Here is a 57,671-nt window from a genome sequence, read left to right as displayed (position 1 = left end):
ATTAACAATATTGAATTGCTGACTGCGCAGACAAACCCGCGAACTACAATTCGAAACGGCCATAGAAGACTCACCTTAGGGTTATACCTATCCTCTTTGTTTATAATCACCTAATTGGCACCTTATTTGCTTATTTGTAACTAATCTCACTGTAATAGCAGCCTAAATTGACGTATTACCCAGCTTTTTTATTTTTCTAGGGGTGATATTGGAGAGCGCATATGCAACAAATGACGAATATTTTATTAGCAAAGCCTGGGCTAAACGGTGCTGCTTCGAGCAAGACATTAACTCAAGATGCTAATAGTGAAGACTTTTCTGCAGCATTAGCCTCCGTTAATTCGACGCCTTCCAAAGCGATGAAGCCTTCAACATCATCGGAAATCGGGGAAGCCCCCACCAAAGTGGAGACTGCAAATGATGCTGGGGCGGATGATGAAAAGGATATTAATTTAATCTTTGCCCAGATTGGCATGGCAAGTGAAATGAAAAAAGCGGCAGCTCAGGGCGAGAACTTGCCGCTTGAAGTGGCTGGCGAGCAAAATATTGACACTGAGGTTGTTGAGACTGCCTACGATGTGGCTATGATGGGGTCATCTGGGAACACCTTAGATCTATCCGCTATTCCGGCTGACACTGACTCATCTGTTGGATCTGGTATTAGTGCGACTAGTGATGATGACGGTGATAGCGATTCAGTAAAAGGTGACTCAGTAAAAGGTGACTTAGCAAAAAGTGACTCAGCAAAAGGTGACTTTTCCGCCGAATTACTGAAGTTATCTCAGGCCGCTTCTGCGACTGCCCCTGTCGATGTTTCCGATGTGAGTGATAACCCCCAGATAAATGCTGACACTACCGCGGTAGATGTCCCCGCTGTGACCATATCGACAGATGAAACCGATGCGGTAGAACAATCTGCCCTGCAGAGTAAAGTGCCTGAGTTTGGAGCATCTGTGTCAAATTTAGCAGAACAACGTCGTACTGAGGCTGTGGCGTCAAATGTCACGTTTGATATGGCCAAAGAGACGAGCGCTAGCCCGATTAGCCAAGGGAGCTCGCAAGCTCAAAAGCAGGAGAGTGTGAATGTTTTACCGACTCAAGGTGAAAATACCGCGGCCAATATAGAGCGGGGAAGCATAAGCTTAGATGCTGGCTTAGACAAAACCAGTTTAAAAAACATAGAGCTATATAGCAAAGGCCTAGACGGTAAAAAAGTGGGTAGCTTACCCGTAGAGGGTGACAAACTTGATGTGATGTCAGTTGAAACAAAACTGAATAGCTTGACCGGCAAGCAAGCTGGTGACGATCTTGCCTCACCTTCTCAATTCTCCGTGAATGCGAGTGCTGTAGCGGATAGCCGTGTAAGCAATGTCAGCCAAGACGTCGGTATAAAACCGCTGACGACAGATACAGCAACTCCGTCGCTAAATATTTTAGGTACAGAGTCTATAAATGGGGCGCAGGCCCAAGATGAGACTGTAAGTGCTGAAGTTAAGGCTGAGCTCATACTCAAAGATGCTAAGTTGGCAGTCACACTTGAGGCGCGTCAAGAGACAATATTATTCAATAGGGCTGAAGAGGATACGGCATCCATAACTGAGTTTAAGCCTACTGAGTTTAAACCTGTGTCGACGTTAACCTCAACCACAGGTCAGCCACAGATTAATCGCCAGGATCCGCAACAGGTTCAGCTTTCTTTGCGTCAGGGTGTTGAGACACAAAATCAGATGCAGGAGATGATCCAACGTTTCTCTCCCGTCATGAAACAGCAATTAGTGACTATGGTGAGTCAAGGTATTCAACATGCCGAAATTCGCCTCGATCCACCCGAGTTAGGCCATATGCTGGTGAAAATTCAAGTGCATGGTGATCAAACACAAGTTCAGTTCCATGTGACCCAGTCTCAAACCCGCGATGTGATTGAGCAGGCGATCCCACGCTTAAGGGAATTGCTACAGGAACAGGGAATGCAACTTGCCGATAGTCATGTTTCCCAAGGAGACCAAGGCCAACGCCGCGAGGGCAGTTTCGGTGAAGGGGGCGGTTCCGGGGGCACGAATGTGGATGATTTCTCGGCAGAAGAGCTAGATTTAGGGTTAAATCAAGCAACTAGTTTAAATTCTGGTATAGATTATTACGCTTAAGCAGGTAACCTATAGCGTTAGAGAAGGTTGTGGCATTTTTGCCACTCAATATCGACAATGCTTAAGCCTAACCTAAAGAGTACTGTAATGGCTAAGGAAGAATCGTTAGAACTTGAAAGCACCGACGCCCCTAAAAGTAAGAAGAAACTATTTATTTTCATTGGCGCAGGCGTGTTTGCCGTCCTGTTAATTGGCGGTGCATTATGGTTTTTTATGGACAGCAGTGGGGATGAAGCCTCAGATGCTGCGGCAGAGGGCGTGCAGGCGGAGGCTCCCGCGGTAACGGGTGAGGCTGCAATGGCATCCTATGTGCCTATGCCCCGTCCATTTTTATTCAATTTACCTGGACCGGACAGATCTCGCCTCGTTGAAATAAAAGTTCAGCTGATGGTGAGGGGATCTGATGATGTGTTGACGCAAAAACATATCCCACTAATTGAAGATGCTCTCCTGACAACTTTCAGTGGCGCCGATGTGCAAAAGTTAAGTACACAGGCGGGTAAGGATGAATTGCGTCAGTTGGCACTCCTTAGTGTTCAAAATACCCTACAATCGGTCACGGGACGTAAGGTCGTTGAAAAAGTGCTATTTACAGGTTTTGTGATGCAATAATCTTTTATCTTCAGCACCTAAAGAGGCGAAGGCAATATAGTGAGTGATTTATTAAGCCAAGACGAAATTGATGCGCTACTGCACGGGGTCGATGACGTCGATGAGGAGGATGAGCTTGATGCCGCTGGGCAGGATGCTCGCTCCTACGATTTTTCCTCCCAAGACCGTATCGTCCGTGGGCGAATGCCTACGCTGGAGATCGTGAACGAGCGCTTTGCACGCCACCTACGTATTAGCATGTTCAATATGATGCGCCGGGCGGCAGAAGTGTCGATTAATGGTGTGCAGATGCTTAAGTTTGGGGAGTATGTACATACGTTATTCGTTCCTACCAGTTTGAACATGGTGCGCTTTAGCCCCCTAAAAGGGACGGCGCTTATTACCATGGAGGCCAGACTGGTATTTATCCTCGTGGACAACTTTTTTGGTGGCGATGGTCGTTTTCATGCCAAGATTGAGGGGCGGGAATTTACGCCGACAGAAAGACGTATTGTACAGTTATTGCTCAAAATAATTTTTGAAGATTATAAAGATGCTTGGGCGCCAGTGATGGACGTAGAGTTTGATTACTTAGACTCTGAAGTTAACCCCGCGATGGCAAACATCGTCAGTCCAACCGAAGTGGTTGTTATTAACTCCTTCCATATTGAGGTGGATGGTGGGGGCGGTGATTTCCACATCACTATGCCCTATTCGATGATTGAACCCATCCGCGAGCTACTGGATGCGGGTGTGCAAAGCGATAAGCAAGATACCGATATGCGTTGGTCGCAGGCGTTGCACGATGAGATCATGGATGTGAAGGTGGGCTTCGATGCGAGTATCGTTGAGCATGAGTTGACACTGAAAGAAGTGATGAACTTTAAAGCGGGCGACATTATTCCGATTGAATTACCGGAATATATCATGATGAAAATCGAAGACTTACCTACTTATCGCTGTAAAATGGGTCGCTCACGGGATAATCTAGCACTCAAAATCTGTGAAAAGATCCCCCGTCCAGAAACGGTAAAATCCGAACTCCAGTTAGTGACGCGTAAAGGCAAAGCTAGAGATATATCAGAATTATAAGGTGAAGTGAGATGAGTACAGAAGATACGGGTGATGATTGGGCTGCCGCGATGGCTGAGCAGGCGCTAGAAGAAGCCAATGCGATTGCGCTCGATGAGCTGGTCGATGATTCTCAGCCCATTAGTAAAGCTGAGGCGGCTAAGCTAGACACTATCTTAGATATCCCTGTGACGATTTCGATGGAGGTGGGGCGTAGCTTTATCAGTATTCGTAACCTGTTACAGCTTAACCAAGGTTCTGTCGTCGAATTAGACCGAGTCGCGGGCGAGCCTCTGGATGTGATGGTCAACGGTACGCTTATCGCCCATGGTGAAGTGGTGGTGGTTAACGATAAATTTGGTATTCGTTTAACGGATGTTATCAGCCAAACTGAGCGCATTAAGAAACTTAAATAATAGACGCTAGACTAGTTGGAACGAGAGATGAGCACATCGGTAATACTGAGTTTAGTGTCAGCCACTCAGGCGGGGGTGGCCACCGTCGCCAATGAGGGGGCAGCGGCAACGACCAAAGTTTCTGAGCCGTCGCAACTCGCCTCTGCGGCCAGTATGCTCGGTGGTTTGATTCTCGTCCTGCTGCTTATCTTCGCCTTGGCCTATCTGCTAAGGCGATTTAATTTAGTCCCAACACACCATAATGTGCTTAAAACCCTTGCAGTGACCTCCCTTGGGCAAAAAGAGCGGTTGGTGCTGGTACAGGTTGGTGAGCAGCAGTATTTGTTGGGTGTCAGTGCACAACAAGTGAATTTAATTGATAAATTAGCAGAACCTATTCAAATTGAGTCGGCATCCTTTGCGGACAAGCTACGGCAGGCGAAATTAAAACAATGATGAAGTTCATCCTCAGCTTAATCGGACTTAGTACACTTTTGTTTGCCGTATCGGCGGGTGCGGCCGACGGTGTTCTGCCTGCGGTCACAGTTAAAACGACAGCGGATGGTTCGACCGAATACTCAGTGACCATGCAGATCCTGCTGCTAATGACCTCGCTGAGTTTTTTGCCAGCGATGGTCATTATGCTGACGTCCTTTACCCGCATTATCGTCGTACTGTCAATTTTGCGCCAAGCCATTGGCTTGCAACAGACGCCTTCTAATCAAGTGCTGATTGGTATGAGTCTATTTATGACTTTTTTTATCATGGCGCCCGTCTTTGATAAAATTTATGACCAAGGTGTTAAACCCTATATTGATGAACAGCTTACGTTGCAACAAGCCTTTGATAAAGGTAAGGAGCCACTGCGAGCTTTCATGCTGGGTCAAGTGCGAACAACGGATTTAAAAACCTTTATTGACATTTCGGGTTACCAGAATATTAACACCCCTGAAGAAGCGCCCATGAGTGTGTTAGTGCCCGCTTTCATTACCAGCGAGCTTAAAACGGCCTTTCAAATTGGCTTTATGCTCTTCGTGCCTTTTCTGGTACTAGATCTGGTCGTTGCCAGCATCTTGATGGCCATGGGGATGATGATGCTATCGCCTATGATAGTGTCATTGCCCTTTAAAATTATGTTGTTTGTACTCGTCGATGGTTGGGGACTCGTTATGGGAACCCTTGCTAACAGTTTTGGTTAGACGAGTGGGGAAGCCACTATGACTCCAGAAGCGCTAATTGATATCTTCCGTGAAGCCTTGGCCGTCATTGTGATGATGGTCTCTGCCATTGTTTTACCAGGATTGGGTATTGGTCTGATTGTCGCCGTGTTTCAAGCCGCGACCTCGATTAACGAACAAACCTTAAGTTTTCTTCCCCGTCTATTAGTCACCCTGCTTGGCCTGATGCTGATGGGGCATTGGCTAGTACAAACCTTGATGGACTTCTTTATTGAGATGGTTAATCGCATTCCCCAAGTGATAGGTTAAGCCGATGGAGCTGCTGCTCGATACCTTAATGCAAACCATTGCCTCTTATATGTGGCCATTATTTCGAGTGACCAGCATGTTGATGGTGATGGTGGTATTTGGGGCAACCACCACGTCGGCCCGAGTGCGTCTACTGCTTGCCATGGCAATTACCTTTGCGATAGCGCCCGTTTTACCCCCAGTTGAAAATGCGGACTTATTTTCCTTAAGTGCAGTGTTTATCACCGCGCAGCAGATCATCATTGGCGCAGCCATGGGATTTGTAACACAAATGCTGATGCAAACTTTTGTGCTAACGGGGCAAATTATTGGTATGCAAACCAGTTTAGGTTTTGCCTCTATGGTCGATCCGGGCTCTGGGCAACAGACCCCTGTGATTGGTAACTTTTTCCTATTGCTTGCCACCTTGATTTTCCTCGCCGTTGATGGTCATTTACTGATGATCCGCATGTTAGTGGCTAGTTTCGATACCTTGCCGATTTCGAACCAAGGGTTAACGCTCACTAGCTACCGAGCCTTAGCCGATTGGGGTTCCTATATGTTTGGTGCGGCATTAACTATGTCAATCTCGGCGATCATTGCTTTGCTCCTAGTTAACTTGTCTTTCGGGGTGATGACGCGGGCGGCGCCACAGTTGAATATTTTTTCTATTGGTTTTCCAATCACTATGATTGGGGGGCTATTGATCCTCTGGTTAACCCTTACACCCGTCATGGCGCATTTCGATGAGGTGTGGTTATCGGCACAGCTTTTGCTTTGTGATGTTTTGGGGCTTCAGTGTCAAGCCGACGGTTTGCATTAGCATGATGGGAGTACTCGATGGCAGAGGAAAGTAGCGGCGAACGCAGCGAGGAACCCACAGGGAGGCGCCTCGAACAGGCGCGGGAGAAGGGGCAGGTTGCTCGCTCTAAGGAGCTAGGTACTGCCACTGTGCTACTGTCGGCGGCAACGGGTTTTTATATGCTGGGTCCCGGAATCGCTATGGCACTTGCCCGCGTGTTTGAGCGGGTGTTTACCATGGATCGTGCTCAGATTTATGATACTAACCACATGTTTAATGTGTGGGGTGTCGTTGCTGGGGAAATCGCTTGGCCAATACTTAAAATCATGCTGCTGATTGTGGTGGTGGCCTTTATGGGGAATGTTGCCCTCGGCGGGATGAATTTCTCGACCCAAGCTATGATGCCCAAAGCCAGTAAAATGAGTCCTGTCGCAGGCTTTAAGCGTATGTTTGGGGTACAGGCTTTGGTTGAACTGACCAAAGGCATCGCCAAGTTTTCTGTGGTGGCACTCGCTGCCTATTTACTCTTAAGTCATTACTTTAACGACATTATGCTGCTATCCAGCGATCACTTACCCGGTAATGTGTACCATGCGCTAGATCTATTGGTGTGGATGTTTATCTTGCTCTGCTCTTCGGTGTTACTGATAGTGGTCATTGATGTTCCATTCCAAATTTGGAACCATAACAAACAGTTAAAGATGACCAAGCAGGAAGTGAAAGACGAATATAAAGACACTGAAGGTAAGCCTGAGGTTAAAGGCCGAGTGCGTCAAATGCAGCGTGAATTAGCACAGCGCCGTATGATGGCTGAGGTACCCAATGCCGATGTAATCGTCGTCAACCCTGAACATTATGCCGTGGCGGTAAAGTACGATGTGACTCGTTCCGCTGCGCCCTTCGTGATTGCAAAGGGGGTGGATGATGTGGCCTTTAAAATTCGTGAAATTGCCCGGGCACACAATATTGCTATCGTATCAGCGCCCCCGCTGGCGAGGGCCATTTACCATACCACTAAGCTAGATCAACAAATCCCCGAAGGCTTGTTTACCGCTGTGGCGCAAGTGCTAGCCTATGTTTTCCAGTTACGGCAGTATCAAAAAGGCCGGGGCCGTAAACCTATTCCCATCCCATTGAATCAGCCCATACCTGATGAGTTGAAATATTGACCTCTTAAACCTGATGTTTACTCTACTTACTTTATTGGCGTGATTTTTGCTGTTGTGCTGTTATACGTCAAAGTTTAGGTAACAGTGAATGGATGTTAAAGCGACTCTAGGTCAAGTTAAGCAGGTGAAGCTCAGCTCTTTCAAAGGCGTAGGTACACCTATGTTAGTGCTTGCAGCATTAGCTATGATTGTACTGCCTATCCCACCATTCTTACTCGACGTTTTATTTTCCTTTAACATTGCGCTCGCATTGATCGTATTGCTAGTGGCAATTTATACCGATAGACCCTTAGATTTCGCTGCTTTCCCCACCGTACTCTTAGTGGCCACCCTGTTACGTCTTGCACTTAACGTAGCTTCTACCCGTGTGGTGCTGCTCGAAGGTCATAATGGGGGAGATGCCGCGGGTAAAGTGATTGAGGCCTTCGGTTCCGTGGTGATTGGTGGTAACTATGCCGTCGGTTTAGTTGTATTTATCATTCTGATTATTATCAACTTTGCGGTGGTGACTAAGGGTGCTGGTCGTATTGCTGAAGTGAGTGCCCGCTTCACCTTAGATGCGATGCCCGGCAAGCAAATGGCCATCGATGCCGATCTCAATGCGGGGACATTAAATCAAGAACAAGCCAGATTACGTCGCGCGGAAGTCACCCGAGAAGCTGACTTTTATGGTGCGATGGACGGTGCCTCAAAATTTGTTAAGGGGGATGCGATAGCTGGGATTATGATCCTCGTGATTAACATTCTCGGAGGTTTCATCATTGGTATCGTTCAGCACGGCTTAAGCTTTTCACAGGCCATTGAAATTTATACCTTACTGACTATAGGTGATGGCCTAGTCGCACAGATCCCCGGCCTCTTACTCTCTATTGCCGCCGCCCTAATGGTGACCCGTCAAAATGAATCCGGCGATATGGGTCAAATGCTGATGAGTCAGATGTTTGACAGTCATAAGTCATTAGGTATCGCAGCGGGTGTGTTATTCGTGATGGGGATAGTGCCAGGCATGCCCCATATGGCATTTTTAAGTTTTGCAGTTATCACCGCCGGTGCGGCCTATTTTGTGTTTAAGCGCAATGAAACCAAACGCCTAAAAGCATTAGAGCAAGTTAAGTCTGGCCCAATTGAAAGACATGATAAGGAGCCAAAAGAGTTAAGCTGGGATGATGTACGCCATGTCGACACTATCGGCTTAGAGGTGGGATATCGTTTAATTCCATTAGTGGATAAAGGCCAAGGCGGTGAGTTACTCAGCCGTATCAAAGGTGTACGTAAAAAATTGTCGCAGGAGTTGGGGTTCCTCGTACCTGCGGTGCATATTCGCGATAACTTAGACTTATCACCCAATGCCTACCGTATTTCCCTGATGGGCGTGGTGGTTGGCGAGGCGGAAATTCGCCATGACTGCGAGTTAGCCATCAACCCAGGTCAGGTGTATGGCAAGCTCGATGGCATTGAAACCCGCGATCCCGCCTTTGGACTCGAAGCGGTATGGATTGCGCCAGAACTGCGTGAACATGCGCAAACCTTAGGTTACACAGTGGTGGATGCTGCCACTGTGGTTGCGACCCATATCAGTCAATTACTGACTAATAATGCGGCAAAACTGCTCGGCTACGAAGAAGTGCAACAACTGATGGATATGCTAGCCAAACACTCTCCTAAGTTGGTGGATGGCTTTATTCCCGATGTTATGCCACTGGGTAGTGTCGTAAAAGTGATGCAAAACCTATTAAATGAAGGAGTTTCAGTCAGAGACTTGCGTACCATAGTGCAAACTTTGTTAGAATACGGTACTAAGAGTAATGATACCGAGGTATTAACCGCGGCAGTTCGTATTGCATTGAAGCGCATGATAGTCCAAGAGATCTCGGGCCCTGAACTCGAAATCCCCGTCATAACTTTGGCGCCAGAGTTGGAACAGATGTTGCATCAGTCAATGCAAGCAACGGGTGGTGATGGTCCTAATATCGAACCCGGTCTTGCCGAGCGTATGCAGCAGTCATTAGCCGACGCTGCTCAAAGGCAAGAAATGGTTGGACAGCCCGCCATATTGCTAACATCTGGTATGTTACGCGCAACCTTATCGCGCTTTGTTAAACATACTATTCCTAATCTCAGAGTGATTTCTTACCAAGAAATCCCCGATGAAAAGCAAATACGCATCGTATCTGCTGTCGGCCAGTAGAGGACGCATAAGTGAAGATTAAACGATTTTTTGCCAAAGACATGCGTGCCGCACTGGCCCAAGTGAAAGAAACTCTCGGTTCAGATGCCGTGATCATGTCAAATAAAAAAGTGAATGGGGGTATCGAGATTGTCGCCGCCGTTGACTACGATGAGCCCAAGGCAAAAGCACCCGTTACCGCGCCAGCACCGACCTTTATGGATGTGAGTGACGATCTCGTCTCCCTTGGCGGAAAACAGCCCATTCGCGCTGAGACGCGTGCTAAGCCATCGGCTCCCGCAGATTCGTTGCAAGCTTTGCTTGAAAAGCAACAAAGCCGTTTGAATCAACAATTATCGCATCAGCAAGTTGATGCTGAGTTACCCGCATGGGCAAAGGGCTTACAGGCTCCAGCTGTGCCGAAAACCGAGCGGAGGGAAGCGCCTGCTGCTTTCGATAAGAAGCCACAAACGTCCCAGAAGCAGAGTGCCGATATCGAAGCTATGCGAGATGAGTTAGCCTCATTGCGTAATTTATTGACACACCAAGTGTCCTCTTTAATGACCGAGCATAAACAACGCATCGATCCCGTTGGTGCTATGCTCGAGTCTAAATTACTTGAAGCCGAATTTTCCCCTGCAGTTGCCGCAAAACTGGCGGCATTGAGCCAGCATTATACCCCCGCCGAATTAGTCAGAGCTTTGCCGCAAAGTTTAGCGAATATGTTGGATAATCAAGGTGATGATATTGTTCGTCAAGGTGGCGTGGTTGCATTGGTGGGGCCAACTGGTGTGGGTAAGACGACCTCCTTGGCAAAGTTAGCCGCGCGTTTTGCCGCTCACCACGGCCCAGAACAGGTCGCGTTAATTACGACGGATCATTATCGTATTGGTGCCTATGAGCAATTGGCGACCTATGGCAAAATAATGGGCTGTCCCGTAAAACAAGCCCATGATCTCCATGAGTTAGAGCAAATTCTTTATCAGTTCAGAAATCGCAAGCTAGTATTGATAGATACCGCAGGTATGGGACAAAGGGATATGCGGCTCTACCAGCAACTTGATAATTTAACTGCAAATAGCAGAATACCTATCCGCAGTTATCTGGTACTGTCTGCCACAGGGCAGCGGCGAGTGTTGCAAGATGCAGTTAATCATTTTAAACGTATTCCTTTATCTGGTGCGGTACTCACAAAACTTGATGAATCTGTTTCTTTAGCGGGTGCACTAAGTGTGTTGATCCAAAGTGGGTTACCATTAAGTTATGTGACTGATGGTCAACGCGTTCCTGAAGATATGAAAGTCGCGGATACCTTAATGTTGGCGCAGCAGGCGCTGGCAGCATTAGATAGTACAGAACAACAATCATTACAAGACACAGCGTGGTCAGATAATATGGCCTGTGCATTTGAGTAGAGTTATGACCCTGGATCAAGCAAGTGGTTTACGTATGATGAATCAACCCTATAACGAAAAAGTGAAAGTAATTGCGGTCACAGGCGGTAAAGGTGGCGTGGGTAAAACCAGTGTCTCTATTAATACCGCTGTGGCATTGGCCGAGAAGGGCAAGCGAGTCTTAGTGCTCGATGCTGACCTTGGCTTAGCTAATGTCGACGTCATGTTGGGGATCCGTGCCGAGCGTAACCTCTCCCATGTTTTATCGGGTGATGCGGAGCTTGACGATATTATAGTCCGTGGCCCTAAGGGCATAGGTATCGTTCCAGCCACCTCGGGTACCCAAGGAATGGTCGAGCTCAGCCCCGCTCAACATGCTGGACTCATTCGCGCTTTCAGTGAGATGCGTACTCAGTTTGATATTCTTGTGGTGGATACCGCCGCAGGGATTTCAGATATGGTGCTCAGTTTTTCCCGCGCCTCGCAGGACGTTTTGGTCGTGGTGTGTGATGAGCCAACTTCAATAACCGACGCCTATGCGTTGATCAAAATCCTCAGCCGTGAACACGGCGTTTTCCGCTTTAAAATTGTTGCAAACATGGTGCGTAGTTTACGCGAAGGTATGGAATTATTTGCTAAACTCAGTAAAGTGACCGACAGATTTTTAGATGTCGCACTCGAGCTTGTTGCGACAATACCATTTGATGAAAATCTGCGTAAATCAGTACGTAAGCAAAAGTTAGTGGTAGAGGCTTATCCTAAGTCTCCGGCATCAATAGCGTACCAAGGGTTGGCAAATAAAATCATGAGCTGGCCTGTTCCGCAGCAACCTGGTGGGCATTTGGAGTTTTTCGTTGAACGTTTAGTACAACGACCAGATTTTCAAGAGGAAAAAACGAGTGAATAAAGCCGCAGCGTATACTTGTTTAGACAATAAATCATCTATCGTTGAACAGTATGCTCCGTTGGTTAAAAGAATTGCACATCACTTGCTCGCCAGATTACCAGCCTCTGTACAGCTTGATGACCTGCTGCAAGCAGGGATGATGGGATTACTCGAAGCATCATCCAAGTTTGATGGTGGTAAAGGTGCAAAATTTGAAACCTTCGCCGGTATACGGATCCGCGGTGCCATGCTGGACGAAATCCGCCGTGGCGATTGGGTTCCTCGTTCCGTTCACCGTAACAACCGGAGGGTCGCTCAAGCTATTGATGAGTTAGAGCAAGTTTTGGGGCGTGATGCACGTGACACAGAAATTGCAGAAAAACTTGATATGACGCTCGATGAGTACCATCATATCCTTAATGATGTTTCTGTCGGAAAAATCATAGGGATAGAAGACTTAGGCGTATCGCAGGATATACTTACCCCAAGCGATAGGTCTGACGATGGTACGTTTGAGGCATTAGCCGAGACCCAATTTCATTCTGCGCTAGTTGAGGCAATAAAATTGTTGCCAGAAAGAGATGCGTTAGTGTTATCGCTGTACTACGATGAAGCATTGAATTTAAAAGAGATTGGCGCCATTCTTGAGGTAAGCGAATCGCGGGTTAGCCAGATATTAAGTCAGGCAATGCTGCGACTCAAAGGCAAGCTCAAGCACTGGACATAAGTATAATTATTAATCGAGCACAGAATGTCAGCTCACCGGAGGAAACCTTGGACAAGAATATGAAGATTCTCATTGTTGACGACTTTTCAACAATGAGACGTATCATCAAGAACTTGTTGCGAGACTTGGGGTTTAATAACACCCAAGAAGCAGACGACGGCTCAACCGCCCTGCCAATGTTGCAAAAGGGGGATTTTGATTTCGTTGTTACAGATTGGAATATGCCCGGCATGCAGGGAATTGACCTGTTGAAGGCTATTCGCGCAGACGATTCGCTAAAGCATTTACCGGTATTAATGGTCACGGCTGAAGCAAAACGTGAACAAATTATTGCTGCCGCACAAGCGGGAGTGAATGGCTATGTGGTTAAACCTTTTACCGCGGCTACATTGAAAGAGAAGTTAGATAAAATATTCGAACGACTCGCTTGAGCAAGGATGAGCTATGAAGTCATATACATCAGGGCTCATCACGCTCGAGCAAGCTCGGCATTTAGTTGAATTATTAAGTGCGGGTGAGCAATCTCAGGCAGATGATTTATTTCGGGAACTCGCAGCTCCGCTACAGAGAGAACTCTTTGATGAAGTCGGTAAATTAACCCGACAACTTCACAGTGCGTTGATGGACTTCCAAGTCGATAATCGATTAGTGGAACTAGCCAATACTGCAATACCGGATGCCAAACAACGATTAAGTTACGTCATTGATATGACGGAGCAAGCGGCAAATAAAACCATGGATGCGGTCGAAGAATGCTTGCCATTGGCCAATGCATTAACCGCTAATATTGAAAGGGTTATGCCATCTTGGGAAAGATTGATGCGCCGAGATATCGCATTAGCGGATTTTAAAGTGCTTTGCCATGATGTGCAGCATTTGATGTCGCGTAGTGAGCAGGACTCGAATCGGTTACGTGAGTTACTTAATCAAATACTGATGGCGCAGGATTTTCAGGATCTCACGGGGCAAATGATCCGCCGCGTGATCGATCTAGTGATGGAAGTTGAAAGTAATCTGGTGTCTATGCTGACGGTATTTGGTGAGCAGCCGGTAATTGAGAGTCAGATTACTCAGAAAAATAATATTGAAGCAGAAGGCCCGATAATGAATGCCGAACTTCGTCAAGATGTGGTAACGGGTCAAGACGAAGTTGACGATCTTCTTTCGAGTCTGGGTTTCTAACTGGGAGTCAATTTGATGGCCTTTGATGTAGATGAAGAGATACTCCAGGACTTTTTAATCGAAGCAGGCGAGATTTTAGAACTGCTACAGGAGCAACTTGTTGCTCTTGAAAATAATCCTGATGATACTGACTTGCTGAATGCCATTTTCAGGGGATTTCATACCGTTAAAGGCGGCGCAGGCTTTCTCAGTTTGACCCCTATGGTCGATGTTTGTCATGAAGCAGAGAACACTTTTGACCTGTTACGTACAGGGAAAAGGAGTGTCAATGCCGAGCTGATGGATATTATTTTGCAGGCAGTTGATGCCATCAATACCATGTTTGCGCAAACCCAGCAGGGCGAGCAGCAAGATCCTGCCGACCCTGACTTATTAGCGAAACTAAAAATGCTCAGCTCAGGGGCGCCACTGCCTTCTGAATTAGGTCAAGTAGCTGCGGAGTCGGCACCTGAACCCGTCGTTGAAGCAGAAGCTGTTATCGTTGCAGAAGAAATGCCCGTTGAAGTGACAAATAATGGCGATTCGAGCATCGATGAAATTGACGAAGCGGAATTTGAGGCGCTACTCGATGTCTTACATGGCACAGGTAAAGGCCCTGCTTCGGCGAGTGTCGCTGTTGACACCTCAAAAGCTAAATCAGCAACACCCGTTAGTTCGTCTCCCGCCAGTGATGACATTACCGACGATGAATTTGAAGCGCTATTAGATGAATTACATGGCTCTGGCAAATTCAAAGTGGAAGTCGAAGCGCCCGCCAAACCTAAAGCCGCCACAGTTACGCCAACGTCTCCAGTGGATGCGGATGAAATCACCGATGATGAGTTTGAGCGTTTACTCGATGAGTTGCATGGTAAAGGCGGTGCGCCGGCTAAAGTCGCCGTAAAAGCTGAAACTAGCTCAGTGACGCCAACGGCTCCCGCACCTGCTCCTAAGGCCGCGCCTACGCCCATTGCGGTGGTGAAACCGAAGGCCGAAGTTGTTGTTGCTGAAAAGGCCCCAGCTAAAGCGGCAGCTTCTGCCAACGTGCCCCAAGGGGAAACAACGGTACGGGTTGATACTGCAAGACTCGATCAAATCATGAATATGGTGGGCGAGTTAGTATTGGTGCGTAATCGGTTGGTGAGTTTAGGCGTGAGTCGTGATGACGAGGAAATGTCTAAAGCATTAGCTAACTTAGATTTAGTTACCGCAGATTTGCAAGGTGCGGTGATGAAGACTCGGATGCAACCGATCAAGAAAGTCTTTGGACGTTTCCCGCGGGTTGTTCGGGACCTAGCACGCACACTCAATAAAGAAATTGATTTAGTCATGATCGGTGAAGAAACCGATCTAGATAAAAACTTGGTAGAAGCGCTCGCGGATCCTTTGGTCCACTTAGTGCGTAACTCTGTCGATCATGGTATTGAAATGCCCAATGATCGTGAGGCCAATGGCAAACCAAGAACTGGCACTATTACTTTATCCGCCAGTCAAGAAGGCGACCATATACTGCTGAAAATCGAAGACGATGGTGCAGGTATGGATCCCGAAAAGCTCAAGCAAATAGCCATTAAGCGTGGGGTTCTCGACGAAGATGCCGCTTCGCGGATGACGGATAGCGAAGCTTATAATCTGATTTTTGCTCCCGGCTTTTCTACTAAGGTTGAGATCTCGGATATTTCAGGCCGCGGCGTGGGGATGGATGTGGTTAAAACCCGCATTACCCAACTCAATGGTACAGTGCATATCGACTCGATGAAGGGCAAGGGTACCATACTCGAAATTAAGGTTCCCTTAACGCTGGCGATTATGCCGACCTTGATGGTCGATGTAGCTAAACAAGTGTTTGCTTTGCCACTCTCGAGCGTGAATGAAATTTTCCACCTCGATCTCACTAAAACCAATATAGTCGATGGCCAGCTTACCGTCATAGTACGTAATAAAGCCGTGCCATTATTCTATTTAGAACATTGGTTGCATCGTAATAAAACCACGTTCAAACATGGCGATAAGAAGCATGGTCATGTGGTTATTGTGCAGCTAGGCATGATGCAGATTGGCTTTGTGGTTGATGCTTTAATTGGCCAAGAAGAGGTCGTGATTAAGCCGCTCGGCGCTATGTTACATGGCACGCCTGGTATGGCTGGTGCGACAATTACCTCCGATGGTGGTATCGCACTGATTTTAGATGTACCAGGGCTATTAAAGCACTATGCAAAAAATAAAAGTTAGTTTCCAAGCTAAGGAATGGAATGGCCATTAAAGTATTAGTCGTTGATGACTCAAGTTTTTTCAGACGACGTGTTAGTGAAATAGTCAATCAAGATCCTGAACTGGAAGTTATCGCAACGGCCTCAAATGGGGCCGAAGCGGTGAAGTTGGCTGCTGAACTTAATCCCCAAGTTATTACCATGGATATCGAAATGCCGGTGATGGACGGAATTACCGCCGTCCGTGAAATTATGGCAAAGTGTCCCGCTCCCATTTTAATGTTTTCGTCATTAACCCATGACGGCGCCAAAGCGACTTTAGATGCGCTTGATGCGGGAGCATTAGATTTTTTACCTAAGCGCTTCGAAGATATTGCGACTAATAAAGACGATGCCATTCTTTTACTTCAGCAAAGGGTTAAAGCCCTTGGCCGGAGACGAATATTCCGTCCTATAGCGCGTCCGGCGATTTCCACTCCAGCCCCACGCCCGAGTGCTAGTGCAGGGCTTGGTTCGTCAACCTTGGCACATACTCAGGCCACATCAGCGTCGGTGCGAACGACATCTTCGATCCGTGCCAGTGGTAAACAATATAGGTTATTGTTGATTGGGACATCGACTGGTGGACCTGTGGCGTTGCAAAAAATTCTGACCCAGTTTCCGGCGAACTACCCACATCCGATCTTGCTTATCCAGCATATGCCAGCAGCATTTACGCCAGCATTTGCCAATCGATTAAATGGCTTGTGTAAAATCGAAGTCAAAGAAGCTGTTAATGGTGATGTATTGCGTCCCGGTTGTGCATATCTTGCACCTGGTGGAATGCAGATGATGGTAGAACGCACCGGTTCGAGTGGGCGGATAAAGGTACTCGCAGGCAGTGCTGATATGAATTACAAACCCTGCGTCGATATCACTTTTGCATCAGCTTCAAAGGCTTATGGTGGTGATGTCCTTGCCGTTGTGTTAACGGGTATGGGAGCCGATGGCAGGGAAGGTGCGCGTATGCTTAAATCTGCGGGGGCGACTATTTGGGCACAGGATGAAGCAAGTTGCGTGGTTTATGGCATGCCGCAGGCGGTTGCCAGTGCGGGGATTGCGACCCAATCTATCGCGTTAGACAATATGGCTGAATCCATTTTAAAAGAGTCTGCGCGTGACTAAGGTAACGGTTCCCGTGAGCACCAATATTGTGCTCATTATGGTGCTAATGGGGATTGCGATTGTTTGTCTAGGGGCATTGAGCCTCGATTATCACCGAAAAATCAGTTTGCTACGTGATGATATCAAACGATTAGAGTCGACTCAGGTGTTGCTCATGGTGCCTGATGAACAGGCCGAAGCGATTGCAACTTGGCTTGCTTCCCATCCGGATCAAACAAAAGCCATGTTAAAGCTGGCTTCACCCGGGGAACAAAAAGCGGTCACCTTAGGTCCCAAGACGTTAAAAATGCCAGAGAACAGTATTCCTCCGTTATTGGATAAATCGCCAACAATGGATGAGTTGTCGGAGCAAAAACAAATCCAGACACCGCTTATGCCCGAGCAACCTAATACGATTAACGGTTCTGGTGCCGTACCTGTCATTATTTCGGAGAATGCGGATGGTGTAAAAATCATCAGCTTGCCTGATGGCGGTATAAGAGTGACAACGCGGGAAGGCGACTAACCAACTAGCCAATCCCATGCTGGCAGCGTCAATGGTGATGATGTCAATGGTGAATAACTCGGAATAACTAAGGGCTCACTTCTTGAAAGTATGGACGATAGCGAATCAAAAAGGCGGAGTGGGTAAAACCACTTCGGTAGCTAGCTTAGCGGGAGCTCTCACTAAGCGAGGTAAGCGTGTATTGATGATTGACACCGATCCCCATGCATCGCTTGGTTATTACTTAGGTATTGATTCTGAAGAAGTTCCTGGTTCACTATTCGATGTTTTTCTTGCCCATCGCCATTTAACGAAAGAACTTGTTCTATCCCATGTTGTTCCTACCTTAGTCGATGGGCTAGATCTTCTGCCAGCGACTATGGCATTAGCGACCTTAGACCGTGCCCTAGGACATCAAGAAGGGATGGGATTGGTGCTCCGTAATCTGCTTGCTCTGGTCGCCGACGAATACGATGTGGCGATCGTGGATTGCCCGCCCGTTTTAGGGGTGTTGATGGTTAATGCTTTGGCGGCGAGTCAGCATATTGTCATTCCCGTCCAAACGGAGTTTTTAGCCATTAAAGGATTAGAACGAATGGTTAAAACCATGGAGATTATGGGGCGCTCCAAAAAAACGAGGTATAGCTATACTGTTGTGCCAACCATGTATGACAAACGAACTAAAGCGTCCCCCGCGGCGTTGCAAGTGCTCAGTGAACAATATGGTGACAGTCTTTGGCGGGATGTGATCCCTGTCGATACTAAGTTTAGAGATGCCAGTTTGGCGCATTTACCCGCTTCGCATTATGCAAGTGGCAGCCGTGGCGTAAAAGCCTACGAAAGATTGTTAGATTTTTTATTAGTTGGGGAGTTTGGCCATGTCAAAATCGGTTGATGAGACTGTTTTTGATTTTTTTGAATTATTGCTACATGAAGATGATGGCTCTCCTGCTATTGTTTCCCCTGCAGAGAAACCTCACTCACTTGCAAGCATTAAAGAAAATGAGGCTGAATTACTCGATGCGGCCATTTTAGCTGAACATAACCGCAGTAAGCCTCAGCCGAGCGTGGCTGTTGCCGCCGAGGTGCAGGTTGCTAAGAGCAAAGAGCATCACTTTAGCATGCCCTTAAGTGAGCCATCGCCCCAGGTAAATAAAGAAGCGCTAGAGAAATTACTTGCACCGGTATTTAAGAGCCCCACCCTGGGTGCCTCCACAGTGGTTGAAGTGTCAGAAGTTGCTAAGCCGGAGGTGAGTTCTGATCATTTATCGGAAGATGCCGCTCCATTGGTATCGGCACCGACGACTGCTCAACATCAACCACCCATTGCAGATACGATATCGGCTCCAGAAACTCAAGCTGGTATCGCAGCGCCCAGTATTACAAAAGATTTACAGGAAGTCCTCGATGATGAGTTTCAAGTACTATTCTTTAAAGTGGCGGGCCTCACCTTAGCCGTGCCTCTGGTGAGTCTGGGGGGGATAGTGAAAGTGGAGCGGATCAATCATATTATTGGCCGTCCATCATGGTTTTTAGGAGTACAAACCCACAGGGAAGAGCAGTTAAATATTGTCGATACCTGCGCGTGGGTTATGCCTGAAAAATACACGGATACACTGGTGCAATCGGTAAATTATCAATATCTTGTATTATTAGAGGGCAGTAACTGGGGATTAACTTGTGAGTCCTTGGTCAATGCTGTAAAAATTAATAAATCGCAAGTAAACTGGCGCAGCAAAGCGGGTAAACGACCTTGGTTAGCTGGTGTTGTGAAAGAACAAATGTGTGGCATTTTGCACGTACAAGCCTTAGTTGAAATGCTTGATGCGGGTTTAGGCTGTCAGGACTCAATTGGTTGAGGTAAACATGAAAGATACAAGAAATGTCGCAGCCGTAGCTGCAAGTAAAGATGATGCGGTATTACAATGGGTTACCTTTAAGCTAGACAATGAAACCTACGGTATAAATGTGATGCAAGTGCAGGAAGTCTTGCGTTATACCGAAATCGCTCCTGTCCCTGGGGCTCCGCATTATGTTTTGGGTATCATTAACTTACGCGGTAACGTCGTGACAGTTATCGACACTCGTTCCCGTTTTGGACTGCAATCGGCCGAGGTCGATGATTCAACCCGTATCGTGATTATTGAAGCGGAAAAGCAAGTCATCGGCATTTTAGTTGATAGTGTTGCTGAAGTCGTTTACTTACGCCGCTCTGAAATTGATAACGCACCAAATGTCGGCACTGAAGAGAGTGCTAAATTTATTCAAGGTGTGAGTAACCGAGATAATGAGCTGCTGATCTTAGTTGACCTCGATAAGTTATTGTCCGATGAAGAATGGGCAGAGTTAACACAGCTATAAGGTGTCTGTTGACCGAGTGTCACACTGCCAATACCGATGTTTTCAGTATTTGCGGTGTATCTATGGGAAAGTGGGGTTCTTTTTGCATTCTACCTATGCTGCTTGGGAACCACTTTTCCATGATGGATCTTGACAATCATAGAGATGCATAAGGATTTTTGATGGGCGATGAATTTATAATCGCAGCGTTAGTCTATGTTATTGCGTGCTTAGGATTAGTTCTCTATTTGCAGAAACAATTGAGTAAATTACGCAGTAAAGCCGAGGCGTTAACCGTCTTAGTTAAAGAAGGGGACCGCCAGCGTGAATCTTTTAAACGGGAATTACAGGAATTACGCAGCGGTACCATAGGCGTTGGCCGACGTGTGATTGAAATTGAGAAGCGGCTACAGCAACAGTCTGAGCGGATTGAGGAATCATCGCAGCAGGACCCACAGGCAAAACTCTATACTCGTGCAATGAAAATGGTGGCACTGGGGGCGGGTGTCGATGAATTGATTAAAGAGTGTGAGTTACCTAAGGCGGAAGCTGAATTATTGATCCGCTTGCACCGTAAATAGTCATTCTAAGACGGCCTTCGGCCTCTAGAAAGCAGCAAAAAGCGCTGCACTAGGACACCACTTCGTGACTCTAGGACGCTCACAAGCTTGCTCTAGGATCTAGCCCCTAGAAGCGCAGCGTCCTAGCAGGGCGGAGCCCGCTCTGCATATTCTCTAAGCTTTCTCTACAATTTTTTGATGCATATTATTCCATTGCTCAGGAAATTTACCGTCAAGCATATAGACGAAGGCGATGAGTTCTGCGATAAGCAAATACAGTTCTTTTGGGATCTCTTCGCCCAGTTCTAATAAGCTCAGAAACTGGCTCAGATGGGGATCTTGGTGAATATAGACTCCAGATGCCTGGGCAAGAGCGATAATTTCTTCGGCGATAAGCCCCTCACCTGTGGCAACAATTTTAGGCGCGTTTTTGCCATCATAACTTAAGGCTACAGCCTGCCGAGTTTTATTGTCTTCATTCATATCAGAATATCCAGATTGTTATTGCAAGTATTGTCATGATGCTTCCCACTATGCCTTTGTTTTAACAAGAAAGTGGTCACCTGGAAGTAAGGTCGCTGGCACTTGGGCTATTTGAGTCGAGAGTTCTCCTGGCGTAAATCCAATTTGTGATAACTTTTGTCCTAAGGGCATTAGAAAATTATCAACCTTGTTTAATAGCTGTTGATTATTCCCTTTAAATTGAATATCTAACGTCTGTTGGTGACAGCGAGCTGAGATAAGTAACGGCCCCTGTGCCAGATTAAACTTTAGCTGTAAATGCCAGCCTTTCTGTTTTTGTTGTTTATCGTTATCCGCATCTTGCTCGAATTTTCCTTCGAGTTGCTCGTGTCGCTGATTTATTCCATAGGGCAGTGCAAAATACCACACGATATTACCGTTATTTTCACTGCTCGCTTGTTGGTATAGGTGCAAACTAGAGGCGAGTTGCCCCATGGTTTCGAGACCGCCAGCCTTGCTGAGTTGGTTAAGTAGCTGGGTCGAAAAGCCTGTTTTAGCTTGCAGTAGTTCAAGGTAATTAGCCAGTTTTTGGCTGACAACATTATTTGTACTATTTGCCCTAACACCAAGTAGCAGTTGAAATAAGGAGGTAATCGCACTCGCATTCACAAAAAGTGCAGCTTGATTTATTTGTGGTGTCGCAAGATTGAGCGTAGCGAGCCCGAGAATATCGGCCTTAAGCGCCTCGGGAACGCTTAATTGACTCAAAGGCTGTGGGCTTAATTGCGGTAAACGTTTGAGCAGCTCCGCCGCTAAATTGAGATGGTTGCGTAGAGTGAGCTGATCAAGGGGCAAGGCCCCCGCTTTATTAAAGGCCTTTTGTAGTACTTCATTGACAGATATCCCCGCCTCATTCGCCTTATTCCCCTTTTGCTCGGTCACTTGTCCCTCTAAAGCCGTTAAGGGTTGCAGAGGAGATTGCTGTGCCGCTGTGTCATTCGACTTGGAAGTAAGGCCATTTGCCATTGGTGGGACTAAAGGTTGAACTGGTGCCGAATTGGCTGAATTGGCTGAATTGGCTGAATTGGCTGAATTAGGTACAGATGTTTGAGCGACGGGTTGAAGCAGCGTTTTATCGGCAGAGCGGTTTCCTATCTCTTGATGGGGAGTGCTTTGAAATAACCCCTCCTGGAGTGATGCCGCAGTAGCCGCACTCTGTGCCGAGTTAGGCGCCACATTCTTGGATAAAACAGTATTAGTTGCAAGAGGAGGGGGTGAAACGGCATCCGCTAGAGTCGCGACTTTTCCATCGACACCGAGGGTTGTTAGCTTGAGTTCTGTGCCTGCTGGTAAATGACTCTGTGGTGATTTAGTCAGACTCGCTTGCCCAGCATCTATATTTGTTTGTCCTAGATCTAGGCTGCCTTTGGTTGTGCTTGTGGCTGATGTCGAGTCTGGTGCGGGTCCTAATACACTTGTCGATATTGGCTGTATCATCGAAGCGCCAGAAGGTAAGACTCCTGAGGCTGTCGTTTTAGGTATTACTCCGGTTGTTGAAGTCACTTCTGCTTGAGGAACAAGACTTTCCAGTTTCCGTAGGAAAGTAGCAATGATCTGGGCTGGCTCAGTTTTAGCGATGATAACATTGGCTGCTTGTTTATCAATTATGGGAACTTGAGTTTCATTTATTGGATCGCCAATTAGAATATCGAGTTTGCTCAGTATTGGGGTCAGTACTAAAATGGGCCGCCCCTGGGATAGGGATATTTTCGCTTGATATTCCCCCGCGCTAAGTTGAGTCTTCGGATCCTGTTGGATGACTGTCCCATTTGCAAATTGAAATTCTTTATTGATAACAATGGCATTAGGAAGTGGATAGCCCTGAGCCCGCCCCGCAAGCGCATACAGTTGTTCTAAGGTTATACCATTTTGCTGTGCTAACTGTGTTATCGCTTCGGGTAGCTTTAATGTCAGTGGTGTGCCTAGGGCGAGCAGTTGAGCCGTTTGATTAGCGCGTATTGTTGCTGCTTGGGTAGTGGCAGTCGCCGCTTGAGCGACTAAAAAATGGCTCGCGGTGATCAAAGCTTGTCTTTGCTGTGTATTTACAAGCTTTAAATTATATTCTGTACCGTTTAGAATAATACTGTCGCCATCTGCCGAAACAAGTACTTCAGCAGGAATGGGACGTGAGGATACATTAGAGGCATCTGCTGGTGACGCCGAAGTGGCCCGCGGTGCATTGACAGTATTGATGAGTGGAATTGACTCCATGTAAAGACCTTTACTAGTTTATCCTGTGGCATATTATTTTGAAAAATTAACAATTGACCAAAATATTTTGCCAAGTATGCTTATGCGTTTTGTGAAAACGATGGCAATTTTTCTGTCATGCTAGAGTATGCCACTAAGTGAATGATCTCTATATCGTCACTTACCCATAGCCACTTTAGCGAAAACTCGATATCGAAGCAGTACATTTATTAAGAGAGCAATATGAAGTTGAGATGGATAGGGGGATTTTTAGGATTAATACTATTGCCCAATGTTTATGGGGCAGAAGTTTCTGCACCCGATACGACCACAGAGAACCCCTCGACTGTAAAAATTACCTATGATGACCCACAGGATCCCTTTGAGGGCTTTAACCGCGTAATGTGGGACTTCAACTATTTGTATTTAGATAGATATATTTACCGTCCCATTGCACATGGTTACAACGACTATATCCCCATGCCAGCCAAGACAGGGGTAAATAACTTTGTTCAAAACCTAGAAGAACCCAGCAGCTTAGTCAACAATGCCTTGCAAGGTAAGTGGAGCTGGGCCGCCAATGCGGGAGGCCGTTTTACGATCAATACCACGGTTGGGCTTTTAGGGATTATCGATGTGGCAGATATGATGGGGCTGCCACGCAAGCAGGACGATTTTAACGAAGTGTTAGGCTACTATGGCGTACCTAATGGTCCATATTTTATGGCGCCTTTTGCGGGGCCCTACGTCGTGCGAGAACTCGCGTCAGATTGGGTGGATGGTCTATACTTTCCATTATCAGAGCTAACAATGTGGCAGGCCGTCGTAAAATGGGGGCTAAAAAGTCTTCATGCTAGAGCAACCGCGATTGATCAGGAAAGGCTTGTCGATAATGCACTCGATCCCTATACCTTTGTGAAAGATGCGTACTTACAGCATATGGACTATAAAGTCTATGATGGTGATGTTCCACAAAAACAAGATGATGATGAGTTGCTCGATCAATACATGCAGGAACTTGAGTAAACCTATGCGCTGTACTTGGCTGCCAGCATTTGTAACAGCCAAGATCTTGCCGTATTGAATGATTCTTCCGATGTCATGATTGAGTTATTGCTGCCGCAATGAATTTTATTCGGGAATCTTTATGGCGTTAAATGGTGTTTCAATTCTGTGGGTTGAAGATGATCCTGTCTTTCGGCAAATTGTCGCCACGTTTCTCAGTGGCCGAGGTGCCGAAGTTGTACAAGCCTCTGATGGTGAGCAGGGGCTGAGTATTTTTAAACAGCAACGTTTCGATATCGTCTTAGCTGATCTAAGTATGCCTAAACTGGGCGGGCTCGATATGCTTAAGGAAATGGTTAAGCTCGAACCCTTAGTCCCTTCCATTGTGATATCGGGTAATAATGTTATGGCGGATGTCGTTGAGGCATTACGCATTGGTGCATGTGATTACTTGGTTAAGCCTGTTCCCGATTTATTTATTATTGAGCAATCCATTCGACAAGGGTTACAACGTACCCACAATGATGACCCCATGTTGGTGGATTTCGATGCGTTATCCCACCAAGAGCTCAACGATAACTTGGCACTATTAGAACAAAGTGTTGAAGCCGCGAAACAAGTTCAGCAACAACTGTTTCCCGCATCCAATATCAGCTATCCAGCGGCCAAGGTGGATTACAGTCTATTCAAGAATAGCGATATTAGTAGCTATTTTATTGACTCAACCATGGTGGGCAGTGAACACTTGATCATGTATATGGCGCATCTTTACCCTGAGGATAATCGAGCCGCCTTTGCTTGCGTATTATTAAGAAGTTTTGTTAATCAAAAGCTTAAAAACTATCGTAGTGGCCAGAGTAAAACGATTATTGAGCCATTTAATATGCTGAGTTATCTCAATGAGCGGCTGGTTAAGTCAGGACTCGATATTACAGTCGATATTATCTATGTCTCCATCGAATTAACTAAGTATCGTGCCGCCATTGCCCAGGCAGGTAAGGGGCTGAGATGCTATTTACGTAATAATGAAGGACTAAGCCCCTTAGCCCTTTCGGATAGCTTACAGCTGGGGATGCTAGATTGGGGTAAACCCAGTATTCAATTCCGCACTATCTTGCCACAAGAACAACTCTGTATTGCCACCAGTGACGCGCAACATAAACAGTACCTGCTGGAGAATAAATTTAAAGGTTTGGTTTATGATCCGACGATACCCGCTGGCGGATTTATGCAGTTAAGCTTATAGGAAGCTAAAGCTAGGACGCCAAAGCTAGGCTGCTATAACGCTGCAAAAAGCACCGCGGCTAGAATCTAGGGTGTTGCTTCGCAATTTCTAGGACAGGACGCTTCGCTGCTAGAATGCCACTTCATGGGGCCGTTCCTCTGTCATTCCCGCGCACGACTGCATGGTCAATGTTGTTCCATACAAATATGACATTTCTACCCTCCATGGTGGTCAGATACAGAAGATTGCACTCTTTAATCAGAAAAAATGCAGGAGCCGTTATCGACACGGGAATCCAATTTCCTTCGTCATTCCCGCGCACGCGGGAATCCATACTAAGGTCTTTTGATGGTTTAAAGTGTGGTGACTTAAAAGCCAAGAGCTGGATCCCCGCGTTCGCGAGGATGACGGCGTAAGAGCAGAATACTCTGCTTTTTCCGTAAGCGTAGTGTTCTGTAATCCGTACACCGTGAGCGCAGCGTTCCGTTATCCGTAAACGAAATGTTCTGTCATCTATGGAGCAGCAGTGCTTTCGCGAGGATGATGGGGTAATAATCGCGAAGAGCGGAGCACTAGGACAAAACAAAAAAACGCTGCATTTCGGCAGCGTTTTTTGTTTTATCGCAATCTAAGATTATTAGCACTGTAGAATCTGGGCGCCATTACGTGGCTCTAGACTCTAGCAGCGAAGCACTCTAGCTTCTACGAACGCTGCTTTACAGCTACAGAACGTCACTTCGTGACTCACGGTTTACGGAACGGGCTTCGCCCTTACCGTCAGTGAGCTTGCGAACGTTCCGTAATCCGTCGACCGTAAGCGCAGCGTTCCGTCAACTGTGGACGAAGTGTTCTGTATGCGCTCTGCTTTTCTTATCTCTTAATCGCTTCGTGTTCGCCAGTGATGGCAATTTCATCTTCTAACGCTTCAGCTTCAGAGTGATGCTTAGTCTCTGCGCCGTGCATCCAATCAACCAACTTATCCGCCATAAAGTACAGAATGACGCCAGACAGTGCCGCAGTAATCGCAATACCAGAGAAAATCGCCATCGCATTAGCCAGCTGTTCCTCAACTTCACCGCCATGGCCGATAAATGAACCGACAACGCCACCGATCTTGTTAGCAGCGGCAACGAATAGGAACCAAGCCCCCATCATTAACGATGCAATACGTAGCGGTGCGAGTTTGGTCACCATAGATAGGCCGATAGGTGATAAACACAGCTCGCCCATAGTATGGAAGAAATAAGCGCCGACTAGCCACCACATGCTTGATTTAGCAGATGCATCGCCGCCCATTTCGACAACGGCGCCAATCATAAATAAGAAACCAACAGCCAGTAGCACTAAACCCAAGGCAAACTTAACAGGAGAGTTAGGTTCATTCTTACCTAAACGAACCCAAATAGAAGCGACAACAGGGGCGAAAATTACGATAAACATCGCGTTTAAAGACTGGAACCAAGTTGTAGGCACTTCCCAGTCACCGATCATTCGATCGGTAAAATTGTTAGTGAATAGGTTCATCAGGCCGCCAGCTTGTTCAAAGCCTGCCCAGAAAATGATAGTGAACAAACCCATCACCATAATGACCTTGATACGGTCGCGCTCCACTTTTGTCAGAGGTTCTTTACGAACTTCACCTTTTTCTGCCGCTTTTTCGCGCTCAAGTCTTGCTGCTGGAACTCGGCCAATATCGCCAAGTAATTTCTGGGCAAACACAAGTTGGATAATGAGTGACAGGATCATACCAATACCAGCACAGATAAAGCCGGCCTGGAAATTACCATCATAGGCAGCAATCACTGAACCGACGATAATGCCAGAAAGGAAAGCCCCAACGTTGATACCCATATAGAAAATGGTGAATGCACCGTCACGGCGATGATCGCCTTCTTCGTAAAGATCGCCAACCATGGTGGAAATATTCGGCTTAAACAAGCCGTTACCAAGGATTAATGTGCCTAAGCCAACATAAAATACCTCAGTGGACATGCCAGCAACCCAAGCATGGGGTGTACCTAAAATAAATTGTCCCGCGGCCATCAAAGTACCGCCAATCATAATGGCACGGCGTTGACCCAAAAAGGTATCTGCCAACCATCCACCTAAGAGCGGCGTTAGGTATACAAGACCAGTAAAAGTACCATACAAAGAAATCGCATCGGCTTGAGACCATCCAAGACCATGACCGCCTTCGCTTTGTACTTTATCGACTAAATACAACACCAAAATGGCGCGCATCGCATAATAACTAAAACGTTCCCATAGCTCTGTTGTAAATAGCAGGAACAATCCTTTGGGATGCCCAAGCATTGTCCCTTGTGGTTTTGCTACGCTCATGAAGTTTCCACCTTAAGCTTGTGATTGCCTGTGGGCCCCTGAAACAGGATGATGTCGCCACAGAAAAATGGTTGTTGCTTATCCCATAATCCCCTTGAGTAACATTTTATCTAATACAAAAAATCAGAATAAAATTGTTGAATTACTGCAGGTTACGTATGAGTTATTGTTACGTTCTTATAATAAAAGTAATATTTTAGGCGTTAAATTAAATGTTTTCGCTAAAATCCCACCTTATATACCCCTTAAAAGCAACTAAAGTCAATTTTGGCTTGCCAACTGGTGACATTATCAGCAATTAGCCGCTAACACTGATTAGTGCTGATTTTGCTAATATATCTGACATCTGCTCGCATACCGTTCAGCAAAGCCGAGGAAGTAAAAAACTACTTCCATCGGTATTAGCAACTTTGCTATGATTGCGACCCGTGAATGGACATCACCTAACATAGGGTAGTGAGAGCAGTTAATGAAGGCATGGTACCTTTTGTATTGTAAACCTCGTAGTGAAGCGAGGGCACAACAGAACTTAGCACTTCAAAATTTAGAGACCTATTTGCCCATGGTCTCTGAAGAGAAATCTCAACGTGGTCAGAAACGGATCTGTCGCGTACCGCTATTCCCAAATTATTTATTCATCAATTTTGACCCAAGCCAGACAAGCGTCAAGCAGGTCCATTCTACTCGTGGTGTGAATCGTATCGTCAATTGTCGGGAAAAAATGACGCCCATTGATGACCGCATCATTCACGCCATTCGCATGAAAGAGTTAACGCCTTCCCAAACCGTTTTAGTCGATGCACCAGAACTAAAAACGGGGGAGAAAATTCGCTTTAAAGATGGCCCATTTGTTGATTTAGAAGGTATTTTTCAAGAAAAATGTCCAAATAAACGCTGCCATGTTTTATTTAATATCATGGGGCAGGTAAATACCTTAACTGTTCCAGAGCAATCGGTTGAACGAATTTAAGTTTGTGCTGAAGCTCAAACGCTTTAGTAAGAATTCTGCTTAGTAGCTTGTGAGACATTGGCTATAGCGGTGTAAAGTGTGTTTGTTTTTTGTAAATTAACTTTTAAGGTAAATCGTTATATTTCACTGTGTTAGCGAGTTAATTTTTTTGAAAGCTTTTTTATTTCTCTTATTCGATGGGAATTTGAGCTACATGACTTGCGTTAGCGCATAAATCAGTCAACCGAGGTAAGCCGTTTACAGTAGAATTCCGCAAATTGATTTTTGCGGCTAAAATTTTTTGTACAACTAAAGTTTTACTGTGGTTAAGCCACCAAGGATTTAAGATAGGTTGCTAACATCAACCAATATTGTACTGATGTTGATACAGCCATTTAAGTCTAAATGGTCACTTAAAGCGATAAAAGCCGAAGGTGCGTGATATGTGATATGGTCTGTCTGAACCACAGACTAACCACTGCAAGTGAATTTAGAAACACAATATAGATACACAATATAAATAGAATACTAGGCCCCTTAAAAATTAAGGTGCCAGATTTTAAATTGTAGTATCACACTAAAAAATATGAATTTTCGCACTGCGAAGGGCAATTTAGAGGCCGCAATCTATGGGCGGTAGCGTGCCTGAAAGGCATCGAATGAATAGTTTCATTCGTTAAGCGAACGCCGAAGGCCTCTGGCCGCCACGCGGATCGGTAGCGTGCCTGAAAGGCATCGAATGAATAGTTTCATTCGTTAAGCGAACGCCGAAGGCCTCTGGCCGCCACGCGGATCGGTAGCGTGTCTGAAAGCAAAGACGGATGTGCTTCGTAACTTCTCGGCACGCCGCTTTTCTCCTTGCGATCCTAAGTTCCTTCGTCATTCCCGCGGACAACTGCATGGTCAATGTTGTTCCATACAAAATATGACATTTCCACCCTCCATGGTGATCAGATGCAGGAGGTAGAACTCTTTAATTAGAAAGAGTGCAGGAGCCGTTATCGACGCGGAAATCCATACTAAGGTATTTTAATGGTTTAAAGCCTAGTGACTTAAAGCCCAAGAGCTGGATCCCCGTGTGCGCGAGGATGACGGCATAGAGAGTTGGGTGCTTAGCATTTCCGTAAGCACAGCGTTCTGTGAGTGAGCCTGCGAATGTTCCGTATGTTATAACTAAGTGTCAGTCAGCGTAGCGTTCCGTCAACTGTGAACGAAGTGTTCTGCTTTTTACTGTTTTTACATTTTCAATCCAATCGGAGATATCTGGTGTTACAACAAGTCAAAAAATACATCAAAGCGGTTCCAAGGGCCGCAATATTAGTTGGCCTCGGCGCCACGATATTGATGGGCGCGCAGGCGCAAGCCGTTACGCCCTCTCCGCAGATGATCGAGCAATTTAAGCAGTTGCCTAAGGCTGAGCAACAGCGGTTAGCAAGGCAATATGGGATTGACCCTAGCATTATTTCGGGTAGCCAAGCTCAACCACAGGTTGTTAATCCACAGGTAGTTACATCCCGTGACGTGACGCCGATAACCACGACGGCAGAACAGAAAGAAAAAGTTGATCTTGATTTCTCCGTCGATTCATCAAGCTTAAAATTACGCCGCTTTGGCTACGAAATGTTTGCTGGTGAGCCGAGCACCTTTGCCCCCGTATCAGATGTCCCCGTGCCTGGAGAATATTTGGTTGGCCCAGGTGATAACATCAAGGTTCAGCTCTACGGTAAAGAAAACAAAGAATACGATTTAGTGATCAATCGTGAAGGTGTGATCCAATTCCCTGAGTTAGGCCCGATTCCAGTGATGGGGCTGAGCTTCTCAGAACTCAGAGATACACTTTCACAACGCATCCAACAACAGATGATAGGTATTGAGTCCAATATCACCATGGGTGAATTGCGTTCAATTCGAATTTTTGTTGCTGGTGATGCCTATAAACCCGGCTCTTATACTGTTTCTAGCCTATCGACCATCACCCAAGCCCTATTTGTTGCTGGCGGAGTCAATGAAATTGGCTCACTGCGGAATGTACAGTTAAAACGAAACGGTAAGTTAGTCGGTACACTCGATCTCTATGATTTATTGTTAAAAGGCGATGCATCGGGTGATTTGCGTCTACATTCTGGCGACGTCGTCTTTATCCCTTCGATAGGTGGTTTAGTCAGCGTATCGGGTGAGGTCAGACGCCCTGCTATCTACGAATTGAAGAAAAATGAGACCATGGCGGATGTGATTGCCATGGCAGCAGGATTAAATCCAGGTGCTTACCCCAAAAGCAGTTCAGTCGAGCGTTACAATAGCAAGTCACTCAAAACTATCGTGAATGTTGACCTCACCACTGAACAGGGCAAAATGACGCCCGCTAAGGCTGGTGATATTATCCGCGTTAAAAGCGCATCAGAGCAGTATGAAAGTGCCGTTACCGTTGTCGGCGCCGTTGTTCGCCCTGGCAAATACCAATGGGTTGGGGGCCAAAAGATCAGCGATATTTTGCCTTCATTATGGGGGGATTTAGCGATATCCGCCGATTTGGACTACGGTCTGTTGGTGCGAGAAGTTAACCAATACGGCGATATTGAAGTTTATCAATTTGCACCAGGTAAGGCGATTGGCACTAAGGATAGCAAGCAAGACTTAACCTTAAATCCGCGTGACAAAATTATCATTTTTAACTTTTCAGATAATGAGCAAAACCGTTACGAATTAAATAAATTAGTGAAGCAGCGAGTTGCTAAAGTCACTTCGCTCAATAGTGATAGCCTATCGGGTTCCGACTTATTCAACACTGGTTTTGCTCAGCTTGAAGATGTTAAACTCAGCAAACGTGGTCAAATTGCAGGCGTTGTTGTTAATGATGCACCGAGGAATGAGCAGGTAACCGTAGTTAAAGGTGTTGTCAGCAAAATGTTGGCAAATCTCTTTGAAGATAACGAGTTACTTAAATTAAGCGACCAGATGCGTCGCCAAGAGTTGCTCTATCCTGTGATGGTCAAACTCAATAACCAAGGTCGTGCAGGTAAAGGCACTCAAATTGTCGCCATCGATGGCCAAGTTAAGTTACCCGGAGCTTATCCCTTATCTGTCGGCGCGAGAGTATCCGATTTAATTACCGCCGCGGGTGGTTTAAAGGAAGGCGCTTATACCGTTAGGGCCGAATTAACCTCGACAATGACGGATAATGAGGGCTCAAAGGTCGATCATCGTAACCTCGATCTGGAGTTAGCACTACAAGGGGATGAAGCGGCAAATGCGCGTTTAGTGGGTAGAGACATACTCACAGTGATGACAACGCCGGATTGGCAAGAGAGTAAAGTAGTTGAAATCCGTGGTGAAGTGAAATTCCCCGGTCGTTATAGCATTCGTCGAGGCGAAACCCTAAGCGATTTAATAGCCCGTGTTGGCGGCTTTACTGATTATGCCTATCTGCCCTCTGCGGTATTCGTGCGTGAGTCTGTACGTCAGCAGGAACAGATTGAAATTAAAAAGCTTGCCGATCAACTGCGCCGTGATATTGCCACCCGTGGTGTATCAAAAGATGGCGCCGTGGTGAATTACTCCGATGCTCAGTTAATGTTGGCCGATCTGGAAAATATCAAAGCTGTTGGACGTTTAGTGGTCGATTTGCCCGCAATTTCACTGGGCATTAAGCAGGCCGATCTACAACTAGAAGATGCCGATATTTTATATGTACCTTCCACTAAGCAAACTATAGCGGTAATGGGGGAAGTGCAACATCCGGCTACGCACAGATATAAAGAAGGGCTAACGATTGACCAGTATCTGGCAATGTCTGGCGGCTCAAGAAAACGCGCCGATGAAGATCGTACTTATATCATCCAAGCCAATGGTGCAGTGTCAATGCCAAGCCGTTCTAACTGGTTTAGCAGTGGTGAACAACTGCAACCAGGTGATACAGTCATTGTTCCGTTAGATACCGAGTACAAAGACAACCTAACCCTTTGGACACAAGTCACCGGCATTATCTACAACACCGCAGTCGCAATCTCTGCCATCGCAGGGCTATAGAACGAATAATCTAGGACGGCCTTTGGCCTCTAGAGCGTTGCTTCGCAACTGCTAGGACGCAGCAAAAAGCGCTGCTCTAGGACGCCACTACGTGGCTCTAGGATTTAGGCACTAGGCACTAGGCCCTAGAAGTGTAGCGTCCTAGCTTCTGCTTTTAAGGAGTTCCTATGCGATTCGAACAACTGGATGTTTGGAAACGCGCTTGTCGCCTTTCATGTGATGTTTATAAGGAACTTAAAAATTGCCGAGATTATGGGCTCAGAGATCAAATGACCAGAGCGGCAGTTTCTATTCCCTCAAACATTGCAGAGGGTGAGGAGCGTGAGTCGAATGCAGAGTCCGCAAGATTTCTTTATTTTGCAAAAGGCTCATCTGGGGAGCTGATAACTCAGATATATATTGCGATAGAAATTGGCGTGATAGACAAGCAAATCGGAATGACTCTTATCAAAGAGGCAAAAGAAATTTCAGCAATGCTTGCTTCTTTGATAATAATACGAAAAGGCTGTGTCCGAGAAGAGTCCACAGATTATAAAAGTACTTAGAAACTAGGACGCTTCGCTCTAGGCGCTAGCCCCTAGAAGCGCAGCGCTCTGCTTTTCCTAACGCCTAGCCCCTTCTTTAACTATCTTTAAGCTTTCCTAGGGCCTAGCACCTAGGGCCTAGAACCTGAAGAACCAATGAACACACAAATTACTCAAAATCCAAACACATACCAATCCGACGCAAGGTTTCCTCAAGTGCAAGAAGACGAAATCGATCTTCGCGAGCTTTTTTCCGTCATCTGGCAAGGCAAATGGTTGATTTTGGCAATCACTGCCATATTTGCAATTGGTGCAGTCATATTTGCGATAAAACAGCCAAATATCTATAAATCCGAAGCCCTACTAGCCCCTGCTGCTGAAGAACAAGGCGGTGGCTTAAGTGCATTGGCCTCTCAGTTTGGAGGCTTAGCCAGCTTTGCAGGAGTAAATTTGCGCGGCAAAAGCGCTGGTACGGATAAAACACTGCTTGCCATTGAGGTGTTAAAATCACGCCAATTTACCAGTGATTTTATTCAAAAACATAATATTCTCGCTGATTTAATGGCCGCTAAAAAATGGGATAGAGATGCCGATAAATTGATCTATGATCCTAAACTATATAATGATCAAACTAATTCTTGGGTACGTGAAGTTAAAGCGCCATTAAAGAGCGAGCCATCAATGCAGGAAGCCTATAAAGTTTTTAGCAAAATTATTGCTGTAAACTCGGCCAAAGACACTGGAATGGTAACACTATCTGTAGAACATCTATCTCCGACTACTGCAGAGCAATGGGTTACTTGGTTAATTGAAGATATTAATAAAGTGATGAAAGAGCGTGACGTAGCTGAAGCCAATCGCAGCAGCGAATTTTTAAATAAGCAAATTGCCTTAACCAATGTCGCCGATATTAAAGCGATTCTTTATAAGTTAGTGGAAGAACAAGCTAAAACCATTATGTTTGCCGAAGTACGCGATGAATATGTGTTTAAGACTATCGACCCCGCCTTAGCGCCCGAAGAAAAGGCTAAACCTAAACGTGCACTAATATGCGTACTAGGCACTATGCTCGGCGGCATGCTGGGGGGAATGTTAGTGCTAGTAAGGCATTTTTTCAGAAAAGAAGAAAATCTAGAACCTAGATTCTAGGGCCTAGAACCTTTCTGTTATCCGTCATCCTCGCCCTTTAGCAGTCATTCTCGCGAACGCGGGGATCCAGCATTAATAAGACAATAACGCAGGAGCAGTTATCGATGCGGGGATCTTGCTTTAAGAGTTTGCTTCTGGGAGAGGTACCTATTGGGACCAGTTTGAAGAAAAACAGTAAAATCTAGGTTTTACAAAGGATGGCGAAATACAGCTGTCTCAAAATGGATGAAAAGCGTCTCAGCTTGGTTTGGAAGGTTGAGATGAAAATATGCAAATTATCCTTATTTTTCCCTCTAAGTTAACGCATTTTGCGTGGTTAGATTAATCGATTTGGTAGTAAATATGAAAATTCTAGTCACAGGCGGCGCCGGCTTTATAGGCTCAGCAGTCGTTCGTCATATTATCAGCAACACTCAAGATAGCGTAATTAACGTTGATGAATTGACTTATGCGGGCAACTTAGAATCATTGATTTCGATTAGCAATAACTCTCGTTATACCTTCGAACAAGTAGATATTTGTGATCGAGTAGAGCTTGGTAGGGTATTTGTACAGCATCAACCTGATGCAGTAATGCATCTTGCTGCAGAGTCACATGTTGACCGTTCAATTACTGGTCCTTCTGATTTTATTCAGACCAATATTGTTGGTACTTACACGCTACTCGAAGCCGCCCGCCATTATTGGATGCAACTCAATGCTGAGCGTAAAGCTGCATTTCGCTTTCACCATATTTCAACCGATGAAGTCTATGGTGATTTGCCATACCAAGATGAGCAAGAAAGCCAAGTTGTAAATCAAGAATTACCACTGTGTACAGAAACGACCTCCTACGCACCTCGCAGCCCATATTCTGCATCCAAAGCATCGAGTGACCACTTAGTTCGTGCTTGGCTTCGCACTTATGGCTTTCCGATGATTATCACTAAATGATCAAATAACAACGGGCCTTTTTCACTTCCCTGAAAAGCTTATCCCGCTAGTAATATACTTAATGCACTCGATGGGAAGGCACTACTTATTTACGGTAGAGGTGATCAAATCTGCGATTGGTTATATATCGAAGACCATGCTTACATGCTACACAAAGTACTTAACTAGGGCAAATTGGTGAAATTTATAATATTGGCGGCCATAATGAAAACAAAATATTGAGGTAGTGAAAACTATCAGGTCAATTTTGGATGAACTAGTTCTGATATACGAACGAGGATATTCACTCAACACTCAATATTCATCATTAAAGTAGCCGACCGTCCAGGCCACGAGCACCGCTACGCCAGCAAGATGAGTACTGAGCTTAATTAGCGAAACCTTTGAGAGTGGTATTCGCAAAACTGTGCAGTGGTATCTGGATAACCAGACTTGGGTTACGAATGTGCAAAGCGGTGACTATCTGCGACGTTGAGTAAAAGAGTGGTTATTGTTTAATAACTTTTATGCTTTAGCTAATAACTATTCAATGGAAAAATATTACAGTACAAAATAACATAGATGAAACAATAAAATTAAATAAAAAATCTAGTATTGGTAAGTGATTGCAACGAAGTTATTGATTTTAAATGGTTTGTTTGTTTGTTTGTTTGTTTGTTTTAGTGATTGTAAGTGCGGAATTTGTAAATAAATCAATTGGTTCAGTGTTATGATTTTTCAAGGTGATTTATTTGTTAAAGTAATGAAATCATTTCATGAGAAACTTTTTGTACTCTAATGGTATTTTTAACTGGCTTTTTGGAGTCACTATTTCAGGTTAGTATGACCATGTCATTGGCAAAAAAATTTTCTAATAACATTGGTGGGCTAAATTAATATAAATTGAAGATAAGCTATTATAAAAAATTAATTTTAAAATTTAAATAGAATCGAAAAAACAATATCATCTCATGATGAGCACGATTACTACCGTGACGTGATTAGAAAAGACTTTAATTACATAATGACAGGTTATAAAATATATCTTTTAACGTGACGATGAAGTAATACTCTGTCAGTAAGTTGGGTTCCAATTTATCTTGGCTTGTCACTGGTTGTTATTTGGATCAGGATATGAGTTCTAATTGCAATAATGTTGGTGAAGTTGATATTTACTGATATCATTTTTAGAATCATCTGTTTTTGATTGATAATTATAAGCTGTATTTCAATCGAGAGATAATATATTGAAAAGCAATGTTTTTAAAAATACTCTTTGGATGCTTCTTGAAAAAAGCAGTCGTCTAGTTATTGGTGTGTTAATAAGTAGTTTAATGGCAAGAAATTTGGGACCAGAGGGATTTGGTCAACTAAATTTTTACATTTCATTGTTATCTATTGCTTCTGTGCTCAGTTCGCTTGGGCTTAATCGCATTATTGTGCGAGAGGTTGCGAACCACATAGGTGATAAATTTTTTGGTCAGAACACAGTTGTTACTGCTTTATATTTAAGACTTTTTGTATCTTTAACTCTTTGGATAACGGCGATCGCCGTGAGCTCATTAATTTGGTCTGAGGAATTACTTTTTATAGCAGTCGTTTTCGCATCATTGTTTTTTATCTCTTTTGATGTCTTTGATTTTTATGCGCAAGGGATTTCTGATTTTAAACGTATCAGTCTCTGTCGGTTAGCTACTTTTTTTATTGTTTCATTGTTGAAAGTTGGCGTCATCATGCTAGGTGGTGGGGTTGAAGCTTTCATTTGGCTAGTAATGATTGAGTATTTACTAGTAGCTTTGTTTTTTTATCTATTTTTTATCCGCAGGCATAAATTAAAATTGGCACCAAAGCAGATAAATGTTCAACGAGGTCTAGACCTAGTCAAAGAGTCTTGGCCTGAAATAATAGCGGGATTTGGTGCAATACTGTTTATGCGTCTCGATCAGATTTTCTTACAATGGCTTGCTGGTGATGCAAGTGTCGGGATTTATTCAGCTGCGACTAGAATTACAGAGGCTTGGTATTTTTTACCATCAGTTATTATTGCAACAACATTCCCTAAATTAGTTTCATTACGCAGTTCATCTTACGAAAATTATTTCGAAGGTATTAAAATGTTAATGTCTTTTTTAGTAACGCTATCTTTTGTTGTGGCCATTTTTTTCAGCCTAACAGCAGATTGGATCGTTTCTTTACTATTTGGCCCTACTTATGCTGAAAGTGCGAATGTTATTGTGCTACACACTTGGGGTGGTATTTTCTTGTGTATGGGGCTCACATCTGGTTCTTGGCTAGTTGCAGAAAAAAAATTAAAACTAAATTTGCAACGTAATTTATTTGGTTTGGCAGTTAGTGCAATAACAAATTGGACATTAATACCCATCTACGGAGTTACAGGATCTGCTATTGCAACCGTGGCTGGATTAAGTGCAGCTTTCTACTTTTATGATTTTCTGCATCCTCAACTTAGACCCATGTTCTGGCTTAAGAGCGGGGCTTTTATACCAACACATCTTTATCATTTTGTCCGTGAACGGAAATAATTATCTCATGAAGCTCAAATCATTCTATCAACAAGTACGCAACTCATTTATTGGTCACAGTAAAGAATTAGAGAGACCAATAGTAATCCAGTTTCCAGTTAATGACATTTGTAATTCTCGTTGCCAGATGTGCCGAATTTGGGAAAATAAAAAAGTAATGATATTTCGGTAGATGATCTACGTAAGGGGTTGAGTAGCGAATTATTTCGCAGTGTAGAAGGAATAGGTTTTAATGGTGGTGAGCCGACTCTGCGTGATGATTTGATCGAGCTGGTAGAAGTGGCTCTTAATCAACTACCTAATCTTAAACAGATATCGTTGATCACTAATGCTTATAAATATATGCAAGTGATTGAGCAAATAGAAAAAATAGGTAAGCTTGTCAAAGCTAGAGGTAAGTATTTTGATGTAATGGTTTCATTAGATGGATTTGAAGAAGTCCATGATCGAGTCCGTGGTCGCACTGGTAACTTTGAGAATGCTAAAAAAGTTTTGGCATTTCTCAGCGACTTTGATCAAGTGGATAACGTCAGAATTGGTTGTACCGTCATTCGTGAGAATGTATTCCATCTAGCCGATCTTTTTGAGTTTTGTGTTAGTAGAGGCTTATATATCAAGTATCGTCAAGGGGTACCGCATCAGCGCCTCTATACGGAAAATTTACTCGATCCCTATGCACTGACTTTTGAAGAGAAATACGAGTTTGTCGAATTTCTTGAGGGTCTAATTAAGTATTACGAACCGAGCCCATTACAACGATTCTTTTATCGTTCTTTAATTGATCAAATTTTGCATGATAAACCGAGAGCGGCTGGTTGTGACTGGCAGCATCGTGGTGCAACCATTACTGCGAAAGGTGAACTTGCATATTGTGCCGTCAAGAGTAAAGCCCTTATGAACAATATTGCAGATGGTGATCCTTTAAAGGCTTATTTTGACAATAAACCACATTTGGAAGAAATCATTGCCAATGAATGCGCCAATTGTCACCACGATTACGTTGGCCTTCCCAGCCCTGCGGTTTATCGCCAAATGGTGTTATCACGTATTGAGGAACGTGTCGGACTAAAAAAAAGATTGCGCCAAATGCCTGGATTTACAGTACTCAACCGTTTACGTCAACGCCGTGGATACAGCAAACAGCTTCAGTATTATCGCACACAAAGTGATTTGCCGCTGGCATCCGTTGCAGTCAAGCAGGTACTTATTTGTGGCTGGTATGGAACCGAAACCCTCGGTGACAAAGGGATTATCGGTGGGGTGATGCATGTTCTAAGACGTCAACTCGGTGAAGATACGCGCTTTGTCGTGGTTGCCCTCTTTCCCTATATCAGTGAAATGACTCGCCGCCAGATGCCGGAATTTCGAAACACCCGGATTGTGGCTCCTGAAGAGGGGATTGGTCTTGCTCGCAACATGGACTATGTGGTGTTTGGTGGCGGTCCTCTGATGGCAATTGATTCACTGGCGCCAATGCAAGCTATCTTTGAGCGTGCTAAGCAGGGTCAAGCCCGTACTGTCGTAGCCGGTTGTGGTGTCGGGCCATTGGGTGATGTCTGGCATAATGAGAGCATTGCAAGCATCTTGCGCTTGGCAGATATCAGAGTTTATCGGGATGCCCGTTCACGTGACTATGCGCAACAGATTGGTGTAGACGTGGCGCAAGATCCGGTGACAGAAGATCCGGCCTTTACCTGGTTGGCCAGCATCGCTGGGCAATTGCCAAGCAAGACGCTAGATCCCGAACGCCAGATCCTGTTGCTTGGGCTGCGTGATTTCCCTTATCAGGAGTACGCGCGTCATATCCCGCTTGCCCATGCGTTGGCCATTCGCGACAACTATGAAAAGGTGGTCGTGGAGGCGTTGAGTCTGCTGGCGGCCAAACGACCAAATCTGTTGATCCGGCCACTGCCTATGTGTACCAACCACTTCGGGTCAGATGACCGCTGGTTCTATCGTCGCTTGTTCCGCCAGCAACCTAAGCTTGAAGCTGTGCTGGATTATTCATTGCTGGGGCCGGAAATGGCACCATTGCCCTATTGTGAGGCGTTCGTGGCAGCTGATGCTCTGCTGGCCATGCGCTTCCACTCGCTAGTATTTGGCTTAGGGCTGGGTGTGAACTCGGTGGGAATGGACTACACCCTAGGTAAGGGCAAGGTCCGCTCGCTGGCAGAGCGCTTTGGTGCGCCCCTGCTGGGCATGACAGATCTCAAGGTTGAGGAATTACTTACTGCGCTAGAAAGAGCACTGGATGCACCTCCAGCCATGCCCATTTCCATGGAACAGCTCAGTTTCGTCCCAGCGTTGTTGGCGAAACTGCAGGAGGTCAAGGCATGAGGATCCTCCACATTTGCTATAGCGATCTGGATGGTGGTGCCGCACGCGCCGCCTTTCGTTTGCATCAGGCGCAGCGTAGCTTGGGTCTCGATAGCCACATGCTGGTGATAAATAAATGCTCGGATGATCCCTTCGTGCACACTGTCTCCGGTATGCGGCGGTTGCTTATCAAACTGTCCGCAGCATTAAGTCGTTATATTGTACGTTTGCAAAAAAGTCCGAACTGGGTACATCACTCACTTAACCTTTTACCGTCCGGTCTGCTGCGAGACGTTGATAAGCTGGCTCCTGATGTGGTCAATCTTCATTGGTTGGGTGGGGAGATGCTGTCGGTGGGGGAAATCGGTCGTATTAGCCAACCGGTGGTCTGGACGCTGCACGATATGTGGGCCTTTAGTGGGGCTGAGCATTACGACGATGATAAACCATCGCAACGTTATAAAATGGGGTATAGCCGCGATAGTCGCAATGAGCTACATAGCGGACTGGACCTCGATCGCTGGACCTTTATGCGCAAGCAAAAGGCTTGGGCTGGCAAGTCATTTCAGATAGTAACGCCCAGCCATTGGCTAGCCGACTGTGTCCGGCAAAGCACTCTGTTTGCTGGCTTGCCAGTGACGGTTACCAGCAACTGTATCGATCACAATGTGTACCGCCCACTGCCCAGAGAGTTGGCCCGTGAAGCACTGGGATTGCCGCAAGACAAGCAGTTGTTGCTGTTTGGCGCCATGTCAAGTACTTCGGACCCACGCAAAGGTTACCATCTGCTGATCCCTGCGCTGCAGCAGTTGCAAACAGAGGGGAAGGCCGATCAGATAGAACTGGTGGTATTTGGTGCCAGCCACGGCGATGCTGAACAAGTGACGGGGATCAAGACCCATTACATGGGGCGACTATATGACGATATCAGCCTCTGTTTGCTTTATAACTCGGCAGACCTCTTTGTTGCACCCTCATTGCAAGATAATCTGCCTAATACTCTAGTTGAATCATTGGCCTGTGGTACGCCTTGTGTTGCGTTTAATATTGGGGGCATGAATGATCTAATTAATAATGATGAAGTTGGATACTTAATCGAAAAAGTAGATCCTATCGAATTGTCTAATAAAATTTCTTTGAAAGAAAATACTAGAGCTTTCGATAAATTTACTATTGCTAATGCAAGTAGACAAATCAGGATGAATTCGATTATTGCTAAAGAATATTTGAGAACATATCGCCATGTTGCAAAAACCTAAAATTTCTATAATCACAATTTCTTTCAATGCATATTCTGAAGGTTTAGAAAATACAATAAAAAGTGTTATTGCACAGAAAAACACACATGTTGAGTATCTCGTTATTGATGGTGGTTCAACAGATTTATCACATGATCTTTATAAGCAATATCGGCATCATTTTGATTATTTTATATCAGAAAAAGATGCAGGAATCAGTGATGCCTTTAATAAAGGGGTGAAAGCTGCTAGTGGGGATTATATTTGGTTTATAAATGCTGGTGATTATTTGAATGGGGATGCAATAAATCAAGTTTTAGAATTTATAAAAACTAATAAAGAATCGATAATTTATGGTGATATGTTCTGGCTTGAACAGGGGCGTGAGACATTACTAATTCCCGCTTCTAATTACGAACGAAAAATTAAATATGTTATGCCATTTCTTCATCCTTCAACCATTGTAAGCAAAAAAATATTTTTTGATGTAGGTTATTTTGATCTAAATCTCAAAAGAGCGATGGATTATGACTTGTTACTTAGGAGCTATTTAGCATCACACAAAGCAAGGAAGATTGATTATCCTTTGGCTTATATGGTTGCGGGTGGCGTACATGATAGTGATTATCTCAAAACACTTAAGGAGGTTAGATGTGTTTCAGTAAAAAATGGTGGTAACTATTTAATGGCGTATCTGGCACTTGTATATACTTATCTAAATAAAAAATCTAGGCTATTTTGCTTTATAAAAGAAAAAGTAAAAGTGGTTTTATAATGTCAAATAAATTTTATCTGTATAGTTCCTCTGAAATTTACTCTGGTGCTGAAAAAATGTTGCTTATTTTAGCTAAGGCTCTTTACACCTTATCTAAAGATAATCGAGTCTATTTAACTTGTGCCTCAGAAGATTTCGTCTTAAATAAAAATGATTTTAGTCTTGAAGTAAGAAAAACAAAATGTTTAAAAAAAATATCTTCAAATCCGCTAAATTCAGTTATTTATTTCATTGCTGGATTTAGATGTTTTTTTAAACGTGGCTTGATAAAAAATGATGCGATTTTTATATTTAATGATATAGAGTCACTTGTTAATAATTGGCCTGTTGCGTTATTAAATAGATCATTTTTTTATCTTCATGATAGTCATAAAATTCAAAATGTCAAAGCAAGAATTATTTGTTGGATAATCTCGCTGTTAGTCGATAAAATCCTAGTGATAACTAAATCCAGGGTTGATATATTAAAGAGTATAGGTGTTAAAAATACAATTTATTTTCCTAATTGTACAATCTACCAGCCGGTTGAAGTTAAAAAGAATATACAACTGAATGAAGTACACTGCCTTTGTGTCGCTCAAATTACTAGATGGAAAAGAATTGATAAAGTTATTGAGTTATTTAAAATCCTAGCAGACCTGAATGCTGATAAAAAATGGTTTCTTCATATATGTGGTAGGCCAGATAAAAATGATCCAGATGCTTTGATGTTGGAATCTGAGATAATTCAACAGAGTCATATTGATCCGCGAATAACATATCATGGATACAAGCCTGATCTCAGGCCGTTGTGGCAGCAAAGTCAGTTTTTAATCTCAATGTCTGAAAATGAGCCATTCGGGTTAGCATTGGTTGAGGCATTGTACTATGGTTGTTATATTATTTCAGCACAGGGTGAAGGTCCAATGGAAATAATTGATAGCGGTGAAGCCGGTGTTGTCATAGATTCTAATATGAACATCCGTCAATGGTCAGAAACTAATATAGATATTTTATTGGAAACTATTTCATCCAATCTTAAATATTCAGATTTTAAACGGTTTTCCTTCGATAATTTTTGTGAAAATCTCAATAAAATTATAGTTGATAAAAAATGATTCATCTCAACTGGTATTTGACCTCCGTTATTTTTGCAGTAGCCAGCTCATTTAATTTCTTTTATTTCCCTGAAATTCAATTTTTGATTGTTTTGTTTTTTTACTTGTTATAAAAAAGAAGTGGCATTTTTCAATTATTTTGGTTTTGGTTATGTGTACTAATACTTATGCGATACCAGACGCACTGTATAGAATTACACCTGAAATTTATCCGAGTGTTTACACAAAAAATATAATTGCATCTATTAAAGTGATAGATTTATTATCTATCCTATTATTACTTATTTCTCCATTTTATTTGCGTAATCTTTTGCATTTAAAAGGCATTTTGATTCTGTATTTTGTTTTTTTCTGGGGTTGTTTTCTACAGTTATATCTGTTTTTTATGGTGAGGTAAATTGGAATTATTTTCTTTTTTATATAAGATCATTTATCTTTGCTATTGGTTTTTTTGTTTGGTGGTAAGTTTTGATAAGAGCAGAATCATTAATTTAATCTACTTTTCAATGTTTTGTTGGATTGTAAAAATGGTTGCAATGATTTTATTTCCATCGGAGCATGTTATACAAAGAGAAATATTCGGATTTCAATGGAAAATTTTCTTTGCTGGCGATGAATACTTATTTTTTGGTGTTATGACAGCTTGTATTCTTACTTTAGTTAGTTCTCGCAGTGATATAGATAAAAAAAAGGAACGTCACAAGTTATTTATTTGTTGTAGTATTGCTCTTTTATTGGCTCTTATTTCACAAAGGAAGGGGGCAATTCCTTATTTTTTCTTCGTCGGTTTGGTAATGTATTCTTATAACACAAAATATATTTTCTATAGAGTTTTAGTTAATGCGGCTTTACTTTTAAATGTGTTTTTGTTTTTCTTTTTTCTTTTTTGTTTATCCTCTACTGCCAAATGTATATCAGATTATTTTTTCGGAATATTATACTTTATATGTCTCTGCAATGGATAGTTTAAATTATTTATTCGAATTTAACACGTATGGTTCGATATTTGGGCTTGGGTCTATGGGGTTGTATAGGATAATATCTTTGCCTGATTATGCTGATCACATATTCTCTTTTGGCTCTGAGGTGGGTAATATCAATAGATATGCTATATGGAACGTTCCATTTGGTAGGTTGATAATAAATGTAGGTATTTTTGGTTTTTTATTAGTGTCTATTTTTTTGATATCTAAAATTACTGTGAGAACTTCAAAATTTTATTTGTTGCTCTTCCTTGTTCCATACTTCGGTTTGTACGGCGTGTCACCGGTTAGCGCAATTTATGTTGGATTCGTGCTCGCCGTTTTATACAAAACTATGGACATGAAAAAAGTTATTATAGCTAAAACATGAAAGTGAGGGTGTGAGTGATTATATTTGATCCGATAATTTACAATCTCCAATCAGGTGGTGGAATTAGTGTTTATTTCAATAACATTATTTTGAGAATGGTAGATTCTGGAAAACAATTTATTGTATTGGATTTGGGTTCTATAAATAAAATAAATAGATACAGAGACTGCTCTTTTTTATATGAATCTGGTGTCTTTCATTCTAGTTATTATAGATTGCCACCGAATGATAAATCTAACATTAAGATTGTTACAACAGTTCATGACTTCACTTATGAAAAATTTGTCAAAGGCCCTGCTAAGTGGGTGCATTCATGGCAAAAAAATAGAGCAATTCGCAACAGCGATTTAGTGATCTGTGTATCGCACAATACGGCAAAAGATTTACAGCAATATTGCCCGGTTGACCCGAAAAAAATTCGAGTCATTCATAACGGTGTTTCGGAGAGTTATTATCCACTCGATGGAGTATCAAGTGAACAAAGCCAAGATGTAGTGTTTGTTGGTGCACGCAGTGGTTACAAGAACTTTAAGTTAGCGGTTGAATCGGTTGCCACTGTGCCAAATTTACAACTGAAAATCGTGGGTGGTGGCAAACTTAATGAAAATGAAGTAAAGCACCTTGATGTACATTTGCCTAACCGTTATCGGTGGCTTGGCCGTTTAAGTGACGAAGAGCTGAATCAAACTTATAACCAAGCCTATGCGTTGCTGTATCCCTCAAGCTATGAAGGATTTGGTATTCCGGTTATTGAGGCTATGCGCGCTGGTTGCCCGGTTATTGCGGTGAATGTTTCATCCATTCCCGAAGTGGCTAGTGATGCCGCAATTTTGGTGGATAAAGCAACGGTTGCCGCATTCAGTAAAGCTTTGATAAAATTACCAACAATGCGAAAGCAATTAATTACTGCCGGTTTTGATCAAGCAGCCAAGTTTTCTTGGGATCGCTGTTTTGATGAAACGTTGGCGGTTTACAACGAATTGCTTACTAAATAATTAGTGATATAGAAAATCAATTTTTAACACAGGAAATAAAATGAGCAATAAAGTCGCACTCATCACAGGCATCACTGGCCAAGACGGTTCTTATTTAGCAGAATTGTTATTAGAAAAGGGATATGAAGTTCACGGTATTAAACGCCGTGCTTCATCGTTTAATACGGAGCGTGTCGATCATATTTATCAAGATAGACATGCATCTAACCCTAATTTTTTCCTGCACTATGGTGACTTAACGGATACCTCTAATTTGGTACGATTAGTACAAGAGATTCAACCAGATGAAATATACAATTTAGGTGCCCAGTCTCACGTTGCGGTATCATTTGAATCACCTGAATACACTGCTGATGTCGATGCGATGGGGACGTTACGGTTACTTGAAGCAATCCGTATCTGTGGGCTCGAGAAGAAGACCCGTTTTTATCAGGCATCAACTTCTGAGTTATATGGCCTTGTGCAAGAGATTCCGCAGCGCGAAACGACTCCGTTTTATCCGCGCTCTCCCTATGCCGTAGCCAAAATGTATGCTTATTGGATCGTGGTGAATTACCGTGAATCCTACGGTATATATGCATGTAATGGCATTTTGTTTAACCATGAGTCACCACGTCGTGGAGAAACGTTTGTTACCCGTAAGATTACTCGCGCTATTGCCAATATTTCCCAAGGGTTAGAGAAATGTTTATACCTAGGAAACATGGACGCACTTCGTGACTGGGGCCATGCTAAAGACTATGTGCGTATGCAATGGATGATGTTGCAGCAAGACGTAGCAGAAGATTTTGTGATTGCTACTGGTAAGCAAATTTCGGTACGTGAATTTGTACGTATGTCAGCGGCAGAGCTGGGTATTACCCTTGGATTTAGTGGTGAAGGGGTGAATGAAATTGCCACTGTTATTGCAATTGAAGGCGATAATGCCCCTGCGCTTAAGGTGGGTGATGTGATTGTTAAGGTTGACCCTCGTTACTTCCGCCCGGCAGAAGTTGAAACTTTATTAGGAGATCCGTCAAAAGCGAAAGCTAAGCTTGGCTGGGTGCCAGAAATTACGGTTGAAGAAATGTGTGCCGAGATGGTGCAAAACGATCTGGATAAAGCAAAGCAACATGCCATCCTTAAACATCATGGTTACGATATTAGCGTATCAGTTGAGTAACCTCGCTTAATTGTGCTTCGGCTGAGAGTACACTCTCAGCTTTTTTATTTTTATTGTTTGATGGGTTTTTTACATGAAAAACATATTTGTTGCTGGTCATCGAGGTATGGTGGGGTCTGCTATTGTACGTCAACTACAAAGGAATTGTGATGTTAACGTTGTGACCCGTACGCGTGATGAGCTTGACCTGCTTGATCAAACCGCGGTGCGGTATTTTTTGCAACTGAAAAAATTGACCAAGTTTATCTTGCAGCAGCAAAAGTGGGCGGCATTATTGCCAATAATACTTACCCTGCTGAATTTATCTATGAGAACCTGACTATTCAAAATAACATTATCCATAGTGCGCATCTTGCAGGCGTGCAGGATTTATTGTTTTTAGGTTCATCATGTATTTATCCAAAGCTTGCCAACCAGCCAATGACAGAGAGCGCATTGTTAACTGGTACCTTGGAGCCCACGAACGAGCCCTATGCCATTGCCAAAATCGCTGGTATTAAAATGTGCGAGTCTTACAATCGCCAATATGGCCGCAATTACCGCTCAGTGATGCCAACCAACTTGTATGGTGAGAACGATAATTTTCATCCTGAAAACTCCCATGTTATTCCTGCGCTACTGCGCCGCTTTCATGAAGCAAAACTTAACGGCGAGCCTCAGGTGATGGCGTGGGGATCAGGTACGCCGATGCGGGAATTTTTACACGTTGATGATATGGCTGCAGCCTCAATTTATGTGATGAACTTAGACCAAGCGACTTACTCTGCGAATACTGCACCCATGTTAAGCCACATTAATGTTGGAACCGGTGTTGATTGTACAATTCGTGAGTTGGTTGAGACGGTGGCTAAGGTGGTTGGCTTTAAAGGTGAAATTGTATTCGATGCCTCTAAACCCGATGGGGCGCCACGTAAATTGATGGATGTATCACGCTTAAGATCTTTAGGTTGGCAGGCTTCGGTAGCCTTAGAGCAGGGATTACTGGCTACTTACCAATGGTTCTTGGCCAACCAAGATAATTTTAGGAAGTAGACGCTCATGTTTTTGGACCAAACGACCTTCTCGACGGTTATCAAAAGTACCCCACTTGTTTCTATTGATTTGGTGGTAACTAATTCGGTTGGCCAAGTGTTACTGGGCAAGCGTTTAAATCGACCCGCTAAAGACTATTGGTTTGTTCCTGGTGGGCGCATATTAAAAAATGAAGTGCTGGCAGATGCCTTTAAGCGTTTAACGCGTGATGAACTTGGACAAGAATTTACTATTGAGCAAGCCAGTTTACTCGGTCCATTTGACCACTTTTATGCTGATAATGTCTTTAGTGATAGTGCATTCAGTGGCAATGTTTCCACGACTGATAATACAACCCATTATGTAGCAATTGCGTATTATTTAAAGCTTGATAATCAGTTAGATAATTTACCCCTGGCCATTCAGCATGGCGGTTATAAATGGGTTGATGTTCCAAGTTTACTGTCTGACGATAGAGTACACATTCATACTAAGTGGTACTTTGATAATGCTTTTACCGATTTAATTAAGGATTGATGATGATTTTACCTGTAATTATGGCCGGAGGCTCCGGTACCCGTTTATGGCCTCTATCTCGTGGCAATTTTCCTAAGCAGTTTTTATCGCTTTCTGGCAAAGCTACTATGCTGCAAAACACTATTAGTCGGTTGGCTGGTATCGACCATGCGCCAGCGATGTTGATTTGCAATGAAGAACATCGTTTTATTGCCGCAGAACAGGTAAGGCAGTTAGGTGTCAAGCATAGCGGTATTTTTTTAGAGCCAGTTGGTCGTAATACTGCACCGGCTATAGCTTTAGCGGCCTTTAAAGCGGTTGAGTTAGGTCAAGATCCTTTACTGTTGGTGTTAGCTGCTGATCATGTAATTGATGATGTTGATGCATTTCAACATTCAGTAAGTATGGCAACAGAATTAGCACTAGCTGGCAAGTTAGTGACCTTCGGGATTGTAGGCAACAAGCCAGAAACGGGTTACGGTTATATTAAACGTGGTGATACTTATCAAGAAGGTTTTGTAGTTGACTGTTTTGTGGAAAAGCCAGATTTAACTACAGCTGAGGCGTATATTAAAAGCGGGGATTATTACTGGAATAGTGGCATGTTTTTATTTAAAGCTAGTCGTTATCTCTCTGAATTGAAAGCCTATCGCCCTGATATTTATTCAGCCTGCGAGCTTGCTATACAAGTTCAAAATAATGACAGCGATTTTATTCGAATTGATAAAGCCGCGTTTGAAGCCTGTCCAGACGATTCTATTGATTATGCCGTAATGGAGCATACAAAAGATGCTGTGGTAGTGCCAATGGATGCCGGTTGGAGTGATGTTGGCGGTTTTGCAGCTTTATGGGAAGTCTCTGCCAAAGATGCTGATGGCAACGTGTTTAATGGCGATGTTAAATCTGTTGATACCAAAAACACTTTAGTTTTTGGTGGTAATAAGCTGGTCACAACAGTCGGTGTTGAGGACTTAGTGATTGTTAATACTAAGGATGCGGTGTTGGTTGCTCATAAAGATCAATCACAGCATGTGAAAGCGATAGTGGGTCAGCTGAAATCTGAGCAGCGCTCAGAAGTGACTTTCCATCGTGAAGTATATCGTCCCTGGGGTAAGTATGACTCGATCGATAATGGAGATCGTTTTCAGGTTAAGCGGATTACTGTAAAACCGGGCGCTAAGTTATCGGTACAAATGCACCATCATCGTGCAGAGCATTGGATTGTAGTTTCAGGCACGGCGAAAGTGACGAACGGTGAGAAGGATATTCTGTTAACAGAAAATCAATCTACCTATATACCTGTAGGTGTCATTCATGCGCTAGAAAATCCTGGCAAAGTGGACTTAGAACTGATTGAAGTTCAATCCGGTTCGTACCTTGGTGAAGACGATATCGTTCGTTTTGAAGATAGATACGGACGAGTAGAAGGGAAGTAGTTTATGCCGAGTCTCAGCTCAGTTTTATCGGAAAGTGGTATTGCCTTTGGCACCAGTGGTGCTAGAGGTTTAGTTACGGACTTTACCGATCAAGTATGTGGCGCCTTTGCCCAAGGTTTCGCCAATGTGATGCAACGCTCTTTCAGCTTTAAGCGGATTGCCATAGGCATTGATAACAGACCCAGCAGTCCACAAATGGCGGCGGCTTGCGCTGGTGTCTTAGAGTCAATGGGTTATTTTGTTGATTATTATGGTGTATTGCCCACACCGGCATTGGCTTATCAGGCTATGCAGGAAAATGTACCTGCGATAATGGTTACTGGCAGCCACATTCCATTTGACCGCAATGGATTAAAATTTTATCGACCTGATGGTGAAATCACTAAAGATGATGAACAAGCGATCATTACGGTTTCTGAAGAGCAAATAAGCTTTATAGCTGAACTGCCTGCCACAAGTTCTGTTGCATCTGACAACTATATTAATCGTTATCTTGATATTTTTCCCCAGCAGATGCTGGCAGGCAAACGCATTGGTATTTATGAGCATTCAAGTGCAGGAAGAGACCTTTATCATAGAGTTTTTAAGGCGCTGGGAGCTGAGGTTACCTCGTTAGATCGCACAAATACTTTTGTGCCGATCGATACTGAAGCTGTTACAGATGCAGATAAACAAAAGGGTTTGGATTGGTCAAAGCGATATAGCTTCGATGCTATCTTTTCTACCGATGGAGATGGCGACCGTCCACTTATCGCTGACGAAAATGGTCAATGGTTACGAGGTGATATTGTTGGTTTACTTTGTGCGAAAGCTTTAGGTATTCAAAGTCTTGCTGTACCAGTGAGTTGTAATACTGCCATAGAAAAGGCTGAAATATTTTCTTCAGTTGTGCGGACTAAAATTGGTTCTCCTTACGTTATTGCTGCTTTTGCTAACCTGAATGGTTTTGTGGCTGGCTTTGAGGCCAACGGCGGTTTCTTACTTGGTTCAGATATAACTGTTGCTGGAAAGATGCTAAAAGCTTTACCCACTCGCGATGCTTTATTACCTGGTTTGGCATTACTCGCCTTAGCTGGTGAGCAGCCACTGTCTAATCTAACAGTAACTCTGCCACAACGTTATACGGCCAGTGATCGTTTACAGCAGGTGCCGGCTCAGTGGAGTAAAGACTTTATTGCAACAGCCGTGTTGTCACCAGAAGAGTTGCTTACAAAGCTTGACCTGGAGATTCGTCAAATTCAACGTATCGATCAAACAGATGGCTTAAGAATGCAGTTTGTTGATGGCGATATTGTGCATTTGCGTCCTTCAGGTAATGCGCCGGAGTTACGTTGTTATGCTGAGTCTGCCAAACAAGCCGAAGCACAGCAGTTGGTACAGGTTATTCTTAGCGCGGTGAAAGGATTATTGAACTGAGATGAAAGTTTCTATCATTACCGTATGTTATAACAGCGCAGCGACTATCCGTGATACTATCGAATCCGTTTTTTTGCAGGATTATCCTAACATTGAATACATAATAGTAGATGGTGCTTCTAAAGATAATACCCTCAACATCGTCAATGAGTATCAAGATCGTCTTGCCACTGTGATAAGTGAGCCAGATAAAGGTCTTTATGATGCAATGAATAAAGGTATTGAATTGGCTACTGGGGATGTTGTTGGCATCCTTAATTCTGATGATTTTTTTACTTCTGAGTCTAGTGTTTCTACATTAATGGCCGGTTTTAATCGCGGTGATATTGAAGCTGTATATTCAGATTTGGTTTATGTGCAAGCAGGGAATACCGATAAGGTAACTAGGCTTTATAGCTCGAAAGTGTTTAAGAAATCATTGATAAAGTTTGGAATTATGTTGCCTCATCCAACTTTTTACGCGAAAAAGGATGTATATAAAAAATGTGGGCTTTATAAATTAGATTATCGGGTTGCAGCTGATTTCGAATTTATTGCTCGATGTATTGTTAATAATGTAGTTATTAATCGAGTTTCGGCTATCACGGTCAAAATGAGAGAAGGCGGAATTAGTTCTAGTGGGTTAATGTGGCGTATTCATCAAAACATGGAAGTTGTTAGGGCTTGTAAAGAAAATGGTATTAAAACTAATTTAGCACTAGTAGCATTAAAGTTACCTTATAAGTTGTTTACTTTATTAACCCGTAAACTTGTTAAGGTTTGATGCATGAAAGTTTTAGTAACAGGTGTTACGGGGTTTATAGGTCGTGAAGTTATTCGCCATCAAGGAAACTTTCGATGTGTTACTAGATGTAGTGATAAATTGAATGTAGATGATGTATTTTTAGTAAATAAAATTGATGCCAATACTAATTGGGCGGATGCTTTTGATGACGTTGAAACGGTTATACATATAGCAGGGTTGGCACACAATAAACAAACCCCACAATCAGATTATCAATCAGTTAATACTCTTGGAACATTACATTTAGCTAGAGAAGCTGTTAATGCTGGAGTTAAACGGTTTGTTTTTGTGAGTTCTATTGGCGTTAATGGCACATTCACTAGTGACAAACCGTTCACATTTAACGAGTCAGAGCGTCCTCACAATTATTACGCACGGTCAAAATATAGCGCTGAGGTTGGTTTAAAAAAACTTGCTGTTGAAACTGGTCTTGAAGTTGTTATTGTCCGTCCTACTTTGGTTTATGGCCCCAATGCCCCAGGTAATTTTGGTTTATTGACCAAGCTTGTAAAAAAACTCCCTGTGTTACCCTTTGGGCTTGCCAACAATAAGCGTGATTTTATTGCGGTGCAAAATCTCGCAGATCTTCTTATCACTTGTGCAACTCACCCTAATGCCGCTGGTCATACATTTTTAGCATCAGATATGGAAACGGTGTCTATAAAACAGTTTACAAACGCCATAGCTGACGGGTTAGATAAGAAGACGTTTCAATTGCCAATACCAGTTAGTTTGATGAGATTAGTGGGTAAGTTAACGGGGAAGTCTGCCATGATTGAGCAGTTATATGGTAGTTTACAAGTTGACTCTTCCAATATAAAGGAAGTGTTGGATTGGACTCCGCCATTAACTATGAAGCAAGCTATGGCTACACTACGTGATTCAGGTAAATAAAACTTATGATTCGTTTAATTGATTTTCTCGCAGCATTTTTTGGTTTGTTATTTCTATGGCCAATATTATTAATCGTCACCATCATTGGTCTGTTTGACACTGGCTCACCGATTTTTATCCAAACTCGCGTTGGTAAACATAAAAAACCATTTAAACTGGTTAAGTTTCGTACTATGAGTAAGGATACTGCATCGGTTGCAAGTCATCTTACCAGTAATACAGCCATTACTAGGTTTGGTGGTTTTTTGCGCAAGACTAAAATTGATGAGTTGCCGCAGTTAATTAATGTGCTAAAAGGTGAGATGAGTTTAGTGGGACCACGCCCTAATTTGTTTAACCAAGAAGACTTGATTGCCGAGCGTGATGCGTTAGGTATTTACAATGTTTTGCCTGGGGTGACTGGTTTAGCGCAGGTGCAAAATATTGATATGTCTACGCCTAAGTTACTAGCCCAGACCGACAAGCAAATGATCGATACCTTAACCTTAAGCCGTTATTTTAAATACATCCTTATGACAGCTACAGGAAGTGGTAGTGGTGATGCTGCTAAACCAAATTAGTTACTTCATGTTTGTATTTAGCTGTAACTCATGATCTCATGTATACTCATCTCCGCTAAGGATTTAGAGCCTTTAAATTGATTTATATAGTTAGTATCTAATTTCATGTATTTTTTAAAAAAACTGGAGCAAAAGATGGAGTTTTTGCAATATCTATTCTCGTTAAAGCGGTCGCAAAAGCGTTTAGTCAGTGTTGCGATAGACTCAGTGTTTTTGTTATTTGCCTTCTGGTTTGCCCTATTGGTGCGTCTCGATTCGGTTGAGGTATTGCTTAAAGCCCAATACTGGGGGCTAATTGCTTTAACCATTCCTATCAGTATTGCCGCCTTTATTAGGCTTGGCTTGTATCGGGCTGTACTGCGTTATATTGGTTCGCAAGCTTTTACCGCAATAGTTGCTGGGGTTCTGGTGTCTACTATTGCATTGGTTTTGCTTGCCTACTACGGTGAGGTTGGTCTGCCTCGCACTGTACCTTTTATTTATGCTGCTTTTGCTTTGGTTTTTGTTGGGGGGGCTAGATCGCTTATGCGTTCGCTGGTGGGGGCTGGAATGAATCGCCGTGGTGAACCTGTGGTGATTTATGGTGCTGGTGTCAGTGGTCGCCAAACTGCAATCGCCCTTGCACAAAGCCATGAATATCATCCTATTGCCTTTGTTGATGATGATGAAACTTTGCAAGGTACGGTAATTCAAGGTCTGCATGTACATGCGCCGCAAGAGCTACGTAAGTTAATCAAGCAAGAAGCGACTACCCGTGTATTGCTTGCAATGCCGAGTGCTTCGCGTTCACGTAGGCAAGAGATTATCAATCAGCTTGAACCACTTACGGTAAAAGTGATGACCTTACCCGCTATGGCAGACCTTGTTAGCGGGGATAAATTATTTAGTGATGTAAAAGAAGTTGAAATCGAAGATTTACTGGGCCGTGATTCTGTTGCACCAAGACAAAATCTATTGACCGCTAATATCAAAAATAAAGTGGTGATGGTGACAGGAGCAGGGGGCTCTATTGGCTCTGAATTATGCCGGCAGATTTTAAAGCAGTCGCCTAAAAAGCTAGTGCTATTTGAGCTATCGGAATTTGCTTTGTATTCCATTGAGCGTGAGCTTTCTGCTACTGCCCATGATTTGGGGATTGATGTGAGAATCTTGCCTATTATGGGTTCAGTACAGCGAGAAAATCGTGTCCAAGCAGTAATGCAAGCCTTTAATGTACAAACTGTTTATCACGCCGCCGCCTACAAACATGTGCCTTTAGTGGAGCATAATGTGGTGGAAGGTGTCCGCAATAACGTGTTTGGTACCTTGTATACCGCTAGAGCGGCAATCGCTGCAAAAGTTGAAACCTTTGTTTTGGTTTCTACCGATAAAGCTGTGCGCCCCACTAATATTATGGGTACCAGTAAACGTATGGCCGAACTGGCATTGCAGGCGCTATCGAAAGAGTCGCACCAAACGCGTTTTTGTATGGTGCGTTTTGGTAATGTGCTTGGCTCTTCAGGCTCAGTTGTGCCTTTGTTCCGTAAACAGATTGCCAATGGTGGCCCTGTTACTGTAACGCACCCTGAAATCACCCGCTTTTTTATGACCATTCCCGAAGCATCCCAGCTGGTTATTCAAGCTGGGGCAATGGGCAAAGGTGGCGATGTGTTTGTGCTTGATATGGGTAAGTCTGTCAAGATTGTTGATCTAGCAACTAAAATGATCCGCCTCAGTGGTTTTGAGGTTAAAGATGAAGATCATCCCAATGGTGATATTGCAATTGAGTTTAGCGGCCTGCGCCCTGGTGAAAAACTCTACGAGGAGCTGCTTATTGGTGATGATGTAACAGGGACAGATCATGAGCGTATTATGACGGCTAATGAGACATTTCTACCTTGGGCCCAATTAGAGCAAATCCTTAATCGTTTAGATAAAGCTTGCCATGAATTTAACCATGAGGCGATTCGCGAGATTTTGCTCTCGGCTCCGACGGGATTCGCACCAACAGATGGTATTTGTGATCTAGTGTGGCAGCAAAAGAAATCGTCTAAACCTATTGATATTAAAGCTAAAGTGGTAACTTTGGTTTCTTAGTTTTGGTCATGTTTAAAAAGCCAAATCAGGTTTGATTTGGCTTTTTTCGTTTCTAACTGTTTTTAAGGATGCTGTATGTCTAGGAAGTATTTTGGTACCGATGGTGTGCGTGGCAAGGTCGGTGAGTTTCTAATTACCCCCGATTTTGCGATGAAGTTAGGTTGAGCGGCTGGCACTGTGCTGGCGTCAACGGGCACTAAAGAAGTGCTGATTGGTAAAGATACTCGTATTAGTGGCTATATGCTTGAGTCGGCAATGGAGGCGAGATTTTCGGGCGGCAGGCGTGAATGTGGCTTTGATTGGCCCTATGCCGACACCTGCGGTGGCGTATTTGGCGTCGACGTTTCGCGCCGATGCTGGAGTGGTGATCAGTGCCTCCCACAATCCTTATTACGATAATGGCATTAAGTTCTTTTCTAATTTCGGTACTAAGTTAAATGATGCGCAGGAACTGGAAATCGAAGCCTTGTTAGAAAAGGCGCTGAACCAGAATGCGATGCAGTGTGTTGCCTCGGAAAAGCTGGGTAAAGTGCGCCGTATTGATGATGCCGCAGGCCGTTATATTGAGTTCTGCAAAGGAACGTTCCCGAATCATTTAAGTTTGACTGGGTTAAAGATTGTCGTCGATAGCGCCCATGGCGCCGCCTACCATATCGCGCCGAATGTATACCGTGAGTTAGGGGCTGAGGTGATCAGCATTAATGACAAGCCTAATGGGGTGAATATTAATGATCACTGTGGGGCTACGCATTTAGATAGTTTGCAAACTGCGGTTATGGTACATGAAGCTGATTTAGGGATTGCGCTTGATGGTGATGCTGACCGTGTCATGTTTGTCGATCATAATGGCCATGTGGTTGATGGTGATGAGATTTTATTTATCCTAGCGCAAGCTGCGTTCCAAAAAGGTGAAATGGTTGGCGGTGTGGTTGGTACTTTAATGTCGAACCTAGGTTTAGAGCTGGCGCTTAAACAAATGGGCATTCCCTTTGTGCTTGCAAAGGTTGGCGATCGTTATGTGGTTGAGCAGCTTAAAGAAACGGGTTGGCAACTGGGCGGTGAAGGTTCTGGACATATTTTAAGTTTAAAGCACGCTTCAACGGGTGATGGTATTGTGGCATCCCTGCAGGTACTTAAAGCCATTTTAGAGTCAGGCAAGCGTTTGGCTGATATAAAAGCGGGTATGACCAAGTTGCCGCAGGTACTTATTAATGTGCGTTTATCATCTGGCAGTGCCGACAGCATTTTGGCTTTAGACAGTGTTAAGCAGGCAGTGGTAAAAGCGGAAGGGATATTAGGTGACCAAGGGCGCGTACTGTTGCGTAAGTCCGGCACTGAGCCTTTAATCCGAGTGATGGTGGAGTCAACGGATAATCTGATGACCCAGACTCAAGCCGAATTTATCGCAGATGCGGTAAGAGCGGCGTAAAGCGGGCGCTTCGCTGACGGCCTTCGGCCGCAAGCTCGCTCTAGAACGCCACTACGTGGCTCTAGGCTAGCAGCTAACTCTATTTCTACGGACGCCGCTTTGCGGCTACGGAGCGTCACCGCGTGACTCACGGATAACGGAACGGGCTGCTCCCTGACGGTGAGTGAGCTTGCGAGCGTTCCGTAATCCGTTCACCGTCAGCGCAGCGTTGCGTCATTCCCGTCCCTTTCTGTCATTCCCGCAAACGCGGGAATCCACACTAACGTCTTTTGGTAGTTTAAAGAATAGTGACTTAGAGCCAAGGGCTGGATCCCCGCATCGATAACTGCTCCTGCACTCTTTCTAATTAAAGAGTTCTACCTCCTGCATCTGACCACCATGGATGTCATATTTTGTATGGAACAAAATTGACCATGCAGTCGTTCGCGAGGATGACGGCGTAAGAGCGAGGATGACGGCATACTCCTTCGTCATTCCCGCGGACGCGGGAATCCATA

General features: G+C 44.0%; 47 protein-coding genes and 3 pseudogenes (1 of these 50 running past the window's edge). 47 read left to right on the top strand and 3 right to left on the bottom strand.

Annotated features, from left to right (window positions below; translation table 11 throughout):
• The 23 genes from fliJ to SOHN41_RS12910 all read left to right on the top strand — a co-directional run.
• Positions 1-5: the 3' end of a flagellar export protein FliJ gene (fliJ, locus tag SOHN41_RS13020; RefSeq protein WP_007649701.1), read on the top strand. 445 nt of this gene lie to the left of the window's left edge; the window shows 5 of its 450 coding nt (coding positions 446-450); its start codon lies beyond the left edge, outside the window; its stop codon occupies positions 3-5.
• A gap of 216 nt (positions 6-221) precedes the next feature.
• On the top strand, positions 222-2,144 hold the full coding sequence (locus SOHN41_RS13015) for a flagellar hook-length control protein FliK (protein WP_007649700.1): 1,923 nt from the start codon (positions 222-224) through the stop codon (positions 2,142-2,144).
• An 87-nt stretch (positions 2,145-2,231) separates the two neighbouring features.
• Positions 2,232-2,756: a flagellar basal body-associated protein FliL gene (gene fliL, locus SOHN41_RS13010; RefSeq protein WP_007649698.1), complete on the top strand. Its 525-nt coding sequence runs from the start codon at positions 2,232-2,234 to the stop codon at positions 2,754-2,756.
• Between the two features lie 39 nt (positions 2,757-2,795).
• On the top strand, positions 2,796-3,827 hold the full coding sequence (gene fliM, locus SOHN41_RS13005; RefSeq protein ID WP_007649684.1) for a flagellar motor switch protein FliM: 1,032 nt from the start codon (positions 2,796-2,798) through the stop codon (positions 3,825-3,827).
• 11 nt (positions 3,828-3,838) lie between these two features.
• On the top strand, positions 3,839-4,222 hold the full coding sequence (fliN, locus tag SOHN41_RS13000; RefSeq protein ID WP_007649682.1) for a flagellar motor switch protein FliN: 384 nt from the start codon (positions 3,839-3,841) through the stop codon (positions 4,220-4,222).
• A 27-nt stretch (positions 4,223-4,249) separates the two neighbouring features.
• On the top strand, positions 4,250-4,657 hold the full coding sequence (fliO, locus tag SOHN41_RS12995; protein WP_007649680.1) for a flagellar biosynthetic protein FliO: 408 nt from the start codon (positions 4,250-4,252) through the stop codon (positions 4,655-4,657).
• Complete coding sequence (fliP, locus tag SOHN41_RS12990) at positions 4,654-5,400, top strand: flagellar type III secretion system pore protein FliP (protein ID WP_037459097.1); 747 nt, start codon at positions 4,654-4,656, stop codon at positions 5,398-5,400. The genes fliO and fliP overlap by 4 nt, the downstream gene beginning before the upstream one ends.
• Before the next feature lie 18 nt (positions 5,401-5,418).
• A complete protein-coding gene (gene fliQ, locus SOHN41_RS12985; protein WP_007649678.1) occupies positions 5,419-5,688 on the top strand; it encodes a flagellar biosynthesis protein FliQ in 270 nt (89 codons plus the stop codon).
• Positions 5,689-5,692: 4 nt separating this feature from the next.
• Positions 5,693-6,490: a flagellar biosynthetic protein FliR gene (fliR, locus tag SOHN41_RS12980; protein ID WP_007649677.1), complete on the top strand. Its 798-nt coding sequence runs from the start codon at positions 5,693-5,695 to the stop codon at positions 6,488-6,490.
• Between the two features lie 17 nt (positions 6,491-6,507).
• Positions 6,508-7,638, top strand: coding sequence for a flagellar biosynthesis protein FlhB (gene flhB / locus SOHN41_RS12975; protein WP_007649676.1), 1,131 nt, complete (start codon positions 6,508-6,510; stop codon positions 7,636-7,638).
• Between the two features lie 88 nt (positions 7,639-7,726).
• Positions 7,727-9,826, top strand: coding sequence for a flagellar biosynthesis protein FlhA (gene flhA, locus SOHN41_RS12970; RefSeq protein WP_007649674.1), 2,100 nt, complete (start codon positions 7,727-7,729; stop codon positions 9,824-9,826).
• Positions 9,827-9,837: 11 nt separating this feature from the next.
• Complete coding sequence (gene flhF, locus SOHN41_RS12965; RefSeq protein WP_007649673.1) at positions 9,838-11,220, top strand: flagellar biosynthesis protein FlhF; 1,383 nt, start codon at positions 9,838-9,840, stop codon at positions 11,218-11,220.
• Between the two features lie 4 nt (positions 11,221-11,224).
• Positions 11,225-12,106: a MinD/ParA family protein gene (locus tag SOHN41_RS12960; protein ID WP_007649671.1), complete on the top strand. Its 882-nt coding sequence runs from the start codon at positions 11,225-11,227 to the stop codon at positions 12,104-12,106.
• Positions 12,099-12,812, top strand: coding sequence for an RNA polymerase sigma factor FliA (locus SOHN41_RS12955; RefSeq protein WP_007649669.1), 714 nt, complete (start codon positions 12,099-12,101; stop codon positions 12,810-12,812). The genes SOHN41_RS12960 and SOHN41_RS12955 overlap by 8 nt, the downstream gene beginning before the upstream one ends.
• A 47-nt stretch (positions 12,813-12,859) precedes the next feature.
• Positions 12,860-13,243, top strand: coding sequence for a chemotaxis response regulator CheY (gene cheY, locus SOHN41_RS12950; RefSeq protein WP_007649667.1), 384 nt, complete (start codon positions 12,860-12,862; stop codon positions 13,241-13,243).
• A gap of 13 nt (positions 13,244-13,256) precedes the next feature.
• The gene (locus SOHN41_RS12945; RefSeq protein ID WP_007649657.1) at positions 13,257-13,994 is read left to right on the top strand and encodes a protein phosphatase CheZ; all 738 of its coding nucleotides are present in this window, start codon (positions 13,257-13,259) and stop codon (positions 13,992-13,994) included.
• A gap of 15 nt (positions 13,995-14,009) precedes the next feature.
• A complete protein-coding gene (locus SOHN41_RS12940) occupies positions 14,010-16,205 on the top strand; it encodes a chemotaxis protein CheA (RefSeq protein ID WP_007649656.1) in 2,196 nt (731 codons plus the stop codon).
• A gap of 20 nt (positions 16,206-16,225) precedes the next feature.
• Complete coding sequence (locus SOHN41_RS12935) at positions 16,226-17,347, top strand: protein-glutamate methylesterase/protein-glutamine glutaminase (protein ID WP_007649652.1); 1,122 nt, start codon at positions 16,226-16,228, stop codon at positions 17,345-17,347.
• 13 nt (positions 17,348-17,360) lie between these two features.
• A complete protein-coding gene (locus tag SOHN41_RS12930) occupies positions 17,361-17,852 on the top strand; it encodes a hypothetical protein (protein WP_007649650.1) in 492 nt (163 codons plus the stop codon).
• Positions 17,853-17,934: 82 nt separating this feature from the next.
• Entirely contained in the window at positions 17,935-18,726 is a 792-nt protein-coding gene (locus tag SOHN41_RS12925; protein ID WP_007649648.1) for a ParA family protein, read from the top strand.
• Positions 18,710-19,690, top strand: a complete 981-nt coding sequence (locus tag SOHN41_RS12920) for a chemotaxis protein CheW (protein ID WP_007649646.1) — start codon at positions 18,710-18,712, stop codon at positions 19,688-19,690. Before SOHN41_RS12925 ends, SOHN41_RS12920 begins: the two co-directional genes overlap by 17 nt.
• A gap of 7 nt (positions 19,691-19,697) precedes the next feature.
• Positions 19,698-20,192, top strand: coding sequence for a chemotaxis protein CheW (locus SOHN41_RS12915; RefSeq protein ID WP_007649644.1), 495 nt, complete (start codon positions 19,698-19,700; stop codon positions 20,190-20,192).
• 161 nt (positions 20,193-20,353) lie between these two features.
• Positions 20,354-20,752 carry a DUF2802 domain-containing protein gene (locus SOHN41_RS12910; protein WP_007649643.1) on the top strand — a complete coding sequence of 133 codons (399 nt, stop codon included), beginning with the start codon at positions 20,354-20,356 and terminating at the stop codon, positions 20,750-20,752.
• A 153-nt stretch (positions 20,753-20,905) separates the two neighbouring features.
• Here SOHN41_RS12910 and SOHN41_RS12905 read toward each other — a convergent pair whose 3' ends face one another.
• Positions 20,906-21,214, bottom strand: a complete 309-nt coding sequence (locus SOHN41_RS12905; protein WP_007649642.1) for an EscU/YscU/HrcU family type III secretion system export apparatus switch protein — start codon at positions 21,212-21,214, stop codon at positions 20,906-20,908.
• Between the two features lie 48 nt (positions 21,215-21,262).
• Positions 21,263-23,464 carry a hypothetical protein gene (locus tag SOHN41_RS12900; RefSeq protein ID WP_007649641.1) on the bottom strand — a complete coding sequence of 734 codons (2,202 nt, stop codon included), beginning with the start codon at positions 23,462-23,464 and terminating at the stop codon, positions 21,263-21,265.
• Between the two features lie 222 nt (positions 23,465-23,686).
• Between SOHN41_RS12900 and SOHN41_RS12895 the strand changes: the two genes are divergently transcribed.
• A complete protein-coding gene (locus tag SOHN41_RS12895) occupies positions 23,687-24,469 on the top strand; it encodes a VacJ family lipoprotein (protein WP_037459093.1) in 783 nt (260 codons plus the stop codon).
• Positions 24,470-24,590: 121 nt separating this feature from the next.
• Complete coding sequence (locus SOHN41_RS12890; protein ID WP_007649637.1) at positions 24,591-25,694, top strand: response regulator; 1,104 nt, start codon at positions 24,591-24,593, stop codon at positions 25,692-25,694.
• Between the two features lie 849 nt (positions 25,695-26,543).
• Here the strand turns inward: SOHN41_RS12890 and SOHN41_RS12880 are convergent.
• Complete coding sequence (locus SOHN41_RS12880; RefSeq protein WP_007649636.1) at positions 26,544-28,013, bottom strand: peptide MFS transporter; 1,470 nt, start codon at positions 28,011-28,013, stop codon at positions 26,544-26,546.
• A gap of 469 nt (positions 28,014-28,482) precedes the next feature.
• On the opposite strand from SOHN41_RS12880, the gene rfaH reads away from it, so the two are divergent.
• From rfaH to glmM, 22 genes and pseudogenes are all read left to right on the top strand, one after another.
• Entirely contained in the window at positions 28,483-28,983 is a 501-nt protein-coding gene (rfaH, locus tag SOHN41_RS12870) for a transcription/translation regulatory transformer protein RfaH (RefSeq protein WP_037459087.1), read from the top strand.
• 1,245 nt (positions 28,984-30,228) lie between these two features.
• Entirely contained in the window at positions 30,229-32,988 is a 2,760-nt protein-coding gene (locus tag SOHN41_RS12865) for an SLBB domain-containing protein (protein WP_007649621.1), read from the top strand.
• Between the two features lie 167 nt (positions 32,989-33,155).
• The gene (locus tag SOHN41_RS12860; RefSeq protein WP_037459085.1) at positions 33,156-33,533 is read left to right on the top strand and encodes a four helix bundle protein; all 378 of its coding nucleotides are present in this window, start codon (positions 33,156-33,158) and stop codon (positions 33,531-33,533) included.
• A gap of 135 nt (positions 33,534-33,668) precedes the next feature.
• Complete coding sequence (locus tag SOHN41_RS12855) at positions 33,669-34,661, top strand: Wzz/FepE/Etk N-terminal domain-containing protein (protein WP_037459083.1); 993 nt, start codon at positions 33,669-33,671, stop codon at positions 34,659-34,661.
• A gap of 342 nt (positions 34,662-35,003) precedes the next feature.
• A pseudogene (locus SOHN41_RS12850) lies at positions 35,004-35,762 on the top strand (GDP-mannose 4,6-dehydratase).
• 1,058 nt (positions 35,763-36,820) lie between these two features.
• Positions 36,821-38,116, top strand: coding sequence for a flippase (locus SOHN41_RS12845; protein ID WP_007649615.1), 1,296 nt, complete (start codon positions 36,821-36,823; stop codon positions 38,114-38,116).
• 189 nt (positions 38,117-38,305) lie between these two features.
• Positions 38,306-40,453, top strand: a complete 2,148-nt coding sequence (locus SOHN41_RS12840; RefSeq protein WP_007649612.1) for a polysaccharide pyruvyl transferase family protein — start codon at positions 38,306-38,308, stop codon at positions 40,451-40,453.
• Positions 40,450-41,691: a glycosyltransferase gene (locus SOHN41_RS12835; protein WP_007649610.1), complete on the top strand. Its 1,242-nt coding sequence runs from the start codon at positions 40,450-40,452 to the stop codon at positions 41,689-41,691. Before SOHN41_RS12840 ends, SOHN41_RS12835 begins: the two co-directional genes overlap by 4 nt.
• A complete protein-coding gene (locus SOHN41_RS19635; protein ID WP_007649608.1) occupies positions 41,675-42,445 on the top strand; it encodes a glycosyltransferase family 2 protein in 771 nt (256 codons plus the stop codon). Before SOHN41_RS12835 ends, SOHN41_RS19635 begins: the two co-directional genes overlap by 17 nt.
• Positions 42,445-43,542 (top strand): glycosyltransferase family 4 protein, encoded by a 1,098-nt coding sequence (locus tag SOHN41_RS12825; protein WP_007649607.1) that lies wholly within the window; start codon positions 42,445-42,447, stop codon positions 43,540-43,542. Before SOHN41_RS19635 ends, SOHN41_RS12825 begins: the two co-directional genes overlap by 1 nt.
• A 527-nt stretch (positions 43,543-44,069) precedes the next feature.
• Positions 44,070-44,507 carry a hypothetical protein gene (locus SOHN41_RS12820; RefSeq protein WP_037459079.1) on the top strand — a complete coding sequence of 146 codons (438 nt, stop codon included), beginning with the start codon at positions 44,070-44,072 and terminating at the stop codon, positions 44,505-44,507.
• A gap of 402 nt (positions 44,508-44,909) precedes the next feature.
• Positions 44,910-45,890, top strand: coding sequence for a glycosyltransferase family 4 protein (locus tag SOHN41_RS12810; RefSeq protein ID WP_037459075.1), 981 nt, complete (start codon positions 44,910-44,912; stop codon positions 45,888-45,890).
• 40 nt (positions 45,891-45,930) lie between these two features.
• Positions 45,931-47,052, top strand: a complete 1,122-nt coding sequence (gene gmd, locus SOHN41_RS12805) for a GDP-mannose 4,6-dehydratase (protein ID WP_007649603.1) — start codon at positions 45,931-45,933, stop codon at positions 47,050-47,052.
• A gap of 73 nt (positions 47,053-47,125) precedes the next feature.
• Positions 47,126-48,084, top strand: a pseudogene (gene fcl / locus SOHN41_RS12800) (GDP-L-fucose synthase).
• 6 nt (positions 48,085-48,090) lie between these two features.
• A complete protein-coding gene (locus tag SOHN41_RS12795; RefSeq protein ID WP_007649599.1) occupies positions 48,091-48,600 on the top strand; it encodes a GDP-mannose mannosyl hydrolase in 510 nt (169 codons plus the stop codon).
• A 2-nt stretch (positions 48,601-48,602) separates the two neighbouring features.
• Positions 48,603-50,015: a mannose-1-phosphate guanylyltransferase/mannose-6-phosphate isomerase gene (locus SOHN41_RS12790; RefSeq protein WP_007649598.1), complete on the top strand. Its 1,413-nt coding sequence runs from the start codon at positions 48,603-48,605 to the stop codon at positions 50,013-50,015.
• Positions 50,016-50,018: 3 nt separating this feature from the next.
• Positions 50,019-51,431, top strand: a complete 1,413-nt coding sequence (locus SOHN41_RS12785; RefSeq protein WP_007649597.1) for a phosphomannomutase — start codon at positions 50,019-50,021, stop codon at positions 51,429-51,431.
• A 1-nt stretch (position 51,432) separates the two neighbouring features.
• Positions 51,433-52,194, top strand: coding sequence for a glycosyltransferase family 2 protein (locus tag SOHN41_RS12780; protein WP_007649594.1), 762 nt, complete (start codon positions 51,433-51,435; stop codon positions 52,192-52,194).
• Between the two features lie 3 nt (positions 52,195-52,197).
• Entirely contained in the window at positions 52,198-53,109 is a 912-nt protein-coding gene (locus SOHN41_RS12775) for an NAD-dependent epimerase/dehydratase family protein (protein WP_007649592.1), read from the top strand.
• A 5-nt stretch (positions 53,110-53,114) separates the two neighbouring features.
• Positions 53,115-53,669 (top strand): sugar transferase, encoded by a 555-nt coding sequence (locus SOHN41_RS12770; RefSeq protein WP_007649588.1) that lies wholly within the window; start codon positions 53,115-53,117, stop codon positions 53,667-53,669.
• Positions 53,670-53,804: 135 nt separating this feature from the next.
• The gene (locus SOHN41_RS12765) at positions 53,805-55,745 is read left to right on the top strand and encodes a polysaccharide biosynthesis protein (protein ID WP_007649583.1); all 1,941 of its coding nucleotides are present in this window, start codon (positions 53,805-53,807) and stop codon (positions 55,743-55,745) included.
• Positions 55,746-55,820: 75 nt separating this feature from the next.
• A pseudogene (gene glmM / locus SOHN41_RS12760) lies at positions 55,821-57,174 on the top strand (phosphoglucosamine mutase).
• The last annotated feature ends 497 nt before the right edge of the window (positions 57,175-57,671 follow it).

The organism is Shewanella sp. HN-41, assembly GCF_000217915.1.
In the GTDB taxonomy this organism is placed as follows: domain Bacteria; phylum Pseudomonadota; class Gammaproteobacteria; order Enterobacterales; family Shewanellaceae; genus Shewanella.
The sequence above is the reverse complement of the archived record's forward strand: the minus strand, read 5'-3'. Positions and strand labels throughout refer to the sequence as shown.

What these genes read in the sequence shown, in the direction of transcription:
- SOHN41_RS13015 (WP_007649700.1), top strand. Translation starts at nt 222, where the DNA reads ATGCAACAAATGACGAATATTTTATTAGCAAAGCCTGGGCTAAACGGT.
- fliL (WP_007649698.1), top strand. Translation starts at nt 2,232, where the DNA reads ATGGCTAAGGAAGAATCGTTAGAACTTGAAAGCACCGACGCCCCTAAA.
- fliN (WP_007649682.1), top strand. Translation starts at nt 3,839, where the DNA reads ATGAGTACAGAAGATACGGGTGATGATTGGGCTGCCGCGATGGCTGAG.
- fliO (WP_007649680.1), top strand. Translation starts at nt 4,250, where the DNA reads ATGAGCACATCGGTAATACTGAGTTTAGTGTCAGCCACTCAGGCGGGG.
- fliP (WP_037459097.1), top strand. Translation starts at nt 4,654, where the DNA reads ATGATGAAGTTCATCCTCAGCTTAATCGGACTTAGTACACTTTTGTTT.
- fliQ (WP_007649678.1), top strand. Translation starts at nt 5,419, where the DNA reads ATGACTCCAGAAGCGCTAATTGATATCTTCCGTGAAGCCTTGGCCGTC.
- fliR (WP_007649677.1), top strand. Translation starts at nt 5,693, where the DNA reads ATGGAGCTGCTGCTCGATACCTTAATGCAAACCATTGCCTCTTATATG.
- flhB (WP_007649676.1), top strand. Translation starts at nt 6,508, where the DNA reads ATGGCAGAGGAAAGTAGCGGCGAACGCAGCGAGGAACCCACAGGGAGG.
- flhA (WP_007649674.1), top strand. Translation starts at nt 7,727, where the DNA reads ATGGATGTTAAAGCGACTCTAGGTCAAGTTAAGCAGGTGAAGCTCAGC.
- SOHN41_RS12960 (WP_007649671.1), top strand. Translation starts at nt 11,225, where the DNA reads ATGACCCTGGATCAAGCAAGTGGTTTACGTATGATGAATCAACCCTAT.
- SOHN41_RS12945 (WP_007649657.1), top strand. Translation starts at nt 13,257, where the DNA reads ATGAAGTCATATACATCAGGGCTCATCACGCTCGAGCAAGCTCGGCAT.
- SOHN41_RS12940 (WP_007649656.1), top strand. Translation starts at nt 14,010, where the DNA reads ATGGCCTTTGATGTAGATGAAGAGATACTCCAGGACTTTTTAATCGAA.
- SOHN41_RS12935 (WP_007649652.1), top strand. Translation starts at nt 16,226, where the DNA reads ATGGCCATTAAAGTATTAGTCGTTGATGACTCAAGTTTTTTCAGACGA.
- SOHN41_RS12920 (WP_007649646.1), top strand. Translation starts at nt 18,710, where the DNA reads ATGTCAAAATCGGTTGATGAGACTGTTTTTGATTTTTTTGAATTATTG.
- SOHN41_RS12915 (WP_007649644.1), top strand. Translation starts at nt 19,698, where the DNA reads ATGAAAGATACAAGAAATGTCGCAGCCGTAGCTGCAAGTAAAGATGAT.
- SOHN41_RS12910 (WP_007649643.1), top strand. Translation starts at nt 20,354, where the DNA reads ATGGGCGATGAATTTATAATCGCAGCGTTAGTCTATGTTATTGCGTGC.
- SOHN41_RS12905 (WP_007649642.1), bottom strand. Translation starts at nt 21,214, where the DNA reads ATGAATGAAGACAATAAAACTCGGCAGGCTGTAGCCTTAAGTTATGAT.
- SOHN41_RS12900 (WP_007649641.1), bottom strand. Translation starts at nt 23,464, where the DNA reads ATGGAGTCAATTCCACTCATCAATACTGTCAATGCACCGCGGGCCACT.
- SOHN41_RS12895 (WP_037459093.1), top strand. Translation starts at nt 23,687, where the DNA reads ATGAAGTTGAGATGGATAGGGGGATTTTTAGGATTAATACTATTGCCC.
- SOHN41_RS12890 (WP_007649637.1), top strand. Translation starts at nt 24,591, where the DNA reads ATGGCGTTAAATGGTGTTTCAATTCTGTGGGTTGAAGATGATCCTGTC.
- SOHN41_RS12880 (WP_007649636.1), bottom strand. Translation starts at nt 28,013, where the DNA reads ATGAGCGTAGCAAAACCACAAGGGACAATGCTTGGGCATCCCAAAGGA.
- rfaH (WP_037459087.1), top strand. Translation starts at nt 28,483, where the DNA reads ATGAAGGCATGGTACCTTTTGTATTGTAAACCTCGTAGTGAAGCGAGG.
- SOHN41_RS12860 (WP_037459085.1), top strand. Translation starts at nt 33,156, where the DNA reads ATGCGATTCGAACAACTGGATGTTTGGAAACGCGCTTGTCGCCTTTCA.
- SOHN41_RS12855 (WP_037459083.1), top strand. Translation starts at nt 33,669, where the DNA reads ATGAACACACAAATTACTCAAAATCCAAACACATACCAATCCGACGCA.
- SOHN41_RS12835 (WP_007649610.1), top strand. Translation starts at nt 40,450, where the DNA reads ATGAGGATCCTCCACATTTGCTATAGCGATCTGGATGGTGGTGCCGCA.
- SOHN41_RS19635 (WP_007649608.1), top strand. Translation starts at nt 41,675, where the DNA reads ATGTTGCAAAAACCTAAAATTTCTATAATCACAATTTCTTTCAATGCA.
- SOHN41_RS12825 (WP_007649607.1), top strand. Translation starts at nt 42,445, where the DNA reads ATGTCAAATAAATTTTATCTGTATAGTTCCTCTGAAATTTACTCTGGT.
- SOHN41_RS12820 (WP_037459079.1), top strand. Translation starts at nt 44,070, where the DNA reads ATGGTTGCAATGATTTTATTTCCATCGGAGCATGTTATACAAAGAGAA.
- gmd (WP_007649603.1), top strand. Translation starts at nt 45,931, where the DNA reads ATGAGCAATAAAGTCGCACTCATCACAGGCATCACTGGCCAAGACGGT.
- SOHN41_RS12795 (WP_007649599.1), top strand. Translation starts at nt 48,091, where the DNA reads ATGTTTTTGGACCAAACGACCTTCTCGACGGTTATCAAAAGTACCCCA.
- SOHN41_RS12790 (WP_007649598.1), top strand. Translation starts at nt 48,603, where the DNA reads ATGATTTTACCTGTAATTATGGCCGGAGGCTCCGGTACCCGTTTATGG.
- SOHN41_RS12785 (WP_007649597.1), top strand. Translation starts at nt 50,019, where the DNA reads ATGCCGAGTCTCAGCTCAGTTTTATCGGAAAGTGGTATTGCCTTTGGC.
- SOHN41_RS12780 (WP_007649594.1), top strand. Translation starts at nt 51,433, where the DNA reads ATGAAAGTTTCTATCATTACCGTATGTTATAACAGCGCAGCGACTATC.
- SOHN41_RS12775 (WP_007649592.1), top strand. Translation starts at nt 52,198, where the DNA reads ATGAAAGTTTTAGTAACAGGTGTTACGGGGTTTATAGGTCGTGAAGTT.
- SOHN41_RS12770 (WP_007649588.1), top strand. Translation starts at nt 53,115, where the DNA reads ATGATTCGTTTAATTGATTTTCTCGCAGCATTTTTTGGTTTGTTATTT.
- SOHN41_RS12765 (WP_007649583.1), top strand. Translation starts at nt 53,805, where the DNA reads ATGGAGTTTTTGCAATATCTATTCTCGTTAAAGCGGTCGCAAAAGCGT.